This window comes from Pseudomonas sp. B34(2017) (genome assembly GCF_002112915.1).
Lineage (GTDB): Bacteria > Pseudomonadota > Gammaproteobacteria > Pseudomonadales > Pseudomonadaceae > Aquipseudomonas > Aquipseudomonas pharyngis.
The window spans coordinates 113,043-167,811 of sequence record NZ_NEJA01000008.1 but is presented as its reverse complement, the minus strand read 5'-3'; the positions used below and the strand labels follow the sequence as shown (position 1 = coordinate 167,811).

Below are 54,769 nucleotides of genomic sequence, written 5' to 3'. Positions count from 1 at the left end.
TGCTGACGCAATTCAGCGACGGTGAAGGGCGGGCGACGCTCAAGGATTACATCGACATTCCGGGCATCTATCCGGCCGGGCGGCTGGATCGTGACAGCGAAGGTTTGCTGCTGCTGACCAACGATGGCCAGTTGCAGGCGCGGATCGCCGACCCCAAGCACAAGCTGGCGAAAACCTATTGGGTGCAGGTCGAAGGCGTGCCGACAGCCGAGCAGTTGCAGCGTCTGCGTGACGGCGTCGAGCTGAATGACGGCATGACCTTGCCCGCGCAAGCGCGGCAACTGGATGAGCCCGAGCTGTGGCCGCGCAATCCACCGGTACGCTTTCGCGCAACCATACCGACAACCTGGCTGGAACTGGTGATTCGCGAAGGACGCAACCGTCAGGTGCGGCGGATGACGGCGGCGGTGGGGCTGCCGACGTTGCGGCTGGTGCGGGTCAGGATTGGTGACTGGACGATCGAAGGGCTCGACCAGGGCCAGTGGAAAGAAGTGCCGGCGCGTTTATAAGGCGCCGGATTCGATCAGGCCGATCACCACGCTCTTGATGATGAACGCGGCCACGCCCAGGCCCAGCACGAAGAACAGAATGAACGAGCCGAAGCGCCCGGCCTTGGACTTCTTCGCCAGATCCCAGACGATGAAACCCATGAAAATGATCAGGATGCTGACAAGGCCAGTCATCATCCACTCTTCAAATACTGCTGGATCCATCGGGTTCTCCGGCACGCACGCGGCTAAAAGGGCGCGGCGAGTATACGCCAAGGGGGGCGGGGTGGCATTGATCTGGGTCTGATCCGACGACTGGCCCTCACCCTAACCCTCTCCCTCCGGGAGAGGGCTGGGCGGGCGGCGTTCCGATGAGGGCAGCTCTTGATCAGCTACGCAGATGCGTGAGAGGCAATTCAGTGCTGTTGAGCACCTGATTCAGCACAAAACTCGAGCGCACGCTGGTTACGCCTTCGATCCGGGTCAGATGCCCCAGCAGCAGCTTTTGGTAGTGATCCATGTCCGGCACCACCACTTTCAGCTGATAGTCGGCATCCACGCCAGTCACCAGGCTGCACTCCAGCACTTGCGGCAACGTGCGAATCGCCGCTTCGAAGTTCTCGAAACGCTCCGGCGTGTGCCGGTCCATGCCGATCAGCACGTAGGCGGTCAGGCTCAGGCCGAGCATCTTGCGATCGAGCAGGGCAACCTGACGGGAGATGTAGCCGTCATCCTCCAGTTGCTTGACCCGGCGCGAGCACGGGGAGGGCGACAGACCGATGCGCTCGGCCAGTTCCTGGTTGGAGATGCGGGCGTCGCGCTGCAATTCCGCCAAAATACTCAGGTCGTAACGGTCGAGTTTGCTCATCAAACGGTCCTTTGTCTTAACTATTGCGGCGGATTATCTATCCAGGGTTAAAAATTGCGCAAGTGATGTTTATTTGAGCAATCTTCGCAATCATCTGTCGCGGCTCCGAGCCTATTCTTATCACCAGAATCACTGCTCGGTAACACAGTCCACTGCGGCCCGCCCAATCCGGCCCGCCGCGGCCGCCACCCCCACCGGGGTTGTGCCGGCCCCCGAGCTGCACACTGTCCAGAAGACGGCGTGAGGTGAGCCGACGTCAAAAGCGTCGAGCCAGGACGAAGTTCTCTAGAAGGGAGGCCGACGGGTCTCCCTTTTTTCTTGCCCGCGATTTGGCCCATCTCGCTCAATAAATAAATGACGTGACTGATAACCTGTAGCAGAACCCGGTGTGTCCATCTCCGGTCTTAGCTACACGCCCTCTTAATTTCAGGCTCAAGTCCGCAGTGAGGAATTCCATGAAGTCGCGCATCTGGCGTCTGGCCAGTGTTGGTTTGCTGTGTGTGAGTGTCGGTGCGCAAGCGCTGGCGGATGAGCCGCAGAATCGCGGCCCCGACGGCGGCGGACGCGGGCCGGAGCATCAGGGCAACAATCAGGGGCATGGCGGCGGTGATCAGCAGCGCGGCCAGAACAGTCCGCAGCGGCAGAACAACGACATCATTCGTGGCGACAATAGCCGCCAGTTCGAGCACAACGGTCAGCAGAACCACGGTCAGTGGCAGAACCAGAACCAGCCACGTCCGGCCTATAACCCCAATCCGGTGCGCCAGCCGCCACCGCCGCCGCAATTGCCGGCCAACGATCTGCCGATCCAGCCGCGCCCCGACACCGTGCGCCAGACCCAGGAACCGCGTCAGGGTTACTACCGCGACGAGCGCCCGCAGAACGGTTATCACCAGAACTGGCAGACCGGCAACCGCCCCAACGACAACCGCTGGCCGGGTCGACCCGATGGGCATGGCAACGGCTGGGGCCCCGGTCCGCAATACCGGCCGGGTCATGTGATCGACCGTTTCCCGGATCGCGATTACCGTGTGCCGTATCGCGGCCAGGATTATTTCTACTCCGGCGGTTACTGGTATCGCCCGCAAGGCCCGCGCTACATCGTGGTTCAGCCGCCGCGCGGGATTCGCATCCAGTACCTGCCGGATTACGCCCGTGAAGTGTGGATCGGCGGCTCGCTGCTGTTCCTTGCCGCCGGCTCGTACTACGCCTATCAGGAAGCGACCCAGGATTACGTGGTGGTCGAACCGCCGGCGCAGCAGCCAACGCAGCCGACCGGCAATGGTTATGACGTGGAGGCGTATCCGGCCAACGGCCAGTCACCGGAGCAGGTTCAGCGCGACGGCTATGAGTGCTATCAGTACGCGGTGCAGCAGAGCGGCTTCAATCCGCGCACCGCGACTTACCAGCCGGCGCCCGAAGTGGTGCAGGCCTACCGCCAGGCCCAGGGCAATTGCCTGAGCAGTCGCGGTTATCAGGTCAACTACTGAGCCCGAGCGGCTTTGACCACTTCCTGCGGGTCGGCGTGCACCAGCACTTCGGCCCGTGGGTAGGCTTTGTGAATGGCATCCGCCGCCTGATCGCTGATGCCGTGAGCCACTGACAGTGTCAGTTCCCCCGGCAGTTCCAGGTGCAACTGCACGAACCAGTGATTGCCGGAAATCCGTGTGCGCAGATCATGCGCGCCCAACACGCCCGGCACGCCGCACGCCAGTTCGAGCATGTGCTGACTGACATCCGCCGGCAGCTCTTCATCCATCAGCACCGAAAAACTTTCCCGGGCGATCTGGATCGCGCTCCATAGGATGTACGCCGCGATCCCCAGACCGAACCACGCATCCAACTGCTCGAACCCCAGCCCGGCCAACACCAGCGCAATCAGAATGCTGCCGTTGAGCAACAGGTCCGAACGGTAATGCAGCGAGTCCGCCCGCACGGCGTTGGAGCCGGTCTGCTTGATCACCCGATGCTGCAGCATCAACAGCGCCGCCGTCAGCAACAGGGAAAACACGATCACCCCGATGCTCAGCCAAGGCGCGCCGAGTGGCTCGGGATGTTTCAGGCGCTCATAAGCCTGAAACGCGATCAGCACCGCACTGCCGCCAATGAACAGCGCCTGCGCCATGCCCGCCAGCGACTCGGCCTTGCCGTGGCCATAACGGTGATCGTCGTCCGCCGGACGCAGCGCGTAATGCACCGCCAGCAGATTGAGCAACGAAGTGACGCCATCGAGGGCCGAGTCGGTGAGGCCGGCGAGCATGCTCACCGAACCGCTCAGCCACCAGGCGATGGCTTTGGCGATAATCAGCGTACAGGCCACCGCCACCGAGGCGCGGGTCGCCAGCCGCAGCAGGCGGGCGTGTTCGGTGCTTGTGGTCATGGGTGCGTCAATTCCTTATGCGGCAGGTTGCAGGCCGAACATCGCCAGTTGCTGGGTGCTGCCCTTGTGCTGGATCAGGCGCGGGTCGTCCAGCGGCAGATTGCGGCCCAGCTCCGTTTCGAGAATAGCCTGCAACTTCAAGTTATCGACCTGACCGTCCGGGCCGATGGCTTGCTTGAGCTTGGCCGGATCGACCTGCGCCGTGTGGCCCGGTTCGAAGTAGATCGCGCCGGTGGCGAAGTCCACGGCAAACGCGATCACGCCGGGAAGGATATAGAACAGCAGGCCCACGGCATCGAGCACGGCAATCGCCGGGTCGATCTTGCCGTCGATCTGGCCCCGCCGGTCTGGGTAGAAAATCGAACCGCACGCGGTGATCTGAGTGAGCAGGGTGGCAACCAGTACACCGCCGATCAGGCGAAAAGGTAAGCGCATGGGAATCTCCTGAGTCATCTGTTAACGAAGCGTCATCGTGTGAAGTTAAGACCCTGACGAACGCCTGGCAGTTCGCCGTTATACTCGCCGCTCTGTTTTGGAGCCAGTATGAATTCGTTGCCGATCGATGACGTTTTACCCGCCCTGCGTGAAGCCCTCGCGACACGTCACGAAGCCGTGCTCGAAGCACCGCCCGGCGCCGGTAAAACCACCCGCGTGCCCTTGGCCCTGCTCAATGAAGCGTGGCTGAACGGGCAGACCATTCTCATGCTCGAACCGCGTCGGCTGGCCGCCCGCGCAGCGGCGGAACGGCTGGCCAGCGAGCTGGGCGAGAAGGTCGGTGAAACCGTCGGTTATCGCATCCGCCTCGACAGCAAGGTTGGCCCTAACACCCGCATCGAAGTGGTCACCGAAGGCATCCTCACCCGGCGCTTGCAGGACGACCCGGCGCTGGAAGGCGTGGGCCTGCTGATCTTCGACGAATTTCACGAACGCAGCCTCGACGCCGATCTGGCGCTGGCCCTCAGTCTGAACGGTCGCGAGCTGTTTCGAGCTGAACAACCGCTGAAAATTCTGCTGATGTCCGCCACCCTTGAAGGCGAACGTCTGGCCGGGTTGCTCGACGACGCGCCAATCCTGCGCAGCGAAGGCCGGATGTTCCCGGTAACGATGCGCTGGGGCCGACCGTTCCAGCCCGGCGAGTACATTGATCAACGCGTCACGCAAACGGTGCTCGAAGCGCTGCACGATGAAACCGGCAGCCTGTTGGTGTTTCTGCCGGGGCAGGCGGAAATCCGGCGGGTTCATCAGCAACTGGCGGACGCCATCGGTGAGCGCAGCGACGTCTTGCTCTGCCCGTTGCACGGCGAACTCGACCTGAATGCACAACGCGCCGCCATCGACCCGGCCCCGGCGGGCCAGCGCAAAGTGGTGCTGGCCACCAACATCGCCGAGACCAGCCTGACCATCAACGGCGTGCGCGTGGTGATCGACGCCGGGCTGGCGCGGGTGCCGCGTTTCGATCCGGGCAGCGGCATGACTCGCCTCGACACCCAACGCATCTCTAAAGCCAGTGCCACCCAGCGTGCGGGCCGGGCCGGGCGTCTGGAACCGGGCGTGTGTTATCGCCTGTGGTCGCAGGATCAGCACGAACAACTCGCGGCTTATGGCAGTGCGGAAATCCTTTCGGCGGATCTGGCTGGCCTGGCTTTGCAACTCGGTCGCTGGGGCGTGGCGCCGAGTGATCTGATCTGGCTGGACGTGCCGCCGGCCGCCGCTTATGCACAGGCTCAAGACCTGTTGCAGCGCCTCGGTGCACTGGACGGTGAAAGCCTCAACCGCCACGGTCAGGCCATGGCTGAATTGCCGGCCCATCCGCGCATCGCTCATTTGCTTTTGCGCGGTCAGGCACTGGGTCTGGCGAACATGGCATGCGACGTCGCCGCGTTGCTCGGCGAGCGGGACATTTTGCGCGGCGCCGGGGCGGATCTGCACAGTCGTCTGGTGCTGCTGTCCGGCGAAGAGCGCGCGGCGCGCGGTGCCCAGGGCGGCGTGCAGCGTGCCCGGCAACTGGCGCGGCAATATCGTGGTTACCTGCGCGGCAAGGCGAGCGAGCCGGTCAGCGATCCAGATCACCCGCGCTGGCTCGGCGCTCTGCTGGCGCTGGCCTACCCGGATCGCGTCGCCCAGCAGCGGCGTGCCGGTGGTGCTGAATATCGTCTGGCCAACGGCCGCGCGGCGCTGTTCGCCGAAGCCGACAGCCTGATGAAGGAACCGTGGATCGTGATCGCCGACCTCGGCAGCCGCCAAGGCCAGCGTGAAGAGCGGATTTATCTGGCGGCGGATTTCGATCCGGCGCTGTTCGACTCAGTGCTGGCCGAACAGGTGCACAACGTCGATCAACTGGACTGGGACGAGCGCGAAGGTGTGCTGCGCGCCGAGCGCCAACGCAAGGTCGGCGAACTGATCCTCAGCCGCGAGCCGCTGACCGGTCTCGACGAAAACGCCCGCAGTCAGGCGCTGGTCAATCTGGTGCGGCGCAAGGGTCTGGAACTGCTGCCGTGGACCCCGGAACTGCGCCAGTGGCAGGCGCGAGTCGCGTTGCTGCGCCAACTCGATCTTGACGCCAAGGGCGACAGCCAATGGCCGGATGTCAGCGACGCCACACTGCTGAAAACCCTCGAAGACTGGCTGATGCCTTATCTGGGCAAGGTCTCGCGCCTCAGCCATTTCGCCAACCTCGACCTGTCGAGCATCGTGCGCAATCTGCTGCCATGGCCACTGCCGCAACAGCTCGACGAACAGGCACCGCATCACCTGAGCGTGCCGTCGGGCTCGTCGATTCGACTCGACTACAGCGAGCAACCGCCGATTCTCGCGGTGCGCTTACAGGAGCTGTTCGGCCTCGCCGACACACCGCGCATCGCCGGCGGCCGGCAAGTGGTCAAACTGCACCTGCTGTCGCCCGCACGGCGCCCGGTGCAGGTGACGCAGGATCTGGCCAACTTCTGGCGCAGCACCTATGCCGAAGTGAAGAAGGATCTGAAGGGGCGGTATCCGAAGCACTATTGGCCGGATGATCCATTGGTGGCTGAAGCCACTGCTCGGGCAAAACCACGGGGTACGTAACAGACGGCATTCAGGTAGGCCTTCCATCTTCCTCAATTATGCGTAATTATTTCTTTATTCATAAATTATGTATTTTGACATAAAGGCTCATAATGACTCCGGAAACCAAGGACTCGCTGCTCTTCCCTCGCACCAACCTGGCTGAAGGAATCCTGGTCACTTTCGAGTCACGCCTGCAGAACGCCGCGACGATATTCGCACCTCGGCGCAAAGGCAAAACCACCTTTCTGCTCAACGACTTGATACCAATTGCCAAGGCTCACGGCTTTATTGTTGCAACAGCAGACCTGTGGTTTGACAAGGCGCATCCTGAGCGGGTGATCGCGGGTGCGTTGTATGAGGCCATCCACGGTACAGGGTTCTTGCGACGCAACTGGCTGAAGCTCATGCGACCGGGGTCTCTGGTCCAGTCGGTGGAGGCCGGCGCCAGTACCGACGGCGTAACAGTGAAGGCCGAGCTGGCGAAGGAGGGCGGACTGAACCTGATCGAGCTCTTCGAGCGCTTCCGGATACTCGGTAACGGCAAGGCGCTGCTGATCATCGATGAGGTTCAGCATCTGGCGAGCCGGAAAGAATTCGAAGACTTGACTGCTACGCTCCGTTCGCTACTGCAGCACGCGCACGGTGAAGTCTTTGCAGTGTTTACAGGTTCCTCCCAGGATGGCCTGCATCGAATGTTTCGTCGTACCAAAGCACCGTTCTATCAGTTCAGCCACGAGATCCAGTTTCCTAATCTTGGCCTGGAATTTGTCCAGCATCTGGGCCAGCGGTTCCAGGAAATCACCGGAAGGGAGTGGGAGGTAAACGCCGCTTTCGAGCGTTTTGCTGCCCGGGGATACATGCCCAAGTACATTCGCGATGTATTTCTGCTGTGTCTCACTGAGGGGCTCAGCGTGCGAGATGCAGATCATCGAGCCTGGGGCACCATGACGGACGAAGGCAACTTCGAGAACCTGATTCTGGAGATGGCTCCTCTGGATTTCACTGTACTTATCGGGCTGGTGAGGGGGCTTCCCATTTTTTCTACCGAAGGACGCGAGTGGATTGGCAGCGAGATGCCCGGTGGCCACGTGCCCAGCGCGGCGACGGTTCAGACTGCCTTGAAGCGCCTGCAACGCCGCGACCTGGTCGGCAACCTCGGGCATGGTGAGTGGGCGATTGAAGACATTGCCATGGAAGGTTACTTGCGTCGGAACTTCGTTGAAATTGACCCTCAACTCGGTACGGAAAACGATCAATAGGTTTTTTGGGGGTTGGCATCGGCTTTCCGGCGACAGCCTGAGTTTTATAAAGCTGGTATCAAAAGATCGCAGCCTGCGATCTTTTGATTTTCATCGGCTGGCCTTCGCCGTCAGCTGCTCCCGACAATAATCGGCAAACAGCTGCGCCGGTTTGGTCAGTTGTCCGCGTTTGAGCCACGCCGCCACCAGGCCTGACCCGGTGACGTTTTCGACGATGTCCACGCACACGACTTTCTTGCCGTCGTAGGTGCATTCCGAATGCGGGCGGGTGACCAGGATCGAGAAGCCGAAACCTTGGCCGACCATGCCGCGCACCATTTCGATTGATGGCGAACTGAACTCGATGCGTGGCGACAGGCCGAGTTCTTCGAACAGGCTGACGAAGTAGGTGCGGCTCGGTTGTACGTCGAGCAGGATCATCGGTTCCAGGCACAAGTCCCGCAGCGAAACCTGCTTGAGCTGGGCGAAGCGGTGATCGGCCGGCAGCAGGGCGTAAGGTCGTTGGGCCGGCATCAGCGGTTCGGTTTCGATGGTGGCGTCGAGGTCGTGCTTGTACAGGATTGCCAGATCGAAGGTGCCCGAGGTCAGGCCTTGCACCAGTTCCTGTTGTTCGCCGTCGCGGATGCGGATCTTCACCCCCGGATACAGCGCCGAGAAGCCGGCAATCAGTTGCGGCAGGTACAGCGGTGCCACCGTTTCAAAACAGCCGATATCGATCTGCCCGGCCACCACGTCGTTGTCGGCGAGGGCGTTCTGTTCGAACTCCTTGGCCATGCGCAGCAGTTCCTGAGCCTTGCGGAAGAACCGCGCACCGCTCGGCGTCAGGGACACGCCCTGGGCGTGATGGCGGATCAGCAGTTGCACGCCGAAGCTGTCTTCCAGCCCCTTGATCGCTGTGGAAATCGCCGGTTGCGCGATGTACAGCTTGCGCGACGCTTCGGCGACGCTGCCGCATTCGACGGTGGTGATGAAGTATTTCAACTGACGCAGGTTGTAAGCGGCCACGGTGAACCTCAAAGCGAACGGATTTCACATCCAAGCAATTTGTAAGCCGCCGGCCTCCGTTCTGTCGGCGGTTTTTTTGTCCCTGAACAATAGCCCCATACGCGCGCGAAGGGGCCATCGGCTGGTTACCTTTTTTATTGTCTGCGAAGACATTTTTACTGGTTTTAGCGCGCACGGGCCTGAGCGACTATCGACCCCGCACTGTTCTCAAAAGAATAAAAGTCCAAGGAGCAACCACCGTGTTCGAGCTTGCAGACTGGCAGCGCAAGGCCGCTGAATTGAGCTATCCATACCAGGCCGTGAGCGACGGCAAACTGCGTGCGGCGCAGTCGGGGCAGACCTTTGCCGCGATCAACCCGGCCACCGGCCAGCTGCTGGCAAACGTCGCCGCGTGTGGTGAAGAGGATGTCGACGCGGCGGTGCAGAATGCGCGACAGGTGTTCGAGGCCGGCACCTGGGCCGGGCGTTCACCGACCGAGCGCAAGCAAGTGCTGCTGCGGCTGGCGGATCTGATTCTGGCCAATCGCGAAGAACTGGCGCTGCTCGATTCGCTGAACATGGGCAAACCGGTGATGGACGCTTACAACATCGACGTGCCGGGCGCCGCCGGGGTGTTCCGCTGGTACGCCGAAAGCCTCGACAAGCTCTACGATCAGGTCGCGCCGAGCGCCTCGAACGTGCTGGCGACCATCACCCGCGAAGCGCTGGGCGTGGTCGCGGCTGTGGTGCCGTGGAACTTCCCGCTGGACATGGCCGCGTGGAAACTCGCCCCGGCGCTGGCGGCGGGCAATTCGGTGATTCTCAAACCCGCCGAGCAATCACCGTTCTCCGCGTTGCGTCTGGCCGAGCTGGCGCTGGAAGCCGGGCTGCCGGCCGGTGTGCTGAACGTGCTGCCGGGGCTCGGCGAACAGGCCGGCAAAGCCTTGGGCCTGCACCCGGATGTCGATTGCCTGGTGTTCACCGGCTCGACCCAGGTCGGCAAATATTTCATGCAGTACTCCGCGCAGTCGAACCTCAAGCAGGTGTGGCTGGAGTGCGGCGGCAAGAGCGCCAATCTGGTGTTCGCCGACTGCAAGGATCTGGATCTGGCGGCGCAGAAAGCCGCGTTCGGGATCTTCTTCAATCAGGGCGAAGTCTGCTCGGCCAACTCGCGGTTGCTGTTGGAGCGCTCGATTCATGAGGAGTTCGTCGAACGACTGAAGGCCCAGGCCGAACGCTGGCAGCCGGGCGATCCGCTGGACCCGGCGAGTGCGGCCGGGGCGATTGTCGACACCCGTCAGACCGAAAGCGTTCTGCGCTTCATCCATCAGGCCGAACGCGAAGGCGCGACCCGCGTCTGTGGCGGCCGTCAATTGAGTTTCAACGGCTCGGACAACTTCGTTCAGCCGACGATTTTCACCGACGTGCAGCCGCACATGACCCTGTTTCGTGAAGAAGTGTTCGGCCCGGTGCTGGCGGTGATGCCGTTCGATGACGAGGCCCACGCCTTGCGACTGGCCAACGACAGCGTCTACGGTCTGGCGGCGTCGCTGTGGACCGATGATCTGCACCGCGCGCACCGGGTGGCGCGGCAATTGCGAGCCGGTACGGTGTCGGTCAACAGCGTCGATGCGCTGGACGTGACCGTGCCGTTCGGCGGCGGCAGACAATCCGGTTTCGGCCGCGATCTGTCGCTGCACTCGTTCGACAAATACACCCAGTTGAAAACCACCTGGTTTCAACTGCGCTCATGACAGCCGCTCACAACAAGAAAGGAGATCCGGCGATGACCACCTCACGTGAAACCCGCGACTACCAGGCCGCCGATGCAGCGCACCACATTCATGCATTCGTCGACCAGAAGGCCCTCAACGACGAAGGCCCACGGGTGATGGTGCGCGGTGAGCGTCTGCATCTGTGGGACAACGACGGTCGGCGCTACCTCGACGGCATGTCCGGGCTGTGGTGCACCAACCTCGGTTACGGGCGCAAGGATCTGAACGCCGCGGCGAGTCGGCAACTGGAGCAGTTGCCGTACTACAACATGTTTTTCCACACCACCCACCCGCAGGTGATCGAGCTCTCCGAGTTGCTGTTCAGCCTGCTGCCGGGCCACTACAGCCACGCGATCTACACCAACTCCGGCTCCGAGGCCAACGAGGTGCTGATCCGTACCGTCCGCCGTTACTGGCAGGTGCTGGGCAAGCCCGAGAAGAAAATCATGATCGGCCGCTGGAACGGTTACCACGGTTCGACCCTGGCGGCGACGGCCCTTGGCGGCATGAAGTTCATGCATGAAATGGGCGGGATGATTCCCGACATCGCGCACATCGACGAGCCGTACTTCTTCGCCCACGAAGGCAACCTGACCCCGGCTGAATTCGGCCTGCGGGCGGCGCAGCAACTGGAAGCGAAGATCCTCGAACTGGGCGCCGACAAGGTCGCCGGATTCATCGCCGAACCGTTCCAGGGCGCGGGCGGGATGATCTTCCCGCCGGAAAGCTACTGGCCGGAAATCCAGCGCATCTGCCGCCAATACGACGTGCTGTTGTGCGCCGACGAGGTGATTGGAGGCTTTGGTCGCACCGGCGAATGGTTCGCCCACGAATACTTCGGTTTCGAGCCGGACACCCTGTCCATCGCCAAGGGTTTGACCTCCGGTTACATCCCGATGGGTGGCCTGATCCTGTCGAAGAAAATGGCCGACGTGCTGGTGGAGCAGGGCGGTGTGTTCGCCCATGGTCTGACCTATTCCGGGCACCCGGTGGCGGCGGCTGTGGCGATTGCCAACCTCAAGGCATTGCGCGATGAAGGCGTGGTGACGCGGGTCAAGGATGACATCGGGCCGTACCTGCAACAGTGCCTGCGCGAGGTGTTCGGCAATCACCCGTTGGTGGGCGATATCCAGGGCACGGGCATGGTTGCGGCGTTGCAACTGGCCGAAGACAAGGCCACGCGCAAGCGCTTTGCCAATGAGAACGACATCGCCTGGCGCTGCCGCACGATCGGTTTTGAAGAGGGGGTGATCATTCGCTCGACACTGGGGCGGATGATCATGGCGCCGGCGTTGATTGCCAGTCGTGAAGAGATTGACGAGCTGGTGGGTAAGACGTTGAAAGCGCTGGATCGTACGGCGCAGGAATACGGCCGGCTCTAACTCCCCCGATCGCTCGTTCCGTGTCCTGATCGTTCCCACGTCGAGGCGTCGAACCGTCTGCGTGGGAATGCCTCAAGGGACGCTCCGCGTTCCAGCTCTCGAATGGGACGCAGAGCGTCCCGGGCTGCATTCCCACGCAGAGCGTGGGAACGATCTCCGCCAGACTTTTTCCCATCTGCACCCACCTCGGGCACCCCCGCCCGACGCGCCCTTTCGCGGTGCGCACTACCCAGTTTTTTCATCGTTCGCGTCTAACTATTTCCTCGTTTTCCTGAGGCCAAGCCTGGGTCAACATCGATTTCGCCAGCCAAGGCATTGCCCGCCAGAGTCCAGCAGAGACCGCAGCGTGCAACCGCGAGACCACGGCTGGCCGTACTGCCCATGACAACTAAATCAACAGCGTTGGGAGTGCTCCATGAACAAGTCCTTGTTTACCCGTCTTGCAGGTCCTCTGGCGATTTCCGCCCTTTGCGTCACCGCCGCTCAGGCTGGCACCTTGTCGATCGGCCACACCACGTGGGTCGGTTACGGCACCCTGTATCTGGCTCAGGATCTGGGCTACTTCAAGGAAAACGGCCTGACCGTCGAATTGCCGGTGGTCGAAGAAGCGTCGATGTACATGGCCGCCCAGGCGTCCGGGCAATTGTCCGGCTCGGCCTCGACCATCGATGAAGTGCTCAAGTACCGCCCGCAGTTCTGCTTCAAGGCCGTGGCCGCGCTGGATGACAGCCATGGCGGCGACGGTGTGCTGGTCGGTAAAAACGTGAAGAGCCTGCAGGAACTCAAGGGCCAGGCCGTGGCCGTCAACGAAGGGTCGACCTCGCAGTTCTGGCTCTCGTACCTGCTGAAAAAGAACGGCATGAGCATGAGCGATATCACCGTGCAGAACATGACCGCCGACGATGCCGCCACCGCGTTCATCGCCGGTCGCGTGCCGGCCGCCGTGACCTGGGAGCCGCACCTGTCGATGGTGCGTGACAAGCAGCAGGGCAAGGTGCTGATCGACAGCAGCAGTACGCCGGGGGTGATCGTCGATGTGGTGGCGCTCAACTGCACGGTGATCGAGAAGCAGCCGGAAGACGTCAAGGCGCTGGTCGCCGGTCTCTACAAAGCGGTGCAGTACACCAAGGACCATCCACAGAAAGCCTACGAAATCATGGCCAAGGGCGTCGGTGGTTACCTGTCTGATCCGAAGGAACTGGCCGCCGCTGCGCAAGGCGTGCGCTTCTACGATCAGGCCATGAGCGAAAAACTCCTTGGCTCGCCGGGCAAGCCGGGTGACAGCGCACCGCTGATCAAACTGGCCAACGAAACCGCCAGCGAATTGCAGGGCAAGCCCTACAACGTCAGCAACGACGATCTGGTGGATAACCGTTTCGTCAGCCCGCTCTAGGAGACTGCTCATGTTCAAGCGCAATTCATGGCTGAGCCGTTGCATCACGCCGAAGACCGGCTTGCCGGTGCCGGTGGTGTGGAGCGCCAGCGGGCTGGCCTGGGTGTTGCTGGTCGGCCTGTGGGCCGGGTTGTCCTACGGCGGCATCGTGCCGGAGATGTTCCTGCCGACGCCCGGCGCGGTGGTCGAGGCCGCGGTGCGCCTGAGCCGCGATGGCACCCTCGGCCAGCATGTCTGGGCGAGTGTCGAAGTGGTGATGGTCGGTTTCATTGTTTCGTCGCTGGTGGCGGTGCCGCTGGGGTTGCTGATGGGCAGCTTTCGCATCGTCCAGGCGTTCCTCGAACCGCTGGTCAATTTCATTCGCTACCTGCCGGTGACCTCGTTCGTGCCGCTGTTCATCCTCTGGATCGGTATCGGTCTGGAGCAGCGGGTGTCGGTGATCATTTTCGGTGTGTTCTTCCAGCAACTGGTGATGATCGCCGACGTGTCCAAAGGCATCTCCAAGGACTTGATCAACGCCTCCTACACCCTCGGCTCCAACCGGCGTGACGCAGTGCTGCACGTGATCGCCCCGGCGTCGTTGCCCGGTGTGCTCGACACCTTGCGGGTGACCATGGGTTGGGCGTGGACGTATCTGGTGGTCGCCGAACTGGTCGCCGCGTCCAGTGGCCTCGGTTACTTGAGCCTCAAGGCCATGCGCGGCTTTCAGGTCGACGTGATTTTTCTCGCCATCGCGATCATCGGCCTGCTCGGCCTGGTCACCGATCAACTGTTCCGCTTCTTGCGTTTGAGGATTGCCGCATGGGCTCAGTAACCGCTGCCAACCGTCGTTTCATCGAGCCGGTCGCCGCACCGGCCCACGCCGCGCCAAGGTTGCAGGTGGACAAGGTCAGCCTGCGCTACACCAAGCCCGGCGGCGGTACATTCACCGCGTTGGAAGAAGTGTCGTTCGAGGTGCCGGATCAGCAGTTCGCGGTACTGGTCGGGCCGTCGGGCTGCGGCAAGTCGAGCCTGTTGTACCTCACCGCCGGCCTGGCCGAGCCGACCTCTGGCGAAATCTACGTCGGCGGCCAGCAAGTGCAGGGCCCCGGCGCGGATCGCGGGATGGTGTTCCAGAGCTACACGCTGTTTCCGTGGCTGACGGTGCGGCAGAACGTCGAATTCGGCCTCAAGCGACGGGGCATGCCGGCGGCGCGGCGCAAGGAAATCGTCGATCACTATGTGCACGAAGTCGGCTTGTCCGGGTTCGCCGACAACTACGCCAAGCAGTTGTCCGGCGGCATGATGCAGCGGGTGGCGATTGCCCGGGCCCTGGCCAACGATCCGCAGATCCTGCTGATGGACGAACCCTTCGGCGCCCTCGACAGCCAGACCCGCCTGCAAATGCAGCAGCTGTTATTGCGGGTGTGGGGCAACAGCAAGAAGACCGTGCTGTTCGTCACCCACGACATCGACGAAGCGATCCTGCTTGGCGACCGGGTGTACGTGATGGGCGCCAGGCCTGGGCGAATCAAGCAGATTCTCGATGTGCCGATCGAGCGTCCACGCACGCTGGATATGGTGATGGAGCGCTCGTTCATCGACATGAAACGGCAGATCTTCGGGCTGTTGCACGATGATCTCGAAGAGACTCATTGAGGTCAGTTGGGTGGCAGGAGGAACTTCGCAATCACCGGCAGATGATCGGAAATGCGCAACGTATCGTCCTGCCGCACCGTGGCTTCGACCCGTTTGATCTTCGGGCTGTAGAACAGGTAATCGACCGTGCGGTCCGGGCCGTTGAGGCCGGGGTCGTTGGGGTAATGGGTCAGCCACTTGGCGCGGTCGATGCCGCTGGCTTCGTTGTTGGTCGGGATCATCGGGTACTTGTCCCACAGCACATGCAGCGCACTGTCGGCGGAGTAAGGCGTGCGCTGCTCGGTGGGCAGGCGCCGGTACTGGCCGAGCGGCAGCAGATTGAAGTCGCCGCCGATCAGCCACGGCGTGCCGTGGCTTTCGTGTTTGTCGAGGACCTTGGCCACCGCTGTCACCTGCGCCTGCAAGGTGTCGTCCGGTTGGGTGGCGCGATCCAGATGGGTGTTGAACACCACCAGTTGCCCGCCATCGCTGAGCGGCAAAGTGGTGGCGAGCAGCGCATCTTTCGGCTGGAACTGACGGCTGATGAGGTTCGCCGGCTGCACCGGCAATTGCAGGCGCTCGGCGTGTTCGATGCGGTAGCGGCTGAGGGTCGCGAGTTGCCGGCCGACGCTGCCGAAGATGTGCGGTTCCGGGACGAAGTCGGCCTTCCAGTCAAAGGCGTGGGCGCTGCACGGATAGAGGTCGGTCAGGCGCTCCTGCAACAGCTTGAGTTGATTCTGATAGTCGCTGGCCTTGGCGCCGTCATCCAGTTCCTGCAACAGCACCACGTCGGGCTGTTCGTCGCGGATCACCCGCGCCACTTCATCGAGGCTGAACGCCATGTCTTCCGGGGTCGGGGCTTCGTCGTCGCCTTGCGCCAGGTCATTCCAGAACACGTAGCGCTTGCCGGCCAGGTATTGCACGTTCCAGGTCATGACTTTCAGGGCCTGGCCGGGGACCAGCGTCGGCGGTTGCCCGATGCAACTGACCGGCAGGGTTTCCCGGGCATCGGGGCGCCAGGTCAGGCTGTAGATCAGCGTGCCGATCAGGGCGAGGGCGAGCAGTACGGGCAACAGGATGTAGCGCAGTAGACGGGTCATGGCTCGGCTTATAGCGATACGGAAGTGGTCCCGAGCATACCCGAGACCCATCGATCAGCCCAAGCGCCGTGCAGTCAGACTATTCCGTCACGTTTGTCGGGCAATTCGCTGATCAGCATGAACAGGCGGAACAGCACCACGCTGGTGAACAGTTGCAGGAAGCTGTGACCGCTGTCGATCAGCACTGCAATCAACGGATTCTGCGGATCGGGATAGACCTGCAGGGTCAGGCCCTTGAGCAGCCACAGCGGCCCCATCACACACAGGATGCACGCCAGAATCCGCAGAAAATGCCCGCGGCTCAGGCGCAGGCTTTCCTTCATCGCCTGCAACGGGCCGTAACCGCGCAGCACCAGCAGATACTCACCGAAGGCCAGAGTGACCATCAGCCACAGGCCCGGCAGGAAATACAGCGACAGCCCGAGCAGAATCAACAGCGTGTTCAGCGCAGTCAGCAGGGCAAAGCGCGGCCACAGACGAGCGGCCATCGCCAGCAGATCGCGGGTTTGTGGGGATTCGCCGCGGGTGCGGGCATCGAGAAACAGAATCAGCGCTGCGGTGTACAGCGGATAGACCAGCAGGCCGACGATCACGCTGATGGCCGAGTAACCGTCCGGGTCGCTGGCATGGTCGACCACCTGTTGCAGCACGGCTTCGACAATCACCAGCGGCAGGCACAACTGGACGATCCGGCCCAGATTGCGTTTGAAGAAATACAGGGAGTCGCGCAGCACATCGAAGGCATTCATCAGTCGGTATCGCAGGTCAAAAACAGTGGCCCACTTTAACCGATGATCCGTTTCGCTGCGCAAACGTAAACGTTCGGTAAAGGTCATTGAAACATTCTGTTGCTGCCTCCATTACAGAGGTGCGCCTGCTCCGACGTGGAGGAGGGCAACGTTATCCCCGGCAATCTACGAGGTCGCCATGAACAGCGAAGAACAAACCCTGATCGATGGACTGTTTTCCCGGCTGCAACAGGCCGAAACGGAGGCAGCCCCGCGCGACGCCCAGGCCGAGGCGCGGATCAAGGAACACCTGACGCGCCAGCCGGCCGCAGGTTATTTCATGACCCAGGCGATTCTGGTGCAGGAGGCTGCCCTCAAGAGCCTCGACGAACAGAACAAACAACTGACTCAACAGGTCAAGCAATTGCAGGCCGAACTGCAATCGGCCAAGGCGCAGAGCGCGCCGCCGGCCTCCAGCGGTGGTGGCTTCCTGTCGAGCATCTTCGGTGGCAGCAGCTCGCGCCCGGCGCCGACCCAGAGCGCCCCGGCCTCCACTGGCGGCTGGCGTGAGCCGGCACCGCAGCAGAGCTTCGGTGCGCCCGCGCCACAACAGAACTTCGGCGCGCCACCTCCGGGTTATGGCCAGCAACAAGCGGCCCCGGCAGCCGGCAGCAGCTTCCTCGGCGGCGCCCTGAAAACGGCGGCCGGTGTGGCCGGTGGCGTGATGCTGGCACAAGGCATCAGCAGCCTGTTCCATCACAATCAGCAGCCGGAAGAAATCGTCGAAGTCATCAAGGAAGAGCCGGCCCAGGTCAACGACCAGAGCAACAACGGCTGGGGCGATGACCAGCGCATGGCCAACAATGACTCCTACGGTAATGATCAGGGCGGCTTCACCGACACCGACTACAGCGATGACAACTCATCGTTCTTCGATGACGACGATTCTTTCGTCTGATTCACCATTCGTCCGGGGCGCCTGATCGCCCCGGGCCGATTATTCGCGGAACCTTCCTTCGGGCTGGCATACTGAGCGCCTTTTTCGGGCCAGGTGCCTGATCCGGCTCATGCGCGTCAGCGCTCACAGGAACTCCGGTGAAAAAAATCGCAGTGTTCGCCGATGTGCAGAACCTCTACTACACCGTGCGTCAGGCCTATGGTTGCCACTTCAACTACGCGGCGCTGTGGGCGGATGTCAGCCAGCACGGGCAGATCGTCGAGGCCTACGCCTACGCGATCGACCGGGGCGACAGCAAACAGCAGCAGTTCCAGCAGATCCTGCGCAATCTCGGTTTCACCGTGAAACTCAAACCCTACATCCAGCGCAGCGACGGCTCGGCCAAGGGCGACTGGGATGTGGGCATCACCCTCGACATCATGGACGCCGCCGACCACGTCGACGAAATCGTCCTGGCCTCAGGTGATGGCGATTTCGACATGCTGCTCGAACGCATCATCAACAAACACGGCGTGCAAGCGGTGGCCTACGGCGTTCCCGGCCTGACCGCCAACTCGCTGATCCGCGCCGCCAGCCGTTATGTGCCGATCGAAGGCGCACTGCTGTTGAAAAATTGAGCCCTGCTCAAGCATTGATTTGGACGGAGTACAACCCGGTTTGGAACGCATTGCAGTCATCGACTTTGAAACCACCGGCATCTCGCCGAGCAGCAGCTGCCGGGCCACGGAAATCGCCGTGGTCATGCTGGAAAACGGCCGCATCGTTGAGCGTTACCAGAGCCTGATGAACGCCGGCGTCCGCGTCCCGGCCTTCATCGAACAACTCACCGGCATCAGCAACGCCATGCTGCGCACCGCGCCGTCGGCCGAACAGGTGATGAACGAAGTCAACGAGTTCGTCGGCTGCACGCCGCTGCTGGCGCACAACGCCGCGTTCGACCAGAAGTTCTGGGACTTCGAACTGGGCCGGATCAAACGCACCCGTTTGCAGAACTTTGCCTGCTCGCTGCTGCTGGCCCGCCGCCTGATGCCGGCGGCGCCGAACCACAAGCTCGGTACGCTCACCACCTTCGCTCAACTGCCGCATACCGGCCAGGCGCACCGGGCGATGGCGGATGCGGAGATGGCGGCGAATTTGCTGGCGCATCTGGCGGATGAGTTGCGGCGCAAGCATGGGGTGCGCGAGCTATCGCACGACTTGCTGTGCAAATTGCAGAAAGTCCCGGCCGCCAAGGTCGGTGAGCACTTGCAGCGCTATCGCTGAATTCCGGCCCCGGTTGATCGTTTGATCGTTCCCACGCTCCGCGTGGGAATGCAGCCCGGGACGCTCCGCGTCCCAGCTCTCGAGCGGGACGGGAAGGTTACTTGCCGTTGCCTTCGATATGCCCCAACGGCACCCGCTTCTCTATCGCACTCGATAACACGATCGACGTCTTGCTGAACCCGAATTTCGCCACCCGGTTGATCAGCTCTTCCAGCTCGGTCATCGAGCCCACGGCTGCCTGCATGATCACGCACGGGTCGCCGGTGACGCGGTGGCATTCGGTGAGTTGCGGAATTCTGATCAGTTCGTCGTACACCTTCGGGTTGCCGTGCTGGTTCAGGCGCAGTTCGATAACGCACTGGATCGGCAGGCCGAGTTTGGCCATGTCGACTTTGGCCGAGTAGCCGGTGATGACGCCGCTGGCCTCGAGTTTGGCCACGCGCTCGGCGACGGCGGGGGCGGAGAGGTTCACTTTGCGGGCGAGGTCGGCGTAGGACGCGCGACCGTTTTCGAGCAGGGCGCTGAGCAGCATGCGGTCGTATTTGTCCAAGGTCGGACTCCTGAAAATGCCAGACTTTCGAAATCGCGGTTTTGGCCGTCGATCTCCGTGTTTTCAAAAGTGTACCGGCGCTATAAACAGGATTTGTAACTTATTTTTAGCGATTGGCCTTTCTAGAATAACCCATTCCCTGAGTCTGACTTTCGAGCTGCCCATGTCTGCCTTGCGCCGTTTTTCCCTGCCCTTGATCGCTGCGTTTTTTGCGTTGTACGTGATTTGGGGATCGACCTATCTGGTGATCCGCATCGGCGTCGAGTACTGGCCGCCGCTGATGCTCGGTGGCGTGCGCTTCGTGATTGCCGGCACTCTGATGTACGCGTTCCTGCGCTGGCGCGGGGCACCGGCGCCGACCTGGGCGCAGTGGAAGGCGGCGGGGATCATCGGGATTCTGCTGCTCAGTTTCGGCAACGGCGCGGTGACTTTGGCCGAGCACAGCGGCGTGGCGTCGGGTGTTGCCGCGTTGGCGGTGGCGACGGTGCCGCTGTTTACCTTGCTCTGCGGTTATCTCTGGGGCGCGCGCAACACTCGCCTGGAGTGGGCCGGGGTGGTGATGGGGATTATCGGCATCGCGATGCTCAACATGGGCTCCAACCTGCAATCGAGTCCGCTGGGCGCGGCGTTGCTGATTTTCGCGGCAGCGAGCTGGGCGTTCGGTTCGGTGTGGAGCAAACACCTGCCGCTGCCTCAGGGCGCAATGGCCAGTGCCGTGGAAATGCTGGTCGGTGGGGCGGTGTTGCTGATCGGCAGCGCGGCCAGCGGTGAACACCTGCAAGCCATGCCGCCGCTGGAAGGCTGGCTGGCGCTGGCCTACCTGATCTTCTTTGGCTCGATCATCGCCTTTAACGCCTACATGTATCTGTTGAAAAACGTTCGTCCGGCGGCAGCCACCAGTTATGCCTACGTCAACCCGGCGGTGGCGGTGTTGCTGGGGATCGTGTTTGTCGGCGAGACCATCGGCATTGAAGAAGCGCTGGCAATGCTGGTGATCATCGGTGCGGTGGTGCTGATCAGTCTGCCGCAGTGGCGGCGTCCGGCGCGGTCGCCGGTGGTCAGCGAGCCGGCTGCCGCAGCGAAGGTCATAGCGACGGAGCAGCGTGCGAATTAGGGTAAACTGCGCGCCATCGCATACTCGTTTTGCACAATCTGCTCTGATTTTTCCTACGGTACTCCCATGACTTTCGCCACCCTTGGCCTGATCGAACCCTTGCTGCGCTCCCTCGAGAAGCTCGGCTACCAGACCCCGACGCCGGTGCAGGCGCAAGCCATACCGGCCGTGCTGGCCGGTCGCGACCTGATGGCCGCGGCCCAGACCGGCACCGGCAAGACCGCCGGTTTCGCTTTGCCGCTGCTGCAACTGCTGGCGATGGAAGGGCCGAAAGTCACCGCCAACTCGGTTCGTGCGCTGATTCTGGTGCCGACCCGCGAGCTGGCCGAGCAAGTCCACGAGGCCGTGCGCCAGTACGCCGAAAACCTGCCATTGCGCACTTACGCGGTGTACGGCGGCGTCAGCATCAACCCGCAGATGATGAAGCTGCGCGGCGGCGTCGATCTGCTGGTCGCGACCCCGGGCCGTCTGCTCGACCTGTTCCGCCAGAACGCGCTGAAGTTCAACCAGCTGCAAACTCTGGTGCTGGACGAAGCCGACCGCATGCTCGACCTGGGCTTTTCCGAAGAGCTGGCGAACATTTATCGCGCGCTGCCGAAGAAGCGGCAGACGCTGCTGTTCTCCGCGACCTTCTCCGATGACATCCGCCTGCTGGCCGGGCAGATGCTCAACGATCCGCAGAGCATCGAAGTCAGCCCGCGCAACGTCGCCGCCAACACCGTCAAGCAGTGGGTGGTGACGGTGGACAAGAAGCGCAAGCCGGAACTGTTCGTGCACCTGATGCGCAAGAACAAGTGGAAGCAGGTGCTGGTGTTCGCCAAGACCCGTAATGGTGTGGACGCGCTGGTCGAGAAGCTCCAGGGCCTGGGCGTGAACGCCGACGGCATCCACGGCGACAAGCCGCAAGCGACCCGGCAGCGGGCGCTGGACCGTTTCAAGCTGAGCGAAGTGCAGATTCTGGTGGCCACCGACGTGGCGGCCCGTGGTCTGGATATCGAAGACCTGCCGCTGGTGGTCAACTTCGATCTGCCGATCGTTGCCGAGGATTACATTCACCGCATCGGCCGGACTGGCCGCGCGGGTTCGACCGGTGAGGCGATTTCGCTGGTGTGCGCCGATGAAGTGAACATGTTGTCGGCGATTGAAATGCTGACCCGCAGCACGTTGAAGCGTGAGGTTGAGCCGGACTTCGTGCCCGAGCACCGCGTGCCGGACACCGATGCCAGTGGTCAGGTGATCAAGAAGCCGAAGAAACCGAAAAAGCCGAAAGCTTCGGGTGGCGGTGGCAAGCGCAATCTGGGCAAGTGGGTGGACAGCGGCGAGACTCAGGCGCCGGAGCCTTCGATCAAGCCTGTTCGTAAAGTTCCGGTGTTTAATACCGGGCCGCGTAAGCGTAAGCCATAAGGGCAGCGGCGAGTTTCAAGCTGCAAGCTACGAGTTAAGGGCGGTTTGTCGTTAGCTTTTGGCTTGTAGCTTGCCGCTGTTGTTGAGCCACTTCAGCATTCCAGCTCCGGCCGCCCGGCCGCTGGCAAAACACGCCGTCAGTAGATAACCCCCAGTCGGCGCTTCCCAATCCAGCATTTCCCCCGCACAAAACACCCCCGGCAACGCCTTGAGCATCATCCGCTCATCCATCGCCTCAAACGTCACGCCACCGGCACTGCTGATCGCTTCATCCAGTGGTCGGGTTTTCACCAGCGTCAGCGGCAAGGCCTTGATCGCTCCAGCCAACAGTGCCGGATCAGCAAACGTCGTCGCATCAGTGAGCTCTCGCAACAGCGCCGCTTTCACCCCATCAATCCCGACCTGACTGTGCAGGTGCTTGGCCATCGAGCGCGAACCCCGTGGTTTGCTCAGTGCCGCCTGCAATTTATCCACAGGACGGCCGGGCAGCAGGTCGATGTGAATGGTCGCCGCACCGTGCACATTGATCGCCTCACGAATCGGCGCCGACAGCGCGTAGATCAAACTGCCCTCGATGCCGGTTGCGGTAATCACGCATTCACCCAAACGCGGAACGTCGTCATTCAAACCAATGGCGATATTTTTCAGCGGCGCGCCGGCGAATTTGCTGACCATCAATTCGCTCCAGGCCTGCACCTCGAAGCCGCAATTGCTCGGCTGCAACGGCGCCAGTCCTACACCGCGTTGTTCCAGCGGCAGCATCCACGCGCCGTCGGAGCCCAGTCGCGACCAACTGCCGCCGCCGAGGGCGAGCAGGGTGGCGTCGGGGGAAAGGGTTTTCTCGCCATCGGGGCTGTCGATGCGCAGCGCGCCGTTTTCATCCCAGCCGAGCCAGCGGTGGCGGGTGTGGATAACCACGCCGCTGTCGCGCAGGCGCTTGAGCCAGGCGCGCAGCAATGGCGCGGCTTTCATGTCGGTGGGGAACACCCGGCCGGAGCTGCCGATAAAGGTTTCGATGCCCAACTCGTGAATCCAGCGGCACAGTGCGTCGGCGTCGAACGCGCGCAGCAGCGGGGCGATGTTCGGGGCGCGTTCGGCGTAGCGCGAGAGGAAGGCCGGCCAGGCTTCGGAATGGGTGATGTTCATGCCGCCGACCCCGGCCAGCAGGAACTTGCGGCCTACCGAGGGCATTCCGTCGTACAGATCGACGCGAACTCCGGCCTGGCTCAGCACTTCGGCGGCCATCAGGCCGGCGGGGCCACCGCCGATGATGGCGACGTGAGCGGGAAGGGCGGCGGAAGTCTGGGTCATGGCAGCGGCAATAGCGTGGCGGAATAAGCCGCGCATTCTAGCAGCAGCGACCAGCGCCAGGCCTGATCAAAAAACAACCAGCGCGCTGCAAGCCATGTTCAGCATGGGCTGTAGTCCCTTTCGCTCAGGTTATCCACAGGCCGTTCCACAGCCATTGTGGGTAACGCAGCACAACTCAATGACAACCGGATGACTGCCAGACGCGCTGCGCACTGTGATGCAGGATGCCGTGGCGGCGGGCGAGGGCGTGGCGATCCTTGCTGTATCCGCCGCCGATCACCCCGACCACCGGGATGTCGCGGCCCAGGCAGTGGCGCATCACGCTTTCATCGCGGGCGGCGACGCCTTCGTCGGTCAGTTGCAGATAACCGAGGGCGTCGTCCTTGTGCACGTCGACACCGGCGTCGTACAGCACCAGATCCGGCTGATACAGCGGCAGCAGATAGTTGAGCGCGTCATCGACAACCTTCAAGTAGTCGGCGTCGCCCATGCCGTTGGGCAGCGGAATGTCCCAGTCGCTTTCGGCCTTGCGTGCAGGAAAGTTCTTTTCGCAGTGCAGGGAAACGGTGATCGCTTCCGGGGTGTTGTGCAGAATCCGCGCAGTGCCGTCGCCCTGATGCACGTCGCAGTCGAAGATCAGCACCCGGTTCACTCGGCCGCTTTGCAGCAGGTAGTGGCTGATGATCGCCAGGTCATTGAAGATGCAGAACCCGGCGGGGTAATCGTAGTGGGCGTGATGGGTGCCGCCAGCGAGGTGACAGGCCAGGCCATGTTCCAGGGCTTTTTCCGCTGCCAGAATCGAACCGCCGACCGCCCGCACCGTGCGTCGGGCCAGGGCTTCGTTCCACGGCAGACCGAGGCGCCGCTGGTCTTCGCGAGACAACTCGCCACTCATGTAACGTTCGATATAACCGCGGTCATGGGCCAGGGCGAGAATGTCGGCGGGGCACAGCTCAGGGCGCAGCAGGTCTTCGTCGCGGGTCAGGCCGCTGTCCACCAGGTGATCGCGCAGCAGGCGGAACTTGTCCATGGGGAAGCGGTGATCCGCCGGAAATTCCGGGCTGTAGTCTTCGTGGTAGATCAGCGGCAACGGCATGGTGGACTATTCATAAAGGCTGCAGGAAAGAGTGCAAAGCCTAACAGCGATGTAGACTGACGGCATCAAGCGGAGGGGCGGGATGGAACCGATACTGGAGCTGCAAAGCGCAAGGCTGCTGATGCGCCAATGGCAGGACGAGGATTTGCCGGCATTCGCGGCGATGTGCGCCGATCCGCAGGTGATGCGCTACTTCCCCGCGCCCTTGAGCCGGCTGGAAAGCGCCGCGCTGATCGGCCGGGTGCGCGGGCATTTCGCCGAACACGGGTACGGCCTGTGGGCGCTGGAGCGCAAGGACACTGGCGAATTCATCGGTTTTACCGGGCTCGGCGTGGTCGGCTTCGATGCGCCGTTCACCCCGGCGGTGGAAATCGGCTGGCGCCTGGCCAAGGAACATTGGGGCCTGGGTTATGCCAGCGAAGCGGCGTGGACTGCACTGCGCTGCGGTTTTGACCGTTTGTCCCTGAAGGAGATCGTGTCCTTCACCGCGCAGAGCAATCTGCCGTCGGAAAAAGTCATGCAGGCGATCGGCATGCATCACGATCCAGCCGACGATTTCGATCACCCGAAACTGGCTGTCGACCATCCGTTAAGTCGACATGTGTTGTACCGCATCACCCGGGAGCAATGGCTGCAGACCTTGCATGGCTAAGCCGACACGGACGTTTACAATGGCGCGATCAGTGGCTCGCGCCAGAATCTGAATTGGCCGCCGCAGCCAGGGCTGCGCGGCATAGCGTTGTGTGAGGAGAGTCTGAATGAGCCAAGTGTTGGAAGATCTGGTGGATCTGCTGACCCTCGAACCGATCGAGGAAAACCTGTTCCGTGGTCGCAGTCAGGATCTGGGCTTTCGCCAGTTGTTCGGCGGCCAGGTATTGGGCCAGTCGTTGTCGGCGGCCAGTCAGACCGTTGAAGAAGCGCGCCATGTGCATTCGATGCACGGTTATTTCCTGCGTCCGGGCGATGCCAAGTTGCCGGTGGTCTACTCGGTTGACCGCGTGCGTGACGGCGGCAGTTTCAGCACCCGCCGCGTGACCGCGATCCAGAAGGGCCACCCGATTTTCACTTGCAGCGCGTCGTTTCAGTACGACGAAGAAGGCTTCGAGCACCAGAGCCAGATGCCGCAAGTGGTCGGCCCGGAAAACCTGCCGTCGGAGCTGGAACTGACCCAGCAACGCGCGCACCTGATCCCGGAACACATGCGCGAAAAGCTGCTTTGCCCGAAGCCGATCGAAGTGCGCCCGGTCACTGAAAAAGACCCGTACAACCCGCAACCGGCGGACCCGATCAAGTACGTGTGGTTCCGCGCCGACGGCGCGTTGGCCGACATCCCGGCGCTGCACAAGTATCTGCTGGCGTACGCTTCGGACTTCGGTCTGCTGACCACCTCGATGCTGCCGCACGGCAAATCGGTCTGGCAGAAAGACATGCAGGTCGCCAGCCTCGACCACGCGCTGTGGTTCCACAATGATCTGCGTGCCGATGACTGGTTGCTCTACGCCATGGACAGTCCGTGGGCCGGCAACTCTCGCGGGTTCTCCCGTGGCAGCGTGTTCAACCGTGCCGGGCAACTGGTGGCGTCGGTGACCCAGGAAGGCCTGATCCGTCATCGCAAGGACTGGGCATGAGTCTGGCGGATGTGCGGCACTGGGTGTTCGACATGGACGGCACCCTGACCGTCGCCGTGCACGACTTCGCGGCGATCCGCGTGGCGCTGTCGATCCCGCCGGAGGACGACATCCTCACCCACCTCGCGGCATTGCCCGCCGAGGAAGCGGCGGCGAAACACGCTTGGTTGCTGGAGCATGAGCGCGATCTGGCGCTCGGTTCGACCCCGGCGGTCGGGGCGGTGGAGCTGGTGCGCGACCTGCACGCCCGGGGCTATCGCCTCGGCATCCTGACCCGCAATGCGCGGGAGCTGGCCCACGTGACGCTGGAGGCCATCGGCCTGGCTGACTGCTTCGCGGTGGAGGATGTGCTGGGCCGCGATGAAGCACAGCCAAAACCGCATCCGGGCGGTTTGCTGAAACTGGCCGAGGCCTGGCAAGTGCCGGCGAGCGAGATGGTGATGGTCGGTGATTACCGGTTTGATCTTGATTGCGGCCGGGCGGCGGGCACCCACACGGTGCTGGTGAACCTGCCGGATAATCCGTGGCCGGAGCTGACCGACTGGCATGCGAAGGATTGTGTCGAGTTGCGGCGAATGCTGTTCGCCTAAAAAAACGGGGGCTTGGACCCCCGTTTTTTATTGCTCGAACAGTGCTTTCTGGCCTTCCGGCGAGGTCAGCATGCCGTCGCCGTTATGACCGACCCCGGGCACTTCGATCAGGCGCTGATTGATCCCTTCAGGGTGACGACGCAGCAAGTAACCGAAAAACAGCTTGCCGCGCTCCAGTCGATAAGCCCCCTGGGCTTTGGCGGCGCAGCTCTTGTCCAGCGCCGGGTGTTGCGGGTCGGTGTCCTGCTGGCCCAGCAGATAAATCACCTCGCGTTTGACGTAACGGCCTTCGAGCTGCGCGGGCGTTTGCCCACCCGCGTAGATCGGCGGGTCCACCAGACCGTACTTCCAGCGGTTGAAACCCGGACACTTGGCATGATCGAAGGCCACCGGGCGTTGCTCATTGAAATAGGCGTACGACGACGGGTTGGCCACCACATAACGCAAGCGAATGCCTTCGGTCTTGAGCGCCGGTTGTTCCTGGGCCAGCAGCGCGTAACGCTGCACCACCTGCGCGCCGCCGGAGTGGCCGAAGATCACGATCTGCTTCACGTCCGGAAACTGCTTGCGATCGCTCAGCCGCCCGACGATTTCGTCCAGTGCGGCGTAGGAACTCAGCGGGTTCGGCCCTGTGGATAACCCGCCACCCATCCATTCGTTGCCTTGCCAGCGCAGCACGCTGGCGGGTAACGAGTAGAGCGACACATCGCTTTCGTTGAGAAACTGCGGGGCGATCACCAGGGTGTTGGCGGTTTGCCCGGCCAGTTCCGCCGCGACTTCACCGCTTTTGCGATAGGTCTCGGCGTTGCGCAGACGGCCATGAATGACGATCAGCACGCGCTCGATTTTCGCCGGCGCCGGGCCGATGCCCACCGCCATTTCGCCGGCCTGCAATTGCAGGCGCCCGGGACTGATTGCGTCGACGCCGGCCGCTTGTGCGGTGCCGCCGATGAACAGTAAAGCCAACAGCCATTTATGCATTTACAGGTTTTTCGCCGCAAAGGTATCGCACTGGCCGACCTGGCCCTGGGCGAATCCGGTTTTGAACCAGCGCACCCTTTGCGCCGACGTACCGTGGGTAAACGAGTCCGGCACCACGCGGCCCTGACCCTGTTGTTGCAGGCGATCATCACCGATGGCGTTCGCTGCGTTCAAGGCTTCTTCGATGTCGCCCGGTTCCAGCCAGTTCAGGCGCTTCTGCGCGTTGTAGGCCCAGACCCCGGCCAGACAATCGGCTTGCAGTTCCTGGCGCACAAGCAGTCCGCCGTCACCTTCCATCTGCCGGCCTTGCTGACGGGCTGTCTGAATTTTCGCCGAGACGCCGAGAAGCGTCTGTACATGGTGTCCGACTTCGTGAGCGATCACGTAGGCCTGGGCGAAGTCGCCGGCGGCCTTGAAACGCTGGGCCATTTCCTGGAAGAACGCCATGTCCAGATAGACCTTCTGGTCTGCCGGGCAATAGAACGGGCCGGTGGCCGAGGTCGCCAGACCGCAGGCGGAGTTGACCCGGTTGCTGAACAGCACCAGGGTCGGGTCCTTATATTGCCGGCCGGCCTGCTGGAAGATCGCGCCCCAGGTGTCTTCGGTGTCACCGAGGATCGAACGCACGAATTCGGCCTGTTCATCATTGGCCGGCGGCGCCTGACGGGTTTGCGAAGTGGGGGCCGATTGTTCGGTCATCTGCCCGGTGAGCTGGCCCAGGATCTGCAGCGGGTCCTGTCCGGTGATCCAGCCGATACCGACGATCAGCAGGATCGCCCCGAGGCTCAGCCCCTTGCCACCGCCGAAGCGCATGCCGCCACCACCGCCCATATCATCGCCACGGGCATCGACGACGTTGTCACTGCGTCGGCCTTTTTTCCATAGCATGTGGGAATCCTCTATCTGTAGGTGGTGATGAGTGTTGCTGGTGTGTGAGTGTGGCGCCAGTCCGGTCGTCCGTCTATTCGCACACACGCACAAAGGCCCGGCCTCGGGGTGACGAGGTCGGGCCTGTTATTGACGAGCGCGAGCGCCGGGAATTCAATTCGCCGGCGGATTTCTTTCGCCGGGTCAGATGTCAGCGGTCGAAGGCATCCCATACCGGAGCGAAGTCCGGGCTGACCTGACGTTCGCGCTTGGGCAGCGCGGCGATCAGCGCCCGGTCGTCATCGTCCAGTTCGACCTTCAATGACGCCAGGTTGGCCAGTTGATTGGTCTTGCTGCTGGCCTTGGGAATCGCCGCGACGTTGTCCTGATCCAGCAGCCACTTCAGCGCCACTTGAGTGGGCAGCACGCCGTGCTTTTCGGCGATCTGCTGAATCTGAGGAATCTCCGAGACCTTGTTGCGTGCCAGCGGCGTGTAGGCTGTCAGCGCCAGATCGTGTTGACGGGCGTAGTCGAGCAGGGCGTTTTGTCCGAGCAGGACGTGGTACTCGACCTGAATGGCTGACAGAGGAATGCCGTATTCCTCGACGACTTTGCGCAGCAATGGCAGCGGAAAATTCGCCACGCCGATATTGCGAGCCAGCCCCTGCTCCTTGAAGGATGCGAGGGTTTCAAGGGTATGCGGCAGGTCCCAGTCGGTGGTTGGCCAATGGATCATGAACAGGTCGACGTATTCACTGCGCAAGGCCTTGAGGCTGCGATCCAGCGAGTGACGCATGGCGTCCGGTTGCAACTGGTCCCACCAGACCTTGGTGGTGACGTGAATCTGCTCGCGGGGTGTCGGCGTATTTGCCAGCGCCTGTCCGACTGCGTCTTCGTTGTTGTAGGCCGCTGCCGTGTCGATGTGGCGGTAACCGAGTTCCAGGGCTTGCTCCACGGCGCGGGTGCATTCGTCGCCGAGCATCGGCCAGGTGCCGAGGCCGAGTTTTGGCAGGTTCAGTCCTTGTCTGTTAACGATGTGCTGCATGGTCGATCTCCTGTTCGAAAGCCGTGACGCCCGCCATGTGCCGGGCTGCGATGTAACCGAAAGTCAGGGCCGGGCCGAGGTTGATCCCGCCCGCCGGATAATGCCCGCCCATGATGCTGGCCATGTCGCCACCGGCCGCGTACAGCCCGGCGATGGGCCTGTCTTCGGCGTCGAGCACTTGCGCATGCGGGTTGACCTTGAGCCCGGCGAAGGTGCCGAAGCAGCCCGGCTGCACCTTCACCGCGTAGAACGGGCCTTGTTCGATGGGCGCTACGCACGGGTTGGGCTGTTGCGCGGGATCGCCCTGTTTGCGGTTGTACGGGGTCGAGCCGCGACCGAACAGCGGGTCTTCGCCGTGCCGGGCATGGTGGTTGTAATCATCGACGGTGGCGCGTAAACCCTTCGCGTCGATGCCGCATGCGCCGGCCAATTCCTCCAGGGTATCGCCGGTTTTCAGATAGCCGCTGCGGATAAAACCTGACACCGGCACCGGAAACGGCCGAGACATGCCGAGCCCGTAACGCCGCTGGAACGCGCGGGTGCAGATCAGCCAGGACGCGACCTCTTCGCCCTCGGGGGCGGCGGCGACCATGGCGCTGACGTAGTCGTAATAGCCGTTGGCTTCGTTGACGAAGCGCTGGCCGTTGCGCAGCACGCCGATGACGCCCGGTTTGCCGCGTTCGATGATGTGTGGGAAATGGCCGATGCTGCCGTCGGAATGTGGCACCTGCGAGACCGGTGCCCACGCCACGGGCGAGGCCACATCGGTGTTGACCCGGCCTCCGACGTTTTCACCCAGCCGCAGGCCATCGCCATTGACTGCCAGCGGAGGCAGTGCCCAATGTTCATGACCGCTGGGCTTGCGAGGGAACAAGGCTTTGCGTCGCTCGATGTCGTTGGCAAATCCGCCAGCGGCGAGCACCACGGCTTTGCGGGCATGGACAGTGATCGGGCCTTTTGTGGTGTTCACGCGAGCGCCGGTGATGCGTGAATCGTCGCGCAGCAGTTCGGTCACCGGCGCCGACTCCCACAGCAGTACGCCGAGGTCTTCGGCGGATTTCGCCAGCCGCGCCACCAGCGCCACGCCGTTGACCAGTTGCATCGCTCGGCCGTGCAGCGCCAGGTCCAGCAGGTGGCGAGTGAAACGCCGGGTCACGTGCCAGGCCGCCGACAACGAGCGAGTCAGATTGAGAAACGCCGACAGGTCCGCGCCGGCCATGATCGGCATGCCCATGAACGATGTTTCCCGCATCGTTGTGCGAAGACGCTTGAGCAGGCGCCCGACCTTTCGTCCGTCGTAGGGAGCGGCAATCACCGAGCGTCCGCCGGTGCCGGCGCCCGGTGTTTCGCCGTGGATGTCGGCGATGGCGTTGCCGTCGGCGAATTGCAGGGCGGTGTGTTGTTCGAAGAACGCCACCATGCGCGGGCCGGCTTCAAGGAAGGCGTCGATCATGGCCGGGTCGTAGTGCTCGCCGAGTTCGTGGCGCAGATAGGTGCGCGGCAATTCCACGTCTTCCACGATCCCGGCGCGCCGGGCCAGCGGATTGCACGGCACCCACGCCCAGCCACCGGACCACGCGGTGGCGCCGCCGAACACCGGATCCTTTTCCACCACGATGACCTTCAAGCCATGCCAGGCGGCGGTGACGGCGGCCGACAAACCGGCGGCGCCGGAGCCGACCACCAGAACGTCGCAGTGGATATCGGGAAGGGCAGGCATCAGGAAACGCTCCAGCAATCAATTATTTTTAGAATCAGGTTCCAGAAAATAACCAGTGCTGGCGAAGCAGATCAACCCGACTGACGCGCAAAGTGGGCGGTTATCGGACGCTAGGTTCCAGATTTCGCATTCCTCGGGATGTCTTCTAGAATCGGCGAAATTTCACCGAGAGCGCACCATGGCCGGCAGTCAAATCGAACGGGTTTTCAGCGTGCTGGAAAGCCTCACCAGTGATCCGCGCGGGCTGCCGATGCAGACCCTGGCCGAGCAACTGGACATTCCGAAGAGCGCGACGCACCGCCTGCTCGCCGAGCTGATCCGCTTGGGTTATGTGCGGCAGAACCCGGAGACGTTGCGTTATCACCTGTCGACCAAACTGGTGGCGATGGGCTTTCAATACCTGTCGAGCAGCGGTGCCGACATCGTGCAGCCGGTGCTTGATCGCCTGGCCCAGGAAACCGGTGAGTTGGTACGCCTCGGGGTGATCGACGGCGAGCGTCAGACCTGGATCGCCAAGGCCCAGGGCGCTCGTAGCGGTCTGCGTTACGACCCGGACATGGGCCGCGACGCGCCGCTGTTCTACACCGCATCGGGCCATGCGTGGCTGGCGTGCATGAGCGACGCCGAGGCGTTGTCGCTGGTCGAGCGCCAGGGCGCGGAGGTGCCGGCGGATATCGGGCCCAATGCGCCGCGCTCCAATATTGAACTGCTCGAACGCCTGCGCGTGGCCCGGGAACAGGGCTATGCCTGTGTGGAAGAAAGCTCGGCGGTCGGCACTTCGGCGATTGCTGCCGTGGTGAAACATCCCGCCGATGGTCGGGTGATTGGCGTGCTCAGCATTGCTGGGCCAAGCGCACGGATGTCGGCGGCGCGATTGCATGAATTGGCGCCGTTGCTGCTGACGTTCACCGAGGAGTTGTCGGCGGCCAGCCTGGCCTCGGAGTTGTTCGTTTAAGCAAAGCTGTGCGCTGTTCGCCCACTTTTCAACCGAGTGGGTGTGAGAATCTGGAACCGGGTTCTAAATTGTTGATGGAGTGAGTTTTCCTACAACAATCACAAGAGGATCGCACCTTGAACCCGCCCCTTCGAATCGCCCTGATCGGCGCCGGCAACATGGGCCAGCAACATTACCGGCACCTGAAGAATCTCACTGAGGCCACGGTATGCGCCGTGGCCGATCCCGGCCCTCAGGCACGGGCCCTGGCGGCGGAGTGGGGTGTGGCGCATTTCGCCGATCACCGTCAGATGCTGGAGCAGAACCGGCCAGACGCAGTGATCGTCGCCAATCCGAATAATCAGCACGTCAGCACCGCGCTGGATTGCCTGGCTGCAGGCGTTCCGGTGTTGCTGGAAAAACCGGTGGGCGTGCATCTGAATGAGGCGCGGGAATTGGTGGCAGCGGTGGAGCGCAGCGGTGTGCCGGTGCTGGTCGGCCATCATCGGCGGCACAATCCGTTGGTCGTGCGAGCCCATGAGCTGGTCAAGGGTGGGGCGTTGGGACGGCTGACGCTGGTGACTGCGTTGTTCCAGCTGCGCAAGCCCGACCAGTATTTCGAAACGGTGTGGCGGCGCGAGGCAGGTGCCGGAATGCTGTTGACCAATCTGATTCACGACCTCGATCTGCTGCGTCACCTGTGTGGTGAAGTGCGTTCGGTGCAGGCGATCACCGACCATTCGGTGCGCGGTTTCGCCAATGAAGACAGCGCGGCGATCCTGCTGCAATTTGCCGGTGGAGCGCTGGGCACGCTGACCGGTTCCGATGCGGTGGCGGCGCCGTGGAGCTGGGAGTTGAACTCTGGGGAGAACCCGGTCTATCCACGTCAGGCGGATCAGCCGTGTTATTTACTGGCGGGAACGGCAGGAGCCTTGAGCATTCCGCAACTCAAGCGCTGGCATTACAGCGCCGATCAGGTGGACGCCGGTTGGCACGAGCCGTTGCTGGCGGTCGATGAACCGTTCACCCCTGACGAAGCCCTGCGGTTGCAGTTGCAGCATTTCGTCCGCGTGGCGCGACGGGAGGTTGAACCGCTGGTGAGTGCCGCCGACGCCGCCCGCACGCTGGCGCTGGTCGAGGCTATCCGTGAAGCGGCGGCCAGCGGTCGCGCCACTACACCTGCGCAGATCGAGGCCTGAACATGAGCGAACGAATTCTGTCCCTGGCCAGCCTGACCGTGCTGGAGTTGTCGCCACCCGAGATGGTCGAGGTCGCGGCCCGTGCCGGATACAGTCATGTCGGCCTGCGTCTGGAGCCGGCGACGCCCGAGGAATATCACTTTCCGCTGGTAGCCGATGGCGATTTGCGGCGTCAGACACTGGCGCGTTTGCGTGACACCGGAATCGGCGTGCTCGACGTGGAAATCCTTCGATTGAAGCCGCAGACAGTGGTGGCGGATTTCGAGCCACTGCTCAGCGTTGGCGCGGAGTTCGGTGCCAGTGAATTGCTGGTCGCCGGTAACGATCCCGACGAACAGCGGCTCACCGATAATTTCGCGGCACTGTGCGATCTGGCGGCGCGCTACGGTTTGCATCCGCATCTGGAGTTCATGCCCTGGACCGATGCACGCAATCTTGAGCAGGCGTTGCGCATCGTCGCCAAGGCCGGGCGCGAAAACGGTGCGGTGCTGGTCGATGCGTTTCACTTCGACCGTTCCGGGTCGCGGCTTGAGGAGCTGGCCGGCGTGCCGGCCTCGCGGCTGCGCTACGCACAGTTGTGCGATGTTGCCGGGCCGAGGCCGGCGGACATGGCCGAGATCTTGCGTCAGGCCCGCAATGAACGACGGTTTCCCGGCGAGGGTGATTGTGACTTGAGCGGCTTGTTGCGCAGTCTTCCGGCTAACCTTCCCCTGAGTCTGGAAATTCCCACGGTCAAATTGCTGGAGCAAGGCGTGAGTGGATTGCAGCGGGCGCAAATGGCGATCGACCGGACACGGGAATTGTTGGCCCGGCTTTAAGTCTGCTTCAAGGGGCGAGGGCGCACGCGTCCTCGTCACCGTTTATTTTTCATTCAGAGAGAGCCCATGACCGTCAGCACTCCGCTTTCCGGCGTCAACCAACCCTTCAAGGGGATCTTGCTGATTGTCGTGGCGACGTTCCTGTTCTCCAGCCACGACGCGCTGTCGAAATACCTCTCGGGTTTTTATCCGATCGTCATGGTGGTGTGGGCGCGGTATCTGGTGCACACGCTGCTGATGGCCGGGATTTTCCTGCCGCAGTCCGGGCTGCGGGTGCTGCGCACCAAACGCCCGTTGTGGCAGTTGGCGCGGGCGTTGTGCCTGTTGGGCACCAGCCTGTTTTTCACCACGGCGTTGCTGTACATCCCGCTGGCCGAAGCCACGGCGGTCAACTTTCTTGCGCCGGTGCTGGTGACGGCGCTGTCGGTGCCGCTGCTCAAGGAGCGGGTGACGCGCGGTCAGTGGATCGCGGTGGTGTGCGGGTTCATCGGGGTGCTGATCATCGTCCATCCGGGCGGTGATCTGTTCACCCCGGCGATTCTCCTGCCATTCTGTTCGGCGCTGTTTTTCTGCTTCTATCAATTGCTCACCCGCAAGCTCGCTGAAGTCGACAGCCCGACCACCAGCAACTTTTTCGCCGGGCTGTGCAACACGCTGGTGATGAGTGCGCTGGTGCCGTTCTTCTGGCAGGTGCCGAGCCTGGGGCATGCGTTGTTGATGCTGGCGCTGGGCAGTTGCGGAATGACCGCGCATCTGTTTCTGACCCAGGCGTTCCGCCATGCCGCACCAGCACTGCTGGCGCCGTTCGGCTATTGCCAGATCGTGTTCGCGGGGTTGTTGGGCTGGTTGCTGTTTGCGCACACGCCGACCCTGATGACGGTGATCGGGATCGCAGTGATCTGTTGCAGCGGACTGGCGGCAGCGTGGCAGCAGAGCCGGCGCTGAAAGAAAAACCGGCCTGAAATCAGGCCGGTCGGTGCAGGACGGCTTCTCAGTATTGAAGGGCTACTCGGTGACGGTAGGAATCTTGCGCGGCGCCATGAAGTACATCCAGGTCAGCGCGATGAAGTACATCGCCGGGATCAGGGTGAACAGCACGGTGTAGTTGTTGTTGGTGACGGTCAGGATGTGGCCGACGATCTGGGTCATGAACATCCCGCCGATCGCCGCGCACATGCCGCCGAAACCGAACACCGTGCTCATCATGTGCTTGGGCGTGTAGTCCATCACCAGGCTCCAGATGTTGGCGGTCCAGGCCTGGTGCGCGCCGATGGCCAGGGAGATGGCAGCGACGGCAATCCACAGGTTGGCGGAACCGGCGGCCATGACCACGCCGATGATGCAGCAGGCGAACAGGAACATCGACAGCAGCCGTGCCTTGATCGAGTTCATGCCGCGACCGATCAGGAACGAAGACAGAATCCCGCCGCCCACGCTGCCGAAGTCAGCGGTGACGTAGATGATGATCAGCGGAATGCCCATCTGGGTGACGTTGATGCCCAGGTTGTATTGCTGATTGAGAAACGGCGGCAGCCAGTACAGGTAGAACCAGAACACCGGCGCGGTCAGCGAGTAGGCGAGGGCAAAGGCCCAGGTGCCGCGCATCCGCAGAATTTTCGAGAACGGCACGCGGGCCTGTTCCGGTTCGACTTCTTTCTGGATGTATTCCAGCTCCGACTGCTTAACGTTTGGGTGATCTTCCGGGTTGAAATACTTCAGGCCCCAGAACAGCAGCCAGATCCCGCCCAGTGCCGACATGCACAGGAACGCGGCCTGCCAGCCCCACACGTGAAGGATCAGCGGCAGCAGCATCGGGGTGAACATCGCGCCGACGTTGGTGCCGGCGTTGAAGATGCCGGTGGCCACGGCGCGCTCGCCGGCCGGGAACCACAGGCGCGTGGTCTTCACGCAGGCCGGGTAGTTGGCTGCTTCAGTCAGACCGAGGATGAATCGGCAGACCATGAAGCCCACCGCCGAGGTCGCCAGACCGTGGGCGCCGGTGGCCAGGCTCCAGAGCAGCACCGCGCAGAAGAACACGCGCTTGACGCCCACCCGATCGATCAACCGTCCTTGCAACACGAAGCCGATCGCGTAGCCGACCTGAAACCAGAAGTTGATGTTGGCGTAGTCCATCGCCGTCCAGCTCATTTCCTTGGCGAGGATCGGCTGCATGACGCCGAGTGCGGCGCGGTCGATGTAATTGAGGGTGGTGGCGAAAAACACCAGCGCCAGCATGCCCCAACGGGTCTTGCCGACGGCCATGGCGCCGCGGATCTTGTCGCCGATGCCACCCGTGGCAGTGCTCATGGCCGGAGCCATGCGGGAAGTCTGTGAAGGAATCATGTGTTCCACCCGTTTTTGGATTTGTTATTTGGTGTGCTTTTCTTGTGCACGCTGCGACCGGTGGTTCAGTTCCGGACTCAAGGTGAGACGGATGTTGGGCAGTGGACGAAAAATCGTCAATTCGCCAAACCGGCATTCTGTTCGATAATCGCACGCAAAACTAACCGGGTAGTACAGTTTAAATTGCTCAATGAAAAACCGGGACCAATAATTCGCTCACCCTATAAAAGCGGCGCAATTTCCGTAGCCGACGTCTCCACCGGGAGTTGAAACATGCAGCGATCCATTGCCACCGTCTCCTTGAGCGGAACCCTGCCGGAAAAACTCGAAGCCATTGCCGCCGCCGGGTTCGACGGGGTGGAGATTTTCGAGAACGATCTTCTGTATTACGACGGCAGCCCCCGGGAAATCCGGCAGATGTGCGCCGACCTCGGGATTGCCATCACCCTGTTTCAGCCGTTCCGCGATTTCGAAGGCTGCCGCCGTGATCGTCTGGAGCGCAACCTGGAACGGGCCGAGCGCAAGTTCGACCTGATGCAGGAACTGGGCACCGACCTGGTGCTGGTCTGCAGCAACGCCTCCCCCGACAGCCTCGGCGATCAACAGATCCTCATCGACGACCTGCGCCTGCTGGCCGAGCGCGCTGGTGCCCGTGGCCTGCGCATCGGTTATGAGGCGCTGGCCTGGGGCCGTCATGTGAACACTTATCAACAGGTCTGGGACATCGTGCGTCAGGCCGATCACCCGGCCCTCGGCGTGTTGCTCGACAGCTTCCACACCTTGTCGCTCAAGGGCGATCCGCGGGCGATTGCCGAGATTCCCGGCGACAAGATTTTCTTCGTACAGATGGCCGACGCGCCGATCCTGGCGATGGACGTGCTGGAGTGGAGCCGGCATTTCCGCTGCTTCCCGGGGCAGGGCGAATTCGATCTGCCGGGCTTCCTCGCGCCGATCATCCAGAGCGGCTACACCGGGCCGCTGTCGCTGGAAATCTTCAACGACGGCTTCCGCGCCGCGCCGCCTCGGGCCAATGCCGCTGACGGTCTGCGTTCGCTGCTGTATCTGGAGGAGAAAACCCGCCAGCGTCTGGAGCAGGAAATCCGTCCTGTGGATAACCGCGACATCCTCTTCGAAACGCCGAAGGCCAGCGAATACAACGGCATCGAGTTTCTTGAGTTCGCCGTGGATGAAAGCCTGGGCGCCAAGCTGTCGAACTGGCTGGAACGGCTGGGTTTCGTCAAGGCCGGCCAGCATCGCTCCAAGAGTGTCAGCCTGTTGCGTCAGGGTGATATCAACCTGATCCTCAACTCTGAACCCTATTCGTTCGGCCACAGTTTTTTCGAGGCCCACGGCCCGTCGCTGTGCGCCACCGCCTTGCGGGTCAAGGACAGCGCCAGCGCGCTGGCCCGGGCCGTTGCCTATAAAGGTCAGCCGTATCGCGGACTGGTCGGCCCCAACGAACTGGAGCTGGCGGCGGTGCGTGCGCCGGACGGCAGCCTGATTTATCTGGTGGATCAGGAGGCGGATGTCTACGGCACCGACTTCAATCTGCTGCCAAATGCAGTGGCGGGCGGTGGTCTCAAGCGCATCGATCACATGGCTATGGCGCTGCCGGCGGACAGCCTCGACAGTTGGGTGTTGTTCTACAAGAGCCTGCTGGATTTCGAGGCTGATGACGAAGTGGTGCTGCCGGATCCTTACGGGCTGGTGAAGAGTCGCGCCCTGCGTAGCCGCGACAGTTCGATCCGGCTGCCGCTGAACATTTCCGAGAACCGCAACACCGCGATCTCACACGCGCTGTCGAGTTATCGCGGTTCCGGGGTGCATCACATCGCCTTCGATTGCGACGATATCTTCGCCGAAGTCAGCCGGGCGAAAGAGGCAGGCGTGCCGCTGCTGGACATCCCGCTGAACTATTACGACGACCTGGCGGCGCGCTTCGATTTCGATGACGAGTTTCTCAGCGAGCTGGCGTACTACAACGTGCTGTACGACCGCGATGCGCAGGGCGGCGAGTTGTTTCACGTCTATACCGAGCCGTTCGAGGGGCGCTTCTTCTTCGAGATCATCCAGCGCAAGAACGGATACGCCGGTTATGGCGCGGCCAACGTCGCGGTGCGGCTGGCGGCGATGGCCAAATCACGCAGTGGCGCCGTTCGCCAGGCCAAGTTGTAGGAAATTCGTAAACGCGGGATTAAACACCGGTCGCGCGGCTTCCTTCACTGGATCGCGCGGCCCATAATCGCCAGCCTGTGCAGTGATGGCCGTGAGCCCGCAATGACAATGACTTCAGAACTTTCCGCAGCCCCCGTTCTACCCGCGGTAGAGCCGCGCAAAAGTCGCAAGAACAACCCGGAAAAGACCCGCGAGAATATCCTGCAGGAGGCGATCGTCGAGTTCGTCCAGCAGGGGCTGTCCGGCGCCCGCGTCGATGCGATCGCCGAGCGCATCCACACCTCCAAGCGCATGATCTATTACTACTTCGGCAGCAAGGAGCAGTTGTACGTCGAGGTGCTGGAGAAGCTCTACGGCGATATCCGCAACACCGAAAACCGCCTGCACCTGGCTGAATTGCCGCCAGTGGAAGCGATCCGGCGTCTGGTGGAATTCACTTTCGATCACCACGATCGCAACGTCGATTTCGTGCGGATCGTCAGCATCGAAAACATCCACAACGCCGAGTATGTGAAGCGTTCCGACGCGATCAAGGCGATGAACAACACCATCCTCGATTCCCTGAGCGAGATTCTGCGTCGGGGTGCTGAAGAAGGCGTGTTCCGCGCCGGGCTCGACGCGCTGGACGTGCATCTGTTGATCAGTTCGTTTTGCTTCTATCGCGTGTCTAACCGCCACACGTTCGGTGAGATCTTTCAGATCGACCTGCCGGACGAGAGCATCAAGCAGCGTCATCGCGAGATGATTTGCGAGTCGGTGCTGCGCTACCTGCAGGCGTGACTGAAGTCGAGGGGGCGTCGCCCCCTCACGGTTTTATCCATTCATGCTTTGAAAATGCGCGAGCATTCGCTGCGCATCCGGCACCTTGCCGCTGAACAGCTCAAACGCCTTCACTGCCTGAAACACCGCCATGTTGCCGCCATCCAGGGTTCGGCAACCCAGGGCGCGGGCGTTGCGCAGGAGTTCGGTTTCCAGCGGGAAATACACAATCTCCGCCACCCACAACTCGGGCCGCAGCAGCGCCGCCGGCACGGGCATGCCGGGCAATTTGGCCATACCCATCGGCGTAGTGTTTACCAGACCATCGGCCTGACTCAGCGTGCTCCCCAGATCATGTCCGGCCACGGCCCGACCGGCACCGAAATGCTGATTGAGGTTGTTGGCCAGGCTTTCGGCGCGCTCGACATCCACATCAAAGATGCTCAGCTGCTGTACGCCTTCGCTCAATAAGGCGTGGGCCACGGCCGCGCCTGCACCGCCGGCGCCCATCTGGACTACGCGCTCGCGGGCAACGTCTGGCAGGCCGCGACGAAAACCTTCGGCAAAACCCAGGCAATCGGTGTTGTGGCCGACGCGTTTGCCGTCCTTCAGCACCACCGTGTTCACGGCGCCGATGCCTCGGGCTTCCGGGGACAATTCATCGAGCAGCGGGATGATTGCCTGCTTGCACGGGAAGGTGATGTTCAGGCCGGTGTAATTCATGCGTTCGGCGGCCTGCAACAGATCGGGCAGGGCGCTGCTGTCCAGTTGCAGTTGATCAAGGTCGATCAGCCGGTACAAGTAGCGCAGGCCCTGTTCGTCGCCTTCGTGTTCATGCAGTGCCGGAGTGCGGGAAGCCTGGATGCCGGCGCCAATCAGCCCGGCGAGTATCACGTTGTTGCGGTTCATGCGGTTCGCCCCTTCAGCCGCTGGCTGAAATGTTCCAGGGCCAGGCGATAGCCGTGGCTGCCGAAGCCGCACATCACGGCGGTGGCGATGGCCGAGACGAACGAGTGATGACGGAATGGCTCGCGGGCGTGGACGTTGGACAGGTGCACCTCGATCACCGGCAATTCGCTGGCGACCAGAGCGTCGCGGATCGCGACCGACGTGTGAGTCCAGGCGGCCGGATTGATCACGATACCGGCGCAGCGCTGACGGGCGCCGTGAATCCAGTCGAGCAGTTCGCCTTCGTGGTTGGTCTGGCGAAACTCCACGGCCAAGCCGAACTCTTCGGCGGCGCGCCCGCACAGGGCAGAGATGTCGGCCAGGGTTTCGTGACCGTAGGTCGCCGGTTCACGGGTGCCGAGCAGGTTCAGGTTCGGGCCGTTGAGCACCAGAACGATAGGGGGCATGGGGGCAAACTCCACTTATTGTTTTTGGCTTGGGCCGAGGGTTTCGACCTGTGGAGTTAAATTGTACTAGATGGTTACTTTAATCAATTGCTCTGCATCGGCAGCCCGGTTTTGTGTGCGGTGATCGCACACAGGTGAAATCACTGCGGCAACTGCTCGACCAGAAAATCGATGAAAGCCCTGACGCGCAGCGGCATGTGGCGATTCTGCGGGTACAACAAGGTGAACGGTCGCGAGCGTCCGCTGTAGGGCTGGAGCACTTCCACCAACGAGCCGTCGGCCAGTTCCTTTTCGACAATGAAGCGATAGGTCTGGAACAACCCGGCGCCATGTTTGGCCAGGGTCACGCCACCGAGCACGTCATCGGAGCAGCAGAAGTTGCCCTCGGCGAGGATTTCCCGTGGCGCGTCTTCCTCATAGAACAGCCAAGTGATCCGCCGCCCGCTGCTGGGCAATTCGTACTGAATACACTCGTGTTGTTCGAGGTCTTCGAGGGTCTGCGGCGTGCCGGCGCGTTTGAGGTAGTCGGGGCTGGCGACCATCACCAGCGCTGCGTCCTCCAGATGGCGGGCGATCAGGCCGGAGTCGGGGATTGCCCGCACGCGGATCGCCATGTCGTAACCCTCGCCGACGAAGTCGATGTTGCGGTTGCTGATGTGCATGTCGACCTTCACCTGCGGGAAGCGCGCACGAAACGCGGGCAACAGCGGCAGGATCCGGTGATGGGCGTAGGTTGTAGGAATACTGATACGCAGGGTGCCGGACGGTTCCTGCTGCTGGCCCATGACTTCCCGTTGCGCCTCGACCAGTTGCGCCAGCGCCTGGCTGCATTCTTCGTAGTAGCGACGGCCGCTGTCGGTCAGTTTCACGCTGCGGGTAGTGCGCGCAAACAACCGTACGCCCAGCCGTTCCTCCATGCGGGATACCGAGCGGCTCACCGCTGCCGGCGTCACCGAAGCCGCCTGCGCCGCGCCGGTGAAACTGCCGCACTCGGCGGCCAGGCAAAACAGCTCGATGCTGCCCAGCTGAAGATCGTCGAAGTGTCTCTGCATGATTGATTACGCCGGGGAAGGAGTCTTCGTATGTAGCAAATGCGTGGCCGCTGCGAAAGAACTGCTTACCATTTTGCGCGGGGCTTTCCTGAATCCCGCACTAGGCTCGAAAACGTAATGACCATTTGAGGCAGCAATGCCGATGGTCGGAATTGTCAAGGAATGGCAGTTTTCGAAATTCTTTAACCTAACGGATGGGTTAGCATGAAAGTGTGCAGTTACAAGGGATTGTCGGTGGTGATCATGCTGCGAGACGAACATTGTCCGCCCCATGCGCACGTTGATTCAGGTGCATGGAGTGCCCGTTTCAAATTCAGCTTCTGGCACAACGGCGTGGAGTTATGGGATGTGGTGCCCCTGTCGCGTCGGCCACCGATTGCAGTGCTTGAGGGGCTGCGTCAATCGCTGCGTGAAACTGTTCATCTGCGGCGGGCCCGTCGAATCTGGTGGACTCGTTTGCAGACGGCGTGTCTCGATAATCAATGGTGGGACGGGGACTCGAACGAAGTGGCCGTCATGCGCGCAGTCACCGGAGCAACCTTCAGAATCGGATCGGCGTATTACGAACCAGAAGAAAACAAAACCCTGCTGGCCCTGGTTGGTGCTCGGGAAGGTGTGGAGATCGAACTATGAAAACAGTAAAAGCCGGTTTGCATGCTGATCGACCGGTAACAGAAAAGCGTCTCGATGAAGCTGTTGAGCGGGGAGGGCTGCGCCGACGCAGCAGCCTTCAAGCCGTGTCGGTGGCCTTTCAGAAACCCTGCCTGGTGATTCACTTCGAGGACGACAGCGGCGTGCTGCTCCCAGTGAATCTCTACCGCGAATTCGATGATTTCGAACCGGAAGACTTCACTGGATTGAACGTTGGCTTTGCCGGCACAGCGCTCTGCCACGACGGCAAGGATCTGCAGGTTTCCATCGCCGGCATGATCTCGGCCAGTCAACCTTTGATGGCCATGGCTGCCTCGGTGATCGCCTCTCGCAATGGCCGCCAGAGCAGCACCGCGAAAGCCGAAGCTGCCCGGGCCAACGGCAGGAAGGGCGGGCGCCCGCGCAAGATCGATCCCGTGCCATGAACAGGCACAAAAAAGCCGTCGCTCAGGACGGCTTTCTTGTATCTGGCAGTGCGATCAACGCCGGGTCAATAGCACGCCGGATTCCATGTGGTGAGTCCACGGGAACTGGTCGAACAGCGCGCAGCGGGTGATGCGGTGCGTGTCGTGCAGTTGGGCGATGTTGGCTGCCAGCGTTTCCGGGTTGCAGGAGATGTACAGGATGTTGTCGAAGCGCCGGGTCAGTTCGCAGGTGTCCGGGTCCATGCCGGCCCGTGGCGGGTCGACGAACACGCTGCCGAACTCGTAGCTTTTCAGGTCGATACCGTGCAGGCGACGGAACGGGCGAACTTCGTTCAGTGCTTCAGTCAGCTCTTCGGCGGACAGGCGCACCAGCGTGACGTTATCCACAGCATTTTCGGCCAGGTTGCTCAGTGCGGCGTTGACCGAAGTCTTGCTGATTTCGGTGGCCAGCACTTTGCGCACGCGGGTCGCCAGCGGCAGGGTGAAGTTGCCGTTGCCGCAATACAGCTCCAGCAGATCGTCGCTGCGATCACCCAGTGCTTCGTATGCCCAGTTGAGCATCTTCTGGTTCACGGTGCCGTTAGGCTGGGTGAACGCGCCTTCCGGCTGGCGGTAGCTGAACGTGCGACCACCGACGTCGAGTTTCTCGACCACGTAATCGAGGCCGAGTACTTCGCGCTTGCCCTTGGAACGGCCGATGATGCTGACGCCCAGATCAGCCGCCAGTTTGGTGGCCGCTGTATGCCAGTGCTCGTCCAGCGGGCGGTGATAGCACAGGGTGATCATCGCGTCGCCGGCCAGGGTGGTCAGAAACTCCACCTGGAACAGCTTGTGGCTCAACGCCGCGCTGGCCTGCCAGGCCGCCTTCAATTGCGGCATCAACTGGTTGATGCGCAGGCTGGCGATAGGGAACTCTTCGATCAGGATCGGCGTGCGTTTGTCGTCCTGGGAAAACATCGCGTAATGCCGCTCACCGGCCTCGCGCCACAGGCGGAATTCGGCGCGCAGGCGGAAGTTCTGCAACGGCGAGTCGAACACCGTTGGCTCCGGTGCATCGAACGGGGCCAGCAGGTCACGCAAGCGCGTGACCTTGTCTTCGAGTTGTGCGGCGTAGGCCTGGGAATCAAAAGTCATGCGTTGAACCAACCCAGCTTGATCACGAACAGAATCGACAGGATCACCAGCGCCGGATTCAGCTCGCGGGCGCGGCCGGACAGCAGTTTGATCGCAGTCCAGGCGATGAAGCCGAAGGCGATGCCGTTGGCGATGGAATAGGTGAAAGGCATCGCCAGGGCGGTAACTACGACCGGCGCGGCGACGGTGATGTCGTCCCAGTCTATTTCCGCCAGACCGGAAGTCATCAGCACGGCGACGAACAGCAGCGCTGGTGCGGTGGCGAAGGCCGGTACGCTGGAGGCCAGTGGCGAGAAGAACAACGCCAGCAGGAACAGGATCGCGACGACGATGGCGGTCAGGCCGGTGCGGCCGCCGGCGCTCACGCCTGCGGCAGATTCGATGTAGCTGGTGGTGGTCGAGGTGCCCAGCAGCGAACCGGCCATGGCCGCGGTGCTGTCAGCGATCAGTGCACGGCCCATTTTCGGCATGTGGCCGTCCTTGCCCATCAGGCCGGCGCGCTTGGCGACGCCGATCAGGGTGCCGGAGTTGTCGAACAGGTCGACGAACAGGAAGGCGAAGATCACGCTGACCAGACCGATGTCCAGTGCGCCCTTGATGTCCAGTTGCAGGAAGGTCGGGGCCAGCGAAGGTGGCATCGAGGTCACGCCGCCGAACGGGGTGAAGCCCATCACGATGGAAACGATGGTCACCGCGAGAATGCCAATCAGCACCGCGCCGCGTACTTTCAGGGCCTCAAGGGCGACGATCAGCGCGAAACCGAGGGTGGCGAGGATCGGAGCCGGTTGTTTCAGGTCGCCGAGGCCGACCATGGTCGCCTGGTTACTGACCACGATGCCGGCGTTGTGCAGGGCGATCAGCGCCAGGAACAGGCCGATACCGGCGGCAATCGCCGAGCGCAGTGGCAGCGGGATGCTGTTGATGATCCATTCACGGATTCGGAAGATCGACAGCAGGAAGAAGCACACCGCCGAGATGAACACCGCGCCCAGCGCCACTTGCCAGGTGTGGCCCATGTGCAGCACGACGGTGTAGGTAAAGAAGGCGTTCAGACCCATGCCCGGCGCAAGGGCGATCGGGTAGTTGGCGATCAGGCCCATGACCGTGGAACCGATGGCAGCTGCCAGGCACGTGGCGACGAACACCGCGCCCTTGTCCATGCCGGTCTCGCCGAGGATGCTCGGGTTGACGAACAGAATGTAGGCCATGGCCAGGAAGGTCGTGACGCCCGCCAGAATCTCGGTTCGCACGTTGGTGTTGTGTGCCTTGAGTTGAAACAGCCTTTCCAGCATGTCTGCTCCCCGTGGCGCGCGTGGCGCCGTGAATGTATCGACCTCAACAGCAAAGCACAGACCGTCGCAAGCGCCTGGAAAATTGTGGTGGGCCGGAAAAAGCCGCGCATCATACCAGCAGCGTGAGGAAGATGGCGGATGTTGGTGTCGATCGTCGGCGAAGTTTTGCACCACGCCCAAGTACGCCATACTGCGCGCTGTTTTTTCGGGGATGGATCGCATGAACAAGGGTTGGATGAAGACCGCTGGACTGATGGCCTTGCTGCTGGCCGGTGTACCGACGGCACTTGCGGCGTCGGCACCGCCATTGAGCGAGGTGAAAGTCATCAAGGTTCAGTCGTCGTCCTGCGGGCTCGAAGACATTACCGATGGCCAGGTGCAAACCCGTTGCGATCACAGCGCGCCGGGCATCAAGGTGTATGTGCTGGAAATCGGCTACGGCCAGAGCCAGCCTCAGGCAGCGCTGGACGGCTTTGAAGTGAACGGCACCCGAAGCCCGGTCTGTGCTTTCGATAACGGCAACCTGACCGAATGCACGCCAGGCGCGAAAACCGTCGGTTCGCTGTACACCTTCGATCTGGCGACCCGACAGGAAGGCACCTTTACCTTCAGCAACACGTCGATCAACGCCCCGCGCAATACGATGTCGACCCAGCTTTACATCAAGTAACGGCTGTCGCCGAACAGGGCAGGGCAAAGCTGACTACGCTTTAAGGATCACCCAGCGGATGGCGCCCATGACCTTTAGAGCCCTGATTACCCTCGCCGAGGGCATCGATGATCTGCAATGCGTGACCCTGATCGACGTGCTGCGTCGCGCCGGCGTCGAAGTGGTGGCGGCCAGCATCGAGGGCCGGCGCATGCTGACCTGCGCCCGAGGCACTCGACTGACCGCCGACGGCATGCTCATTGATGTGCTGGCCCAGACCTTCGACCTGATTGTCCTGCCCGGCGGCGCTGTCGGCGCGCAACACCTTGCCGCGCACCAGCCTCTTCAACAACTGCTAAAGGATCAGGCCAGTGCCGGACGACTGTTCGCCGCCATCGCCGAAGCCCCGGCCGTCGCCCTGCAAAGCTTCGGTGTATTACGTCAACGCCGGATGACCTGCCTGCCCGTCAGCAGTCATAACCTTTCCGGTTGCACCTTTGTCGATCAACCCGTAGTGGTCGACGGTAATTGCATCACCGCCCAAGGCTCCGGCGCCGCGCTGGCATTTGCCCTGACACTGGTCGAGCAACTGGCGGGCAAGGCCGTCAGAGCGAAGGTGGCGGGGGAGTTGCTGGCCTGAGAAGTTCAGGCCTTCACCTCTTCCACCGGCACATGCATCCGGTCGCGGTTGGCCAGGGTCGGGAACAGTTTGATCCAGGTTCCGGTCACCACCAGCGTGCCGACCCCGCCCATCACCACCGCCGGCACGGTGCCGAACCAGTGGGCGGTGAGGCCGGATTCGAATTCGCCCAGCTGGTTGGAGGCACCGATAAACAGGCCGTTCACCGCGCTGACCCTGCCGCGCATTTCGTCCGGGGTTTCCAGTTGCACGAACGAGGCGCGGATCACCATGCTGATCATGTCCGCCGCGCCGAGCACCACCAGCACCGCCAGGGAGAACCAGAACGAGGTCGACAGACCGAAGGCGATAGTGGCAACACCGAACACGCCGACGGCAGTGAACATCACCCGACCGACGTTTCGCTCAACGGCAAACCGCGCCAGGAACAGCGACATCATCAACGCCCCGACCGCCGGCGCCGAGCGCAGCAGCCCGAGCCCCCACGGCCCGGTCAGCAGAATGTCCCTGGCGAACACCGGCAGCAACGCGGTGGCGCCGCCGAGCAGCACGGCGAACAGATCCAGCGAAATCGCCCCGAGAATGTCTGGACGGCTGCGAATGAAGCGGATTCCGGCCAGCAACGAATCCAGCGTCGCCTTGCCTTTGTTCAGCGGTGTTTGCCGCGCGGGCAGGTTGAGCATCAGCGTGCAGGCGATGACATACAGAATGACCGTCGGGCCATAGACCCACACGCTACCGAAGGCATAGAGCAGACCGCCGAGCGCCGGGGCGACGATGGTGGCCGATTGCTGCGCCGATTGCGCCGCGGCAACCGCCCGTGGGAACAGCGTGCTGGGCACGATGCTCGGCAGCAGCGCCTGGGTGGTCGGCATTTCGAACGATCGTGCGGCGCCCAGCAGGAACGCCAGGATAAAGATCATTTCCCGGGTGACATGGTCGGTGGCGCTGCCGATGGCCAGTGCCAGGGCGATCAAGGCCTGCAACGACTGGCAGATCGCCGCGACCTTGCGCCGGTCGTAGCGATCGGCAACGTGGCCGGTGTGCAGCATGAACAATACGCGTGGCGCGAATTCCACCAACCCGACCAGACCCAGGTCGAGCACATTGCCGGTCAGTTGATAGAGGTTCCAGCCGATCGCCACGGTGAGCATCTGAAAACCGCTGGCGGTGAAGATCCGGGCCAACCAGAACGCAACGAAGGGACGGTGGTGACGTAACAGCAAGGGCTCTTGGCTGGGCATTTGCGGGCCGGTCTTGATCGAGGGGAACCGCGAGATTATCACCAGTCTGTAACAGGAAGTTGCTATGATAGAAAATTTAGTTAGCCAGACATCGATTTTTCCCCGTCGTGGCGCGAGCTCCGGCCACGGACGTATTTCAGAGCGTTGCCAGGTCTGTGAGGCAACTTGTCACGCGGCAAAAGACCACGCGGTTCTCCGTCGGAAATGGGACTACTCTTTCAACGTTGATTGATCCAGATCAAGACCCATCGCGGAACTGATCCCGGACCCGTCGGCAGACTCCCTGCGTCGCGATGCCTGTAAAAAGAAGAACGAATTCGAGTTCGCCGCACTCCATACCCGTGGGGGCAGTGGTTCAAGGCCGCCAGTCCTGGAACCGTTATCTGATAGAGGAAAGCTTATGTTCGGTTTAGAGGCCCTGGATCTCGCCCGAATTCAGTTCGCGTTCACCATCTCGTTCCACATCCTGTTCCCGGCGATCACCATCGGTCTTGCGAGCTATCTCGCGGTGCTGGAAGGCCTGTGGCTGAAAACCGGCAATGACACTTACCGTGACCTCTACCATTTCTGGTCGAAGATCTTTGCCGTCAACTTCGGCATGGGCGTGGTCTCGGGGCTGGTCATGGCCTACCAGTTCGGCACCAACTGGAGCCGCTTCTCGGACTTCGCCGGTTCAGTCACCGGCCCGTTGCTGACGTATGAAGTGCTCACGGCGTTCTTCCTCGAAGCCGGTTTCCTGGGGGTGATGCTGTTCGGCTGGAACAAGGTCGGGCGCGGCCTGCACTTTTTCTCCACGGTGATGGTGGCCATCGGCACACTGATTTCCACGTTCTGGATTCTCGCCTCCAACAGTTGGATGCAGACCCCGCAGGGCTTCGAGATCGTCAACGGTCAGGTCATTCCAACCGACTGGCTGGCAATCATCTTCAACCCGTCATTCCCCTATCGCCTGATGCACATGGCGACGGCAGCGTTCGTCGCAACGGCCTTCTTCGTCGGCTCGTCGGCGGCCTGGCACCTGCTGCGCGGCAAGGACAACCCGGCGATCCGCACCATGCTGTCGATGGCGATGTGGATGGCGCTGATTGTTGCGCCGATCCAGGCAGTCATCGGCGACTTCCATGGCCTCAATACCCTTGAACACCAACCGGCGAAGATCGCCGCGATCGAGGGTCACTGGGAAAACGTCGGCGACGAAGCGACACCGCTGATCCTGTTCGGCTGGCCGGACATGAAGGAAGAAAAGACCAAGTTTGCTGTCGAGATTCCATACCTCGGCAGCCTGATCCTGACCCACTCGCTGGACAAGCAAGTCCCGGCGCTCAAGGAGTTCCCGCCAGAAGACCGGCCGAATTCGACCATCGTGTTCTGGTCGTTCCGGATCATGGTCGGTCTCGGCTTCCTGATGATCTTCACCGGTCTGTGGAGTTTGTGGCTGCGCAAGCGTGACTCGCTCTACACCTCGCGGCCGTTCCTGTACCTGGCGCTGTGGATGGGGCCGTCCGGCCTGATCGCGATCCTGGCGGGCTGGTTCACCACTGAAATCGGTCGTCAGCCATGGGTGGTCTACGGGCTGATGCGCACGGCCGATGCGTCTTCAAACCACAGTTTCATGCAGATGAGCATCACGCTGATCATGTTCGTGGTGGTGTATTTCGCGCTGTTCGGTGCGGGGCTGGGCTACATGATGCGCCTGGTGCGCAAAGGGCCGAAGACCGACGAAGGCAAGGAAACCAACGACGGTGGTCCTGGCCAGAAACGCACACCGGCACGTCCGTTGTCCGCTGCCGACGACGACGGCGCCGAACACGACCGCAGCCTGACCAAGGAGATTTGAGTCATGGGTATTGATCTTCCGCTGATCTGGGCCGTGATCATCATCTTCGGGATCATGATGTACGTGGTGATGGACGGTTTCGACCTGGGGATCGGGATTCTCTTCCCGTTCATCCCCGGCAAGACCGACCGCGACGTGATGATGAACACCGTCGCCCCGGTGTGGGACGGCAATGAAACCTGGCTGGTACTGGGGGGCGCTGCGTTGTTCGGCGCATTCCCGCTGGCCTATTCGGTGGTGCTGTCGGCGCTGTATCTGCCGCTGATCTTCATGCTGATCGGGCTGATCTTCCGTGGCGTGGCGTTTGAGTTCCGCTTCAAGGCCAAGGACGACAAGCGTCACCTGTGGGACAAGGCGTTCATCGGTGGTTCGGTGGCGGCGACGTTCTTTCAGGGCGTGGCGCTTGGCGCGTTCATCGATGGTCTGCCGGTGGTCAACCGGCAATATGCCGGCGGTTCACTGGACTGGCTGACGCCGTTCACGCTGTTCTGCGGCGCCGCGCTTGTTGTGGCGTATGCGCTGCTCGGTTGCACCTGGCTGATCATGAAGACCGAAGGCAAGCTTCAGGAGCAGATGCATGACCTGGCGCGCCCGCTGGCCTTCGTGTTGCTGGCGGTGATCGGCATCGTCAGCCTGTGGACGCCGCTCTCTCACCCGGAAATCGCCGAGCGCTGGTTCAGCCTGCCCAATCTGTTTTGGTTCCTGCCGGTGCCGATTCTGGTGTTGGTGACGCTGTACGCACTGATCCGTGCGGTGGCGCGCAACGCCAACTACATGCCGTTCCTGCTGACCCTGGTGCTGATCTTCCTCGGCTACAGCGGTCTGGGCATCAGCCTGTGGCCGAACATCGTGCCGCCGTCGATCTCGATCTGGGACGCCGCCGCGCCGCCGCAAAGCCAGGGCTTCATGCTGGTGGGTACGCTGTTCATCATCCCGTTCATCCTGGGGTACACCTTCTGGAGCTACTACGTGTTCCGCGGCAAGGTCACCCACGAAGACGGTTATCACTAATGGTGATCACGATGGCGCCGACCGCGGCGCCATCTCCCGCAACCGGAGGATGCAAGCATGACCGGCAAACATTCCCTGCACGACATTGAACAAGCCGAAAAAAAGCCGCTGTGGCAGCGGCTCGGCTGGTTGGCCATGATCTGGGTCGGCAGCGTCGGTGCTCTGTTCATCGTCGCCAGCCTGATGCGTATGTTCATGAATGCAGCAGGCCTGACCACGCACTGAGACTTCCCATCCCGCTGCCTTGCGGCACGGATTTTCGACCCTCCGACCGGAGGGTTTTTTTGCCCGGATTATTTGCGCGCCTTGAGGATCACGAATTTCGGAGTCGCGGCGACTTGCTCGACACCCCGAAACAGTCGCGCCAGTTTGCTGTGATAACCCAGGTGACGGTTGCCGACGATGTACAGCGCACCGCCAACGACCAGCGCTTCGCGGGCCTGCTGGAACATGCGCCAGGCAAGGAAATCGCCGACCACCTGTTGCTGGTGGAATGGCGGGTTGCACAGGACTACGTCCAGCGATTGCGCCTCCTGGCCGGCCAGACCGTCGCCGGCGCGTACGATCACGTCACGTTCACCGAACGCCGCGCGCCAGTTCTCGGCTGCCGATTGCACGGCCATGAACGATTCGTCCACCAGCGTGTAATGCGCTTCAGGATTTTGCAGGGCGCTGGCGATGGCCAGTACGCCGTTACCGCAGCCAAGGTCGGCGACTCGTGCCGAGCCGAGGTTTTTCGGCAGGTGCGGAAGGAAGGCACGGGTGCCGATGTCCAGCCCTTCACGGCAGAACACGTTGGCGTGGTTGAGCAGTTCGATGGCCGGCTCGTCGAGGTGATAGCGGGTCGGGTAGGGCGAGACGGTCGGTGCCTTGGCCTCGGGCGTGGCGATCAGCAGTCGGGCCTTCTTCACCGCCAGCGAAGCCTGAACCGGCCCGATGTAGCGTTCCAGCAGATCACCGGCGGCGCGGGGCAAATGCTTGACCATCGCCGCTGCCACTACCTGAGCGCCCGGTGCCAATTGGCCTTGCAGGCGAATCAGTTGTTCTTCCAGCAGCGCCAGAGTTTTCGGGACGCGAATCAGCACCTGGTCGAACGGCCCGATCAATGGCGCGCTGGCGGGAATACCGCGCACAGCATCGAACGCCTGGCCGTTGCGCAGCAGGTTTTTTTCCAGCCCCTGAAACGCCAGGAACGAATCACCGCTGGTGCTGACCTGCAGTTTGCTCGAGAGGCTGATGGCCAGCGCGCCGAAACTGTCGTTGAGCACCAGAACCCGAGTCTGCGCCGACAGGTTCTGTTCGGCCAGATGATTGAGCAGATATTCGTCGGCTGCGTCGAAGGCTTGCAGCGGTTCGTTCTGCTGTTCGGGCTGGCGGATCAGATCGAGCTGGGCGAAGGGCGTATCGAGCAAAGGCATGGGGCGGGGACTCTGGGTAATCGACGGGTGTCCCGCGGCCCAGGGGGAGTGCGGCGGAACCGTCCGAGTGGACAGCGGCGCAAAAGATCGCGTCATCACTCAGGAAGGTTGCAAATGGTACGTTTTTTTTGTTGGCAATACTCGCCTGATTTCAGTACGGGTGAGTGGGAATAAACCCGGCCCTGGTGGCGGCGATGACGGCTGACACCTTGTTGCAGGCGTTGAACTTAACGATCAGGTTTTTGATGTGATAGTTCACGGTTCGTTCGGCCACATTCAGAATCTGGCCGATTTCCCAGGCTGTCTTGCCCAATGCGCACAGCCTTACGATTTCGAGCTCCCGGGTAGACAGTCGTACGGGCGGTGATTTGGCCTGTGCCGGCGGGAGGGCGTGGACGATCATTCCACTCAAGTGCTGCGTGATGAAGTGCATCACACCGTATTGTTCGTAGAGCTCCAATGCAGAGATTTCGCAATGGGGTCGTGCCAACTGATGGTGCAGCACAGGTCGTTCTCTTCGTCGAGATACGACTGTGACCAGCCATGTTCCATCCCGTGATTCTGAAGCGCACTCCACATTGTCGGTGCCTCGGAAAATGCTTTCCTGTTCCAGAGAAACGGCAACATTGAATGATGGCAAAAAGCTGTAATCGGGTCGTTTTCACAGCAATGTTTTTCGTATTCGTCGTTCCACGCCTCTGTGAAGTTATTGATATAAAACGGTTTGAATGACTGGGAGTCAGGCCGCGAGACGGTAATACCGCAGAATTGAAAACCGATGTTGTTGGCAAAGTTTTTCAAGATCGGGAATGCGTTTTCAATATTCTTCGCGCGCGTAAGCTGTTCTATTTGATACTCCTTCCACCTTTCCATTTTAGGTTGTTCTCCAGTGTTTCATTTCCGCGGGGGGGGCAAATTGGATCCAAGGAACCAGCACGGGTGGAAGTGTAGGAGGGTTCCTACAAAGCTGTTGGATTTTTTTGTTCTTGGACGGTGGCAGAAACTGGAATATGAATAATGAGTTTTTATATGCAGGGAATCATTTAAAGGGTTGCATCGCTTCGGCCTCTATAATCGATGTCCGCTGCTGGCTTTTAGATGATGGCACTTTGAAATGTCATTACAAATTGTCGGTGTTCCACTGAAGATTAATGGGTAACACTTGAGTCATTGTTGATGGAGTAACCCAATGACTGCCAGCAGTGAAAAATTCAGCCGCCAGATCTTGCTCGATGTGCAACCGCTGACCCCTGGACTGTTCACCCTGCGTACCACCCGGGATGCCGGTTTCCGCTTCCGCGCCGGGCAATTCGCACGGCTTGGCGTTACGCGTGAGGACGGCAGTACGGTGTGGCGTGCGTATTCGATGGTATCTTCGCCGTTCGACGAATTTCTCGAGTTTTTTTCCATCGTGGTGCCGGGCGGCGAGTTCACCAGCGAACTGAGCCGGCTGAAGGCGGGGGATACCTTGCTGATAGAGCGCCAGGCCTTTGGCTATCTGACGCTGGACCGATTCATTGATGGCCGCGATCTCTGGCTGTTATCCACAGGCACGGGCGTGGCGCCGTTTCTGTCGATCCTGCAGGACTTCGAAGTCTGGGAGAAATTTGAGCGAATCATATTGGTCTACAGCGTGCGAGAGGCCCGGGAACTGGCTTATCAACAACTGATCGCGGAACTGACACAGCGCGACTACCTCGCGGAATACGCCCACAAGTTCCAGTTTATTCCGGTGGTCACGCGTGAGCCGTATGCCGGCGCCCTCAACGGTCGCATCACTACGTTGATCGAAAATGGCGAACTGGAAAAGATGGCCGGTGTGGAGCTGACGCCGGCGCATTCCCGGGTCATGCTCTGCGGCAATCCGCAGATGATCGATGACACCCGGGCCTTGCTCAAGCAACGCGGCATGGCCCTGAGTCTGACCCGGCGACCGGGACAGGTGGCGGTGGAAAACTACTGGTAAGGAAACGGCGCCCTAAGGCGCCGTTTCAGTCTTCAAGGCTGGTTGTTCTGGGCCTTGAGCAAATCGCGGATCTCACCCAGCAATTCTTCCTCTTTGGTCGGTACCGGCGGCAGGGTAGGGGCTACAGCTTCTTCGCGCTTCAGGCGGTTGATGGCTTTGACGCCCATGAAGATCGCGAAGGCGACGATCACGAAGTCCAGAACACTCTGGATGAACTTGCCATACGCCAGCATCACGGCAGGCGCATCGCCCTGGGCAGCCTTGAGTGTGATGGCCAGGTCACTGAAATCCACGCCGCCGATCAGCAGGCCGATGGGTGGC

General features: G+C 61.8%; 56 protein-coding genes (2 of these 56 only partly in view). 31 read left to right on the top strand and 25 right to left on the bottom strand.

Annotated elements, in window-relative coordinates:
- Positions 1-509, top strand: the 3' portion of a protein-coding gene (locus tag CAF80_RS24830) for a pseudouridine synthase (RefSeq protein WP_039771829.1). Its footprint begins 127 nt before the window's first position; 509 of the gene's 636 nt are visible here — the last part of the coding sequence; its start codon lies beyond the left edge, outside the window; it ends in the stop codon at positions 507-509.
- On the opposite strand, the gene CAF80_RS24825 is transcribed toward CAF80_RS24830, so the two are convergent.
- Entirely contained in the window at positions 504-713 is a 210-nt protein-coding gene (locus CAF80_RS24825) for a DUF2788 domain-containing protein (RefSeq protein ID WP_003228500.1), read from the bottom strand. The two genes, CAF80_RS24830 and CAF80_RS24825, sit on opposite strands and share 6 nt — an antisense overlap.
- Positions 714-876: 163 nt before the next feature.
- Complete coding sequence (locus tag CAF80_RS24820) at positions 877-1,356, bottom strand: Lrp/AsnC family transcriptional regulator (RefSeq protein WP_007909658.1); 480 nt, start codon at positions 1,354-1,356, stop codon at positions 877-879.
- Between the two features lie 455 nt (positions 1,357-1,811).
- On the opposite strand from CAF80_RS24820, the gene CAF80_RS24815 reads away from it, so the two are divergent.
- Positions 1,812-2,846 (top strand): DUF6515 family protein, encoded by a 1,035-nt coding sequence (locus CAF80_RS24815; RefSeq protein WP_085668075.1) that lies wholly within the window; start codon positions 1,812-1,814, stop codon positions 2,844-2,846.
- On the opposite strand, the gene CAF80_RS24810 is transcribed toward CAF80_RS24815, so the two are convergent.
- Entirely contained in the window at positions 2,840-3,736 is an 897-nt protein-coding gene (locus CAF80_RS24810; RefSeq protein WP_085668074.1) for a cation diffusion facilitator family transporter, read from the bottom strand. The two genes, CAF80_RS24815 and CAF80_RS24810, sit on opposite strands and share 7 nt — an antisense overlap.
- A gap of 15 nt (positions 3,737-3,751) precedes the next feature.
- A complete protein-coding gene (locus CAF80_RS24805) occupies positions 3,752-4,171 on the bottom strand; it encodes a hypothetical protein (RefSeq protein WP_039771823.1) in 420 nt (139 codons plus the stop codon).
- A gap of 108 nt (positions 4,172-4,279) precedes the next feature.
- Between CAF80_RS24805 and hrpB the strand changes: the two genes are divergently transcribed.
- Both hrpB and CAF80_RS24795 read left to right on the top strand, forming a co-directional pair.
- Positions 4,280-6,799 (top strand): ATP-dependent helicase HrpB, encoded by a 2,520-nt coding sequence (gene hrpB, locus CAF80_RS24800; RefSeq protein ID WP_085668073.1) that lies wholly within the window; start codon positions 4,280-4,282, stop codon positions 6,797-6,799.
- A gap of 92 nt (positions 6,800-6,891) precedes the next feature.
- Complete coding sequence (locus CAF80_RS24795; protein WP_085668072.1) at positions 6,892-8,040, top strand: hypothetical protein; 1,149 nt, start codon at positions 6,892-6,894, stop codon at positions 8,038-8,040.
- Between the two features lie 90 nt (positions 8,041-8,130).
- Here the strand turns inward: CAF80_RS24795 and CAF80_RS24790 are convergent, their stop codons facing one another.
- Positions 8,131-9,045: a LysR family transcriptional regulator gene (locus CAF80_RS24790; RefSeq protein ID WP_085668071.1), complete on the bottom strand. Its 915-nt coding sequence runs from the start codon at positions 9,043-9,045 to the stop codon at positions 8,131-8,133.
- A 239-nt stretch (positions 9,046-9,284) separates the two neighbouring features.
- On the opposite strand from CAF80_RS24790, the gene CAF80_RS24785 reads away from it, so the two are divergent.
- From CAF80_RS24785 to CAF80_RS24765, 5 genes are all read left to right on the top strand, one after another.
- Positions 9,285-10,778: an aldehyde dehydrogenase gene (locus tag CAF80_RS24785; protein WP_085668070.1), complete on the top strand. Its 1,494-nt coding sequence runs from the start codon at positions 9,285-9,287 to the stop codon at positions 10,776-10,778.
- A 32-nt stretch (positions 10,779-10,810) separates the two neighbouring features.
- A complete protein-coding gene (locus CAF80_RS24780; protein WP_039771816.1) occupies positions 10,811-12,181 on the top strand; it encodes an aspartate aminotransferase family protein in 1,371 nt (456 codons plus the stop codon).
- Positions 12,182-12,596: 415 nt separating this feature from the next.
- Positions 12,597-13,574 carry an ABC transporter substrate-binding protein gene (locus tag CAF80_RS24775; protein ID WP_085668069.1) on the top strand — a complete coding sequence of 326 codons (978 nt, stop codon included), beginning with the start codon at positions 12,597-12,599 and terminating at the stop codon, positions 13,572-13,574.
- 10 nt (positions 13,575-13,584) lie between these two features.
- Positions 13,585-14,388: an ABC transporter permease gene (locus CAF80_RS24770; RefSeq protein WP_085668068.1), complete on the top strand. Its 804-nt coding sequence runs from the start codon at positions 13,585-13,587 to the stop codon at positions 14,386-14,388.
- Entirely contained in the window at positions 14,376-15,212 is an 837-nt protein-coding gene (locus tag CAF80_RS24765) for an ABC transporter ATP-binding protein (RefSeq protein WP_039771810.1), read from the top strand. Before CAF80_RS24770 ends, CAF80_RS24765 begins: the two co-directional genes overlap by 13 nt.
- 2 nt (positions 15,213-15,214) lie before the next feature.
- Here the strand turns inward: CAF80_RS24765 and CAF80_RS24760 are convergent, their stop codons facing one another.
- Together CAF80_RS24760 and CAF80_RS24755 are read right to left on the bottom strand one after the other, a co-directional pair.
- Positions 15,215-16,291: an endonuclease/exonuclease/phosphatase family protein gene (locus CAF80_RS24760; protein WP_085668067.1), complete on the bottom strand. Its 1,077-nt coding sequence runs from the start codon at positions 16,289-16,291 to the stop codon at positions 15,215-15,217.
- 74 nt (positions 16,292-16,365) lie between these two features.
- Positions 16,366-17,040, bottom strand: a complete 675-nt coding sequence (locus CAF80_RS24755; RefSeq protein WP_218191738.1) for a YciC family protein — start codon at positions 17,038-17,040, stop codon at positions 16,366-16,368.
- Positions 17,041-17,218: 178 nt separating this feature from the next.
- On the opposite strand from CAF80_RS24755, the gene CAF80_RS24750 reads away from it, so the two are divergent.
- From CAF80_RS24750 to CAF80_RS24740, 3 genes are all read left to right on the top strand, one after another.
- Positions 17,219-17,977, top strand: a complete 759-nt coding sequence (locus tag CAF80_RS24750) for a DUF2076 domain-containing protein (protein ID WP_085668065.1) — start codon at positions 17,219-17,221, stop codon at positions 17,975-17,977.
- Between the two features lie 137 nt (positions 17,978-18,114).
- Positions 18,115-18,594 carry an NYN domain-containing protein gene (locus tag CAF80_RS24745; RefSeq protein WP_007958730.1) on the top strand — a complete coding sequence of 160 codons (480 nt, stop codon included), beginning with the start codon at positions 18,115-18,117 and terminating at the stop codon, positions 18,592-18,594.
- Between the two features lie 40 nt (positions 18,595-18,634).
- Complete coding sequence (locus tag CAF80_RS24740; RefSeq protein WP_039771802.1) at positions 18,635-19,240, top strand: PolC-type DNA polymerase III; 606 nt, start codon at positions 18,635-18,637, stop codon at positions 19,238-19,240.
- A gap of 97 nt (positions 19,241-19,337) precedes the next feature.
- Here the strand turns inward: CAF80_RS24740 and CAF80_RS24735 are convergent, their stop codons facing one another.
- Positions 19,338-19,790 carry an Lrp/AsnC family transcriptional regulator gene (locus CAF80_RS24735; RefSeq protein WP_039771800.1) on the bottom strand — a complete coding sequence of 151 codons (453 nt, stop codon included), beginning with the start codon at positions 19,788-19,790 and terminating at the stop codon, positions 19,338-19,340.
- A 163-nt stretch (positions 19,791-19,953) separates the two neighbouring features.
- Between CAF80_RS24735 and yedA the strand changes: the two genes are divergently transcribed.
- Both yedA and CAF80_RS24725 read left to right on the top strand, forming a co-directional pair.
- A complete protein-coding gene (gene yedA / locus CAF80_RS24730) occupies positions 19,954-20,904 on the top strand; it encodes a drug/metabolite exporter YedA (RefSeq protein WP_085668064.1) in 951 nt (316 codons plus the stop codon).
- 66 nt (positions 20,905-20,970) lie between these two features.
- Positions 20,971-22,308, top strand: coding sequence for a DEAD/DEAH box helicase (locus CAF80_RS24725; RefSeq protein WP_085668063.1), 1,338 nt, complete (start codon positions 20,971-20,973; stop codon positions 22,306-22,308).
- 51 nt (positions 22,309-22,359) lie between these two features.
- Here CAF80_RS24725 and CAF80_RS24720 read toward each other — a convergent pair whose 3' ends face one another.
- Positions 22,360-23,619, bottom strand: coding sequence for a TIGR03862 family flavoprotein (locus tag CAF80_RS24720; RefSeq protein ID WP_085668062.1), 1,260 nt, complete (start codon positions 23,617-23,619; stop codon positions 22,360-22,362).
- Between the two features lie 175 nt (positions 23,620-23,794).
- Positions 23,795-24,715: a histone deacetylase gene (locus tag CAF80_RS24715; RefSeq protein WP_007958746.1), complete on the bottom strand. Its 921-nt coding sequence runs from the start codon at positions 24,713-24,715 to the stop codon at positions 23,795-23,797.
- 82 nt (positions 24,716-24,797) lie between these two features.
- Between CAF80_RS24715 and CAF80_RS24710 the strand changes: the two genes are divergently transcribed.
- The 3 genes from CAF80_RS24710 (at position 24,798) to CAF80_RS24700 (ending at position 26,933) form a co-directional block, all read left to right on the top strand.
- A complete protein-coding gene (locus CAF80_RS24710) occupies positions 24,798-25,367 on the top strand; it encodes a GNAT family N-acetyltransferase (protein ID WP_064599611.1) in 570 nt (189 codons plus the stop codon).
- 106 nt (positions 25,368-25,473) lie between these two features.
- Positions 25,474-26,343: an acyl-CoA thioesterase II gene (gene tesB, locus CAF80_RS24705; RefSeq protein WP_039771793.1), complete on the top strand. Its 870-nt coding sequence runs from the start codon at positions 25,474-25,476 to the stop codon at positions 26,341-26,343.
- The gene (locus tag CAF80_RS24700) at positions 26,340-26,933 is read left to right on the top strand and encodes an HAD family hydrolase (protein ID WP_085608732.1); all 594 of its coding nucleotides are present in this window, start codon (positions 26,340-26,342) and stop codon (positions 26,931-26,933) included. Before tesB ends, CAF80_RS24700 begins: the two co-directional genes overlap by 4 nt.
- A 27-nt stretch (positions 26,934-26,960) precedes the next feature.
- Here CAF80_RS24700 and CAF80_RS24695 read toward each other — a convergent pair whose 3' ends face one another.
- From CAF80_RS24695 to CAF80_RS24680, 4 genes are all read right to left on the bottom strand, one after another.
- Positions 26,961-27,914 (bottom strand): hypothetical protein, encoded by a 954-nt coding sequence (locus CAF80_RS24695; RefSeq protein WP_085668061.1) that lies wholly within the window; start codon positions 27,912-27,914, stop codon positions 26,961-26,963.
- A complete protein-coding gene (locus CAF80_RS24690) occupies positions 27,915-28,802 on the bottom strand; it encodes a neutral zinc metallopeptidase (protein ID WP_039771788.1) in 888 nt (295 codons plus the stop codon).
- Between the two features lie 190 nt (positions 28,803-28,992).
- The gene (locus tag CAF80_RS24685) at positions 28,993-29,826 is read right to left on the bottom strand and encodes an aldo/keto reductase (RefSeq protein ID WP_085668060.1); all 834 of its coding nucleotides are present in this window, start codon (positions 29,824-29,826) and stop codon (positions 28,993-28,995) included.
- Positions 29,810-31,546 carry an FAD-dependent oxidoreductase gene (locus tag CAF80_RS24680; RefSeq protein ID WP_085668059.1) on the bottom strand — a complete coding sequence of 579 codons (1,737 nt, stop codon included), beginning with the start codon at positions 31,544-31,546 and terminating at the stop codon, positions 29,810-29,812. The genes CAF80_RS24685 and CAF80_RS24680 overlap by 17 nt, the downstream gene beginning before the upstream one ends.
- Before the next feature lie 178 nt (positions 31,547-31,724).
- On the opposite strand from CAF80_RS24680, the gene CAF80_RS24675 reads away from it, so the two are divergent.
- From CAF80_RS24675 to CAF80_RS24660, 4 genes are all read left to right on the top strand, one after another.
- Positions 31,725-32,501 (top strand): IclR family transcriptional regulator, encoded by a 777-nt coding sequence (locus tag CAF80_RS24675; protein WP_039771781.1) that lies wholly within the window; start codon positions 31,725-31,727, stop codon positions 32,499-32,501.
- A gap of 116 nt (positions 32,502-32,617) precedes the next feature.
- Positions 32,618-33,679, top strand: coding sequence for a Gfo/Idh/MocA family protein (locus CAF80_RS24670; protein WP_085668058.1), 1,062 nt, complete (start codon positions 32,618-32,620; stop codon positions 33,677-33,679).
- A gap of 2 nt (positions 33,680-33,681) precedes the next feature.
- Positions 33,682-34,497: a sugar phosphate isomerase/epimerase gene (locus CAF80_RS24665; protein WP_085668057.1), complete on the top strand. Its 816-nt coding sequence runs from the start codon at positions 33,682-33,684 to the stop codon at positions 34,495-34,497.
- A gap of 66 nt (positions 34,498-34,563) precedes the next feature.
- Positions 34,564-35,442, top strand: coding sequence for a DMT family transporter (locus CAF80_RS24660; protein ID WP_039771776.1), 879 nt, complete (start codon positions 34,564-34,566; stop codon positions 35,440-35,442).
- Between the two features lie 60 nt (positions 35,443-35,502).
- On the opposite strand, the gene CAF80_RS24655 is transcribed toward CAF80_RS24660, so the two are convergent.
- On the bottom strand, positions 35,503-36,840 hold the full coding sequence (locus CAF80_RS24655) for an MFS transporter (protein ID WP_064599596.1): 1,338 nt from the start codon (positions 36,838-36,840) through the stop codon (positions 35,503-35,505).
- Between the two features lie 273 nt (positions 36,841-37,113).
- Between CAF80_RS24655 and quiC the strand changes: the two genes are divergently transcribed.
- Both quiC and CAF80_RS24645 read left to right on the top strand, forming a co-directional pair.
- Positions 37,114-39,015 carry a 3-dehydroshikimate dehydratase QuiC gene (gene quiC / locus CAF80_RS24650; RefSeq protein ID WP_085668056.1) on the top strand — a complete coding sequence of 634 codons (1,902 nt, stop codon included), beginning with the start codon at positions 37,114-37,116 and terminating at the stop codon, positions 39,013-39,015.
- A gap of 102 nt (positions 39,016-39,117) precedes the next feature.
- Positions 39,118-39,795 (top strand): TetR/AcrR family transcriptional regulator, encoded by a 678-nt coding sequence (locus CAF80_RS24645; protein WP_085668055.1) that lies wholly within the window; start codon positions 39,118-39,120, stop codon positions 39,793-39,795.
- Positions 39,796-39,828: 33 nt separating this feature from the next.
- Here the strand turns inward: CAF80_RS24645 and CAF80_RS24640 are convergent, their stop codons facing one another.
- From CAF80_RS24640 to CAF80_RS24630, 3 genes are all read right to left on the bottom strand, one after another.
- Complete coding sequence (locus CAF80_RS24640) at positions 39,829-40,683, bottom strand: shikimate dehydrogenase (protein ID WP_039771772.1); 855 nt, start codon at positions 40,681-40,683, stop codon at positions 39,829-39,831.
- Positions 40,680-41,129 (bottom strand): type II 3-dehydroquinate dehydratase, encoded by a 450-nt coding sequence (gene aroQ / locus CAF80_RS24635; RefSeq protein WP_039771771.1) that lies wholly within the window; start codon positions 41,127-41,129, stop codon positions 40,680-40,682. Before aroQ ends, CAF80_RS24640 begins: the two co-directional genes overlap by 4 nt.
- 140 nt (positions 41,130-41,269) lie before the next feature.
- Entirely contained in the window at positions 41,270-42,181 is a 912-nt protein-coding gene (locus CAF80_RS24630; protein ID WP_039771770.1) for a LysR family transcriptional regulator, read from the bottom strand.
- A 204-nt stretch (positions 42,182-42,385) separates the two neighbouring features.
- Here CAF80_RS24630 and CAF80_RS24625 point away from each other — a divergent pair, with 204 nt between their 5' ends.
- Both CAF80_RS24625 and CAF80_RS24620 read left to right on the top strand, forming a co-directional pair.
- The gene (locus CAF80_RS24625) at positions 42,386-42,814 is read left to right on the top strand and encodes a DUF4160 domain-containing protein (RefSeq protein ID WP_074691513.1); all 429 of its coding nucleotides are present in this window, start codon (positions 42,386-42,388) and stop codon (positions 42,812-42,814) included.
- Positions 42,811-43,257, top strand: coding sequence for a hypothetical protein (locus CAF80_RS24620; protein WP_039771767.1), 447 nt, complete (start codon positions 42,811-42,813; stop codon positions 43,255-43,257). The genes CAF80_RS24625 and CAF80_RS24620 overlap by 4 nt, the downstream gene beginning before the upstream one ends.
- A gap of 54 nt (positions 43,258-43,311) precedes the next feature.
- Here CAF80_RS24620 and trmA read toward each other — a convergent pair whose 3' ends face one another.
- A complete protein-coding gene (gene trmA / locus CAF80_RS24615) occupies positions 43,312-44,391 on the bottom strand; it encodes a tRNA (uridine(54)-C5)-methyltransferase TrmA (RefSeq protein WP_074691511.1) in 1,080 nt (359 codons plus the stop codon).
- Positions 44,388-45,683 (bottom strand): NCS2 family permease, encoded by a 1,296-nt coding sequence (locus tag CAF80_RS24610; protein WP_074691509.1) that lies wholly within the window; start codon positions 45,681-45,683, stop codon positions 44,388-44,390. Before CAF80_RS24610 ends, trmA begins: the two co-directional genes overlap by 4 nt.
- Before the next feature lie 220 nt (positions 45,684-45,903).
- Between CAF80_RS24610 and CAF80_RS24605 the strand changes: the two genes are divergently transcribed.
- Both CAF80_RS24605 and CAF80_RS24600 read left to right on the top strand, forming a co-directional pair.
- Complete coding sequence (locus tag CAF80_RS24605; protein ID WP_085668054.1) at positions 45,904-46,353, top strand: DUF4879 domain-containing protein; 450 nt, start codon at positions 45,904-45,906, stop codon at positions 46,351-46,353.
- A gap of 67 nt (positions 46,354-46,420) precedes the next feature.
- The gene (locus tag CAF80_RS24600) at positions 46,421-46,972 is read left to right on the top strand and encodes a DJ-1 family glyoxalase III (RefSeq protein ID WP_039771994.1); all 552 of its coding nucleotides are present in this window, start codon (positions 46,421-46,423) and stop codon (positions 46,970-46,972) included.
- Between the two features lie 5 nt (positions 46,973-46,977).
- Here CAF80_RS24600 and CAF80_RS24595 read toward each other — a convergent pair whose 3' ends face one another.
- Positions 46,978-48,216: an MFS transporter gene (locus CAF80_RS24595; RefSeq protein ID WP_039771764.1), complete on the bottom strand. Its 1,239-nt coding sequence runs from the start codon at positions 48,214-48,216 to the stop codon at positions 46,978-46,980.
- Between the two features lie 400 nt (positions 48,217-48,616).
- Between CAF80_RS24595 and CAF80_RS24590 the strand changes: the two genes are divergently transcribed.
- The 3 genes from CAF80_RS24590 to CAF80_RS24580 are packed head-to-tail and all read left to right on the top strand — an operon-like array spanning position 48,617 to position 51,289.
- On the top strand, positions 48,617-50,053 hold the full coding sequence (locus CAF80_RS24590) for a cytochrome ubiquinol oxidase subunit I (protein ID WP_039771763.1): 1,437 nt from the start codon (positions 48,617-48,619) through the stop codon (positions 50,051-50,053).
- Between the two features lie 3 nt (positions 50,054-50,056).
- A complete protein-coding gene (cydB, locus tag CAF80_RS24585) occupies positions 50,057-51,064 on the top strand; it encodes a cytochrome d ubiquinol oxidase subunit II (protein ID WP_039771762.1) in 1,008 nt (335 codons plus the stop codon).
- Positions 51,065-51,121: 57 nt separating this feature from the next.
- Positions 51,122-51,289 carry a DUF2474 domain-containing protein gene (locus CAF80_RS24580; RefSeq protein WP_085668053.1) on the top strand — a complete coding sequence of 56 codons (168 nt, stop codon included), beginning with the start codon at positions 51,122-51,124 and terminating at the stop codon, positions 51,287-51,289.
- Positions 51,290-51,357: 68 nt separating this feature from the next.
- Here the strand turns inward: CAF80_RS24580 and CAF80_RS24575 are convergent, their stop codons facing one another.
- The 3 genes from CAF80_RS24575 to CAF80_RS29125 all read right to left on the bottom strand — a co-directional run bounded on the left by CAF80_RS24575 (position 51,358) and on the right by CAF80_RS29125 (position 53,355).
- Positions 51,358-52,482 carry a class I SAM-dependent methyltransferase gene (locus CAF80_RS24575; protein WP_085668052.1) on the bottom strand — a complete coding sequence of 375 codons (1,125 nt, stop codon included), beginning with the start codon at positions 52,480-52,482 and terminating at the stop codon, positions 51,358-51,360.
- A gap of 151 nt (positions 52,483-52,633) precedes the next feature.
- Positions 52,634-52,915 (bottom strand): helix-turn-helix transcriptional regulator, encoded by a 282-nt coding sequence (locus CAF80_RS29130; protein WP_256578203.1) that lies wholly within the window; start codon positions 52,913-52,915, stop codon positions 52,634-52,636.
- The gene (locus CAF80_RS29125) at positions 52,915-53,355 is read right to left on the bottom strand and encodes an autoinducer binding domain-containing protein (RefSeq protein ID WP_256578202.1); all 441 of its coding nucleotides are present in this window, start codon (positions 53,353-53,355) and stop codon (positions 52,915-52,917) included. Before CAF80_RS29125 ends, CAF80_RS29130 begins: the two co-directional genes overlap by 1 nt.
- A gap of 316 nt (positions 53,356-53,671) precedes the next feature.
- On the opposite strand from CAF80_RS29125, the gene CAF80_RS24565 reads away from it, so the two are divergent.
- The gene (locus CAF80_RS24565; protein ID WP_039771754.1) at positions 53,672-54,448 is read left to right on the top strand and encodes a ferredoxin--NADP reductase; all 777 of its coding nucleotides are present in this window, start codon (positions 53,672-53,674) and stop codon (positions 54,446-54,448) included.
- A 32-nt stretch (positions 54,449-54,480) separates the two neighbouring features.
- Here the strand turns inward: CAF80_RS24565 and mscL are convergent, their stop codons facing one another.
- On the bottom strand, positions 54,481-54,769 hold the 3' portion of the coding sequence (mscL, locus tag CAF80_RS24560; protein ID WP_039771752.1) for a large-conductance mechanosensitive channel protein MscL. Its footprint extends 125 nt past the window's final position; the window shows 289 of its 414 coding nt (coding positions 126-414); the start codon falls outside the window, past its right edge; its stop codon occupies positions 54,481-54,483.

What these genes read in the sequence shown, in the direction of transcription:
- CAF80_RS24825 (WP_003228500.1), bottom strand. Translation starts at nt 713, where the DNA reads ATGGATCCAGCAGTATTTGAAGAGTGGATGATGACTGGCCTTGTCAGC.
- CAF80_RS24820 (WP_007909658.1), bottom strand. Translation starts at nt 1,356, where the DNA reads ATGAGCAAACTCGACCGTTACGACCTGAGTATTTTGGCGGAATTGCAG.
- CAF80_RS24815 (WP_085668075.1), top strand. Translation starts at nt 1,812, where the DNA reads ATGAAGTCGCGCATCTGGCGTCTGGCCAGTGTTGGTTTGCTGTGTGTG.
- CAF80_RS24810 (WP_085668074.1), bottom strand. Translation starts at nt 3,736, where the DNA reads ATGACCACAAGCACCGAACACGCCCGCCTGCTGCGGCTGGCGACCCGC.
- CAF80_RS24805 (WP_039771823.1), bottom strand. Translation starts at nt 4,171, where the DNA reads ATGCGCTTACCTTTTCGCCTGATCGGCGGTGTACTGGTTGCCACCCTG.
- hrpB (WP_085668073.1), top strand. Translation starts at nt 4,280, where the DNA reads ATGAATTCGTTGCCGATCGATGACGTTTTACCCGCCCTGCGTGAAGCC.
- CAF80_RS24795 (WP_085668072.1), top strand. Translation starts at nt 6,892, where the DNA reads ATGACTCCGGAAACCAAGGACTCGCTGCTCTTCCCTCGCACCAACCTG.
- CAF80_RS24780 (WP_039771816.1), top strand. Translation starts at nt 10,811, where the DNA reads ATGACCACCTCACGTGAAACCCGCGACTACCAGGCCGCCGATGCAGCG.
- CAF80_RS24775 (WP_085668069.1), top strand. Translation starts at nt 12,597, where the DNA reads ATGAACAAGTCCTTGTTTACCCGTCTTGCAGGTCCTCTGGCGATTTCC.
- CAF80_RS24770 (WP_085668068.1), top strand. Translation starts at nt 13,585, where the DNA reads ATGTTCAAGCGCAATTCATGGCTGAGCCGTTGCATCACGCCGAAGACC.
- CAF80_RS24765 (WP_039771810.1), top strand. Translation starts at nt 14,376, where the DNA reads ATGGGCTCAGTAACCGCTGCCAACCGTCGTTTCATCGAGCCGGTCGCC.
- CAF80_RS24760 (WP_085668067.1), bottom strand. Translation starts at nt 16,291, where the DNA reads ATGACCCGTCTACTGCGCTACATCCTGTTGCCCGTACTGCTCGCCCTC.
- CAF80_RS24755 (WP_218191738.1), bottom strand. Translation starts at nt 17,040, where the DNA reads ATGAATGCCTTCGATGTGCTGCGCGACTCCCTGTATTTCTTCAAACGC.
- CAF80_RS24750 (WP_085668065.1), top strand. Translation starts at nt 17,219, where the DNA reads ATGAACAGCGAAGAACAAACCCTGATCGATGGACTGTTTTCCCGGCTG.
- yedA (WP_085668064.1), top strand. Translation starts at nt 19,954, where the DNA reads ATGTCTGCCTTGCGCCGTTTTTCCCTGCCCTTGATCGCTGCGTTTTTT.
- CAF80_RS24725 (WP_085668063.1), top strand. Translation starts at nt 20,971, where the DNA reads ATGACTTTCGCCACCCTTGGCCTGATCGAACCCTTGCTGCGCTCCCTC.
- CAF80_RS24720 (WP_085668062.1), bottom strand. Translation starts at nt 23,619, where the DNA reads ATGACCCAGACTTCCGCCGCCCTTCCCGCTCACGTCGCCATCATCGGC.
- CAF80_RS24715 (WP_007958746.1), bottom strand. Translation starts at nt 24,715, where the DNA reads ATGCCGTTGCCGCTGATCTACCACGAAGACTACAGCCCGGAATTTCCG.
- CAF80_RS24710 (WP_064599611.1), top strand. Translation starts at nt 24,798, where the DNA reads ATGGAACCGATACTGGAGCTGCAAAGCGCAAGGCTGCTGATGCGCCAA.
- tesB (WP_039771793.1), top strand. Translation starts at nt 25,474, where the DNA reads ATGAGCCAAGTGTTGGAAGATCTGGTGGATCTGCTGACCCTCGAACCG.
- CAF80_RS24700 (WP_085608732.1), top strand. Translation starts at nt 26,340, where the DNA reads ATGAGTCTGGCGGATGTGCGGCACTGGGTGTTCGACATGGACGGCACC.
- CAF80_RS24695 (WP_085668061.1), bottom strand. Translation starts at nt 27,914, where the DNA reads ATGCATAAATGGCTGTTGGCTTTACTGTTCATCGGCGGCACCGCACAA.
- CAF80_RS24690 (WP_039771788.1), bottom strand. Translation starts at nt 28,802, where the DNA reads ATGCTATGGAAAAAAGGCCGACGCAGTGACAACGTCGTCGATGCCCGT.
- CAF80_RS24685 (WP_085668060.1), bottom strand. Translation starts at nt 29,826, where the DNA reads ATGCAGCACATCGTTAACAGACAAGGACTGAACCTGCCAAAACTCGGC.
- CAF80_RS24680 (WP_085668059.1), bottom strand. Translation starts at nt 31,546, where the DNA reads ATGCCTGCCCTTCCCGATATCCACTGCGACGTTCTGGTGGTCGGCTCC.
- CAF80_RS24675 (WP_039771781.1), top strand. Translation starts at nt 31,725, where the DNA reads ATGGCCGGCAGTCAAATCGAACGGGTTTTCAGCGTGCTGGAAAGCCTC.
- CAF80_RS24665 (WP_085668057.1), top strand. Translation starts at nt 33,682, where the DNA reads ATGAGCGAACGAATTCTGTCCCTGGCCAGCCTGACCGTGCTGGAGTTG.
- CAF80_RS24660 (WP_039771776.1), top strand. Translation starts at nt 34,564, where the DNA reads ATGACCGTCAGCACTCCGCTTTCCGGCGTCAACCAACCCTTCAAGGGG.
- CAF80_RS24655 (WP_064599596.1), bottom strand. Translation starts at nt 36,840, where the DNA reads ATGATTCCTTCACAGACTTCCCGCATGGCTCCGGCCATGAGCACTGCC.
- quiC (WP_085668056.1), top strand. Translation starts at nt 37,114, where the DNA reads ATGCAGCGATCCATTGCCACCGTCTCCTTGAGCGGAACCCTGCCGGAA.
- CAF80_RS24645 (WP_085668055.1), top strand. Translation starts at nt 39,118, where the DNA reads ATGACAATGACTTCAGAACTTTCCGCAGCCCCCGTTCTACCCGCGGTA.
- CAF80_RS24640 (WP_039771772.1), bottom strand. Translation starts at nt 40,683, where the DNA reads ATGAACCGCAACAACGTGATACTCGCCGGGCTGATTGGCGCCGGCATC.
- aroQ (WP_039771771.1), bottom strand. Translation starts at nt 41,129, where the DNA reads ATGCCCCCTATCGTTCTGGTGCTCAACGGCCCGAACCTGAACCTGCTC.
- CAF80_RS24630 (WP_039771770.1), bottom strand. Translation starts at nt 42,181, where the DNA reads ATGCAGAGACACTTCGACGATCTTCAGCTGGGCAGCATCGAGCTGTTT.
- CAF80_RS24625 (WP_074691513.1), top strand. Translation starts at nt 42,386, where the DNA reads ATGAAAGTGTGCAGTTACAAGGGATTGTCGGTGGTGATCATGCTGCGA.
- CAF80_RS24620 (WP_039771767.1), top strand. Translation starts at nt 42,811, where the DNA reads ATGAAAACAGTAAAAGCCGGTTTGCATGCTGATCGACCGGTAACAGAA.
- trmA (WP_074691511.1), bottom strand. Translation starts at nt 44,391, where the DNA reads ATGACTTTTGATTCCCAGGCCTACGCCGCACAACTCGAAGACAAGGTC.
- CAF80_RS24610 (WP_074691509.1), bottom strand. Translation starts at nt 45,683, where the DNA reads ATGCTGGAAAGGCTGTTTCAACTCAAGGCACACAACACCAACGTGCGA.
- CAF80_RS24605 (WP_085668054.1), top strand. Translation starts at nt 45,904, where the DNA reads ATGAACAAGGGTTGGATGAAGACCGCTGGACTGATGGCCTTGCTGCTG.
- CAF80_RS24600 (WP_039771994.1), top strand. Translation starts at nt 46,421, where the DNA reads ATGACCTTTAGAGCCCTGATTACCCTCGCCGAGGGCATCGATGATCTG.
- CAF80_RS24595 (WP_039771764.1), bottom strand. Translation starts at nt 48,216, where the DNA reads ATGCCCAGCCAAGAGCCCTTGCTGTTACGTCACCACCGTCCCTTCGTT.
- CAF80_RS24590 (WP_039771763.1), top strand. Translation starts at nt 48,617, where the DNA reads ATGTTCGGTTTAGAGGCCCTGGATCTCGCCCGAATTCAGTTCGCGTTC.
- cydB (WP_039771762.1), top strand. Translation starts at nt 50,057, where the DNA reads ATGGGTATTGATCTTCCGCTGATCTGGGCCGTGATCATCATCTTCGGG.
- CAF80_RS24580 (WP_085668053.1), top strand. Translation starts at nt 51,122, where the DNA reads ATGACCGGCAAACATTCCCTGCACGACATTGAACAAGCCGAAAAAAAG.
- CAF80_RS24575 (WP_085668052.1), bottom strand. Translation starts at nt 52,482, where the DNA reads ATGCCTTTGCTCGATACGCCCTTCGCCCAGCTCGATCTGATCCGCCAG.
- CAF80_RS29130 (WP_256578203.1), bottom strand. Translation starts at nt 52,915, where the DNA reads ATGCACTTCATCACGCAGCACTTGAGTGGAATGATCGTCCACGCCCTC.
- CAF80_RS29125 (WP_256578202.1), bottom strand. Translation starts at nt 53,355, where the DNA reads ATGGAAAGGTGGAAGGAGTATCAAATAGAACAGCTTACGCGCGCGAAG.
- CAF80_RS24565 (WP_039771754.1), top strand. Translation starts at nt 53,672, where the DNA reads ATGACTGCCAGCAGTGAAAAATTCAGCCGCCAGATCTTGCTCGATGTG.